Source organism: Rudaea sp. 3F27F6 (assembly GCF_005503555.1).
Taxonomy (GTDB): Bacteria; Pseudomonadota; Gammaproteobacteria; order Xanthomonadales; family Rhodanobacteraceae; genus Rudaea.
Genome location: NZ_SCNG01000002.1, coordinates 1093344 through 1143834, shown reverse-complemented (window position 1 = coordinate 1143834; position 50491 = coordinate 1093344). Strand labels below are relative to the sequence as shown.

Annotated in this window: 47 protein-coding genes and 1 tRNA gene (1 of these 48 running past the window's edge); 21 read left to right on the top strand and 27 right to left on the bottom strand. The window is 63.5% G+C overall.

The features are described 5' to 3' along the window. Window positions 1-882: 882 nt before the first annotated feature. From FFS30_RS12830 to FFS30_RS12755, 16 genes are all read right to left on the bottom strand, one after another. Window positions 883-1371 (bottom strand): hypothetical protein, encoded by a 489-nt coding sequence (locus tag FFS30_RS12830; RefSeq protein ID WP_137913518.1) that lies wholly within the window; start codon window positions 1369-1371, stop codon window positions 883-885. Window positions 1372-1690: 319 nt separating this feature from the next. Beyond that, entirely contained in the window at window positions 1691-2074 is a 384-nt protein-coding gene (locus FFS30_RS12825) for an HNH endonuclease signature motif containing protein (RefSeq protein ID WP_137913517.1), read from the bottom strand. Between the two features lie 432 nt (window positions 2075-2506). Then, window positions 2507-2995, bottom strand: a complete 489-nt coding sequence (locus tag FFS30_RS12820) for a hypothetical protein (RefSeq protein ID WP_137913516.1) — start codon at window positions 2993-2995, stop codon at window positions 2507-2509. Further along, window positions 2992-3429: a DUF2778 domain-containing protein gene (locus FFS30_RS12815; protein ID WP_137913515.1), complete on the bottom strand. Its 438-nt coding sequence runs from the start codon at window positions 3427-3429 to the stop codon at window positions 2992-2994. Before FFS30_RS12815 ends, FFS30_RS12820 begins: the two co-directional genes overlap by 4 nt. 120 nt (window positions 3430-3549) lie before the next feature. Continuing rightward, complete coding sequence (locus FFS30_RS12810) at window positions 3550-3993, bottom strand: hypothetical protein (RefSeq protein ID WP_137913514.1); 444 nt, start codon at window positions 3991-3993, stop codon at window positions 3550-3552. A 421-nt stretch (window positions 3994-4414) separates the two neighbouring features. Further along, window positions 4415-4501 (bottom strand) — tRNA-Leu (locus tag FFS30_RS12805). A gap of 151 nt (window positions 4502-4652) precedes the next feature. Continuing rightward, window positions 4653-5231: a cysteine dioxygenase family protein gene (locus FFS30_RS12800; protein WP_137913513.1), complete on the bottom strand. Its 579-nt coding sequence runs from the start codon at window positions 5229-5231 to the stop codon at window positions 4653-4655. A gap of 100 nt (window positions 5232-5331) precedes the next feature. Then, window positions 5332-6459: a homoserine O-acetyltransferase gene (locus tag FFS30_RS12795; RefSeq protein ID WP_137913512.1), complete on the bottom strand. Its 1128-nt coding sequence runs from the start codon at window positions 6457-6459 to the stop codon at window positions 5332-5334. 162 nt (window positions 6460-6621) lie between these two features. Next, complete coding sequence (ccmI, locus tag FFS30_RS12790; RefSeq protein WP_137913511.1) at window positions 6622-7872, bottom strand: c-type cytochrome biogenesis protein CcmI; 1251 nt, start codon at window positions 7870-7872, stop codon at window positions 6622-6624. Next, on the bottom strand, window positions 7869-8333 hold the full coding sequence (locus FFS30_RS12785; RefSeq protein ID WP_137913510.1) for a cytochrome c-type biogenesis protein: 465 nt from the start codon (window positions 8331-8333) through the stop codon (window positions 7869-7871). The genes ccmI and FFS30_RS12785 overlap by 4 nt, the downstream gene beginning before the upstream one ends. Then, on the bottom strand, window positions 8330-8872 hold the full coding sequence (locus FFS30_RS12780; protein WP_137913509.1) for a DsbE family thiol:disulfide interchange protein: 543 nt from the start codon (window positions 8870-8872) through the stop codon (window positions 8330-8332). The genes FFS30_RS12785 and FFS30_RS12780 overlap by 4 nt, the downstream gene beginning before the upstream one ends. Then, a complete protein-coding gene (locus tag FFS30_RS12775; protein ID WP_249352412.1) occupies window positions 8869-10911 on the bottom strand; it encodes a heme lyase CcmF/NrfE family subunit in 2043 nt (680 codons plus the stop codon). The genes FFS30_RS12780 and FFS30_RS12775 overlap by 4 nt, the downstream gene beginning before the upstream one ends. Before the next feature lie 130 nt (window positions 10912-11041). Then, entirely contained in the window at window positions 11042-11398 is a 357-nt protein-coding gene (locus FFS30_RS12770) for a high-potential iron-sulfur protein (RefSeq protein ID WP_137913508.1), read from the bottom strand. A gap of 46 nt (window positions 11399-11444) precedes the next feature. Beyond that, window positions 11445-12149: a c-type cytochrome gene (locus FFS30_RS12765; RefSeq protein ID WP_137913507.1), complete on the bottom strand. Its 705-nt coding sequence runs from the start codon at window positions 12147-12149 to the stop codon at window positions 11445-11447. 28 nt (window positions 12150-12177) lie between these two features. Further along, window positions 12178-14715, bottom strand: coding sequence for an MtrB/PioB family outer membrane beta-barrel protein (locus FFS30_RS12760; RefSeq protein ID WP_137913506.1), 2538 nt, complete (start codon window positions 14713-14715; stop codon window positions 12178-12180). A 178-nt stretch (window positions 14716-14893) separates the two neighbouring features. Further along, window positions 14894-15973 carry a DmsE family decaheme c-type cytochrome gene (locus FFS30_RS12755; RefSeq protein ID WP_137913505.1) on the bottom strand — a complete coding sequence of 360 codons (1080 nt, stop codon included), beginning with the start codon at window positions 15971-15973 and terminating at the stop codon, window positions 14894-14896. Window positions 15974-16163: 190 nt separating this feature from the next. Between FFS30_RS12755 and FFS30_RS12750 the strand changes: the two genes are divergently transcribed. After that, window positions 16164-17141, top strand: a complete 978-nt coding sequence (locus FFS30_RS12750) for a LysR substrate-binding domain-containing protein (protein WP_137913504.1) — start codon at window positions 16164-16166, stop codon at window positions 17139-17141. A gap of 99 nt (window positions 17142-17240) precedes the next feature. Continuing rightward, the gene (locus FFS30_RS12745) at window positions 17241-18266 is read left to right on the top strand and encodes an aldo/keto reductase (protein ID WP_137913503.1); all 1026 of its coding nucleotides are present in this window, start codon (window positions 17241-17243) and stop codon (window positions 18264-18266) included. Window positions 18267-18386: 120 nt separating this feature from the next. On the opposite strand, the gene FFS30_RS12740 is transcribed toward FFS30_RS12745, so the two are convergent. Next, window positions 18387-18743 (bottom strand): PsiF family protein, encoded by a 357-nt coding sequence (locus tag FFS30_RS12740; RefSeq protein ID WP_137913502.1) that lies wholly within the window; start codon window positions 18741-18743, stop codon window positions 18387-18389. Window positions 18744-18993: 250 nt separating this feature from the next. After that, complete coding sequence (locus FFS30_RS12735) at window positions 18994-20490, bottom strand: aminotransferase class III-fold pyridoxal phosphate-dependent enzyme (protein ID WP_137913501.1); 1497 nt, start codon at window positions 20488-20490, stop codon at window positions 18994-18996. A 303-nt stretch (window positions 20491-20793) separates the two neighbouring features. Between FFS30_RS12735 and FFS30_RS12730 the strand changes: the two genes are divergently transcribed. From FFS30_RS12730 to queA, 8 genes are all read left to right on the top strand, one after another. Next, window positions 20794-21702, top strand: a complete 909-nt coding sequence (locus tag FFS30_RS12730) for an ABC transporter ATP-binding protein (protein ID WP_137913500.1) — start codon at window positions 20794-20796, stop codon at window positions 21700-21702. 210 nt (window positions 21703-21912) lie between these two features. Then, on the top strand, window positions 21913-22692 hold the full coding sequence (locus FFS30_RS12725) for an ABC transporter permease (protein WP_249352410.1): 780 nt from the start codon (window positions 21913-21915) through the stop codon (window positions 22690-22692). 23 nt (window positions 22693-22715) lie between these two features. Continuing rightward, window positions 22716-23915, top strand: coding sequence for a sensor histidine kinase (locus FFS30_RS12720; protein WP_249352408.1), 1200 nt, complete (start codon window positions 22716-22718; stop codon window positions 23913-23915). Between the two features lie 200 nt (window positions 23916-24115). Next, window positions 24116-24733: a response regulator transcription factor gene (locus FFS30_RS12715; RefSeq protein ID WP_137913497.1), complete on the top strand. Its 618-nt coding sequence runs from the start codon at window positions 24116-24118 to the stop codon at window positions 24731-24733. An 80-nt stretch (window positions 24734-24813) separates the two neighbouring features. Further along, window positions 24814-26028, top strand: coding sequence for a DUF3142 domain-containing protein (locus FFS30_RS12710; protein ID WP_137913496.1), 1215 nt, complete (start codon window positions 24814-24816; stop codon window positions 26026-26028). Continuing rightward, window positions 26015-28240: a hypothetical protein gene (locus tag FFS30_RS12705; protein ID WP_137913495.1), complete on the top strand. Its 2226-nt coding sequence runs from the start codon at window positions 26015-26017 to the stop codon at window positions 28238-28240. The genes FFS30_RS12710 and FFS30_RS12705 overlap by 14 nt, the downstream gene beginning before the upstream one ends. A gap of 96 nt (window positions 28241-28336) precedes the next feature. Then, a complete protein-coding gene (locus FFS30_RS23850; RefSeq protein ID WP_171014589.1) occupies window positions 28337-28501 on the top strand; it encodes a DUF5668 domain-containing protein in 165 nt (54 codons plus the stop codon). A gap of 100 nt (window positions 28502-28601) precedes the next feature. Then, entirely contained in the window at window positions 28602-29642 is a 1041-nt protein-coding gene (gene queA / locus FFS30_RS12700; RefSeq protein WP_137913494.1) for a tRNA preQ1(34) S-adenosylmethionine ribosyltransferase-isomerase QueA, read from the top strand. A 42-nt stretch (window positions 29643-29684) separates the two neighbouring features. Here the strand turns inward: queA and FFS30_RS12695 are convergent, their stop codons facing one another. The 4 genes from FFS30_RS12695 to FFS30_RS12680 form a co-directional block, all read right to left on the bottom strand. After that, window positions 29685-30326, bottom strand: coding sequence for a heme-binding beta-barrel domain-containing protein (locus FFS30_RS12695; protein ID WP_137913493.1), 642 nt, complete (start codon window positions 30324-30326; stop codon window positions 29685-29687). 153 nt (window positions 30327-30479) lie between these two features. Continuing rightward, entirely contained in the window at window positions 30480-30875 is a 396-nt protein-coding gene (locus FFS30_RS12690; protein ID WP_137913492.1) for an SgcJ/EcaC family oxidoreductase, read from the bottom strand. A gap of 172 nt (window positions 30876-31047) precedes the next feature. After that, entirely contained in the window at window positions 31048-31491 is a 444-nt protein-coding gene (locus tag FFS30_RS12685) for a GNAT family N-acetyltransferase (RefSeq protein WP_137913491.1), read from the bottom strand. Window positions 31492-31614: 123 nt separating this feature from the next. After that, window positions 31615-32013, bottom strand: a complete 399-nt coding sequence (locus FFS30_RS12680) for a DUF1801 domain-containing protein (RefSeq protein WP_137913577.1) — start codon at window positions 32011-32013, stop codon at window positions 31615-31617. A 239-nt stretch (window positions 32014-32252) separates the two neighbouring features. Between FFS30_RS12680 and tgt the strand changes: the two genes are divergently transcribed. Further along, window positions 32253-33359 (top strand): tRNA guanosine(34) transglycosylase Tgt, encoded by a 1107-nt coding sequence (tgt, locus tag FFS30_RS12675; RefSeq protein WP_137913490.1) that lies wholly within the window; start codon window positions 32253-32255, stop codon window positions 33357-33359. Between the two features lie 18 nt (window positions 33360-33377). On the opposite strand, the gene phaZ is transcribed toward tgt, so the two are convergent. After that, window positions 33378-34628: a polyhydroxyalkanoate depolymerase gene (gene phaZ, locus FFS30_RS12670; protein WP_137913489.1), complete on the bottom strand. Its 1251-nt coding sequence runs from the start codon at window positions 34626-34628 to the stop codon at window positions 33378-33380. A gap of 226 nt (window positions 34629-34854) precedes the next feature. On the opposite strand from phaZ, the gene FFS30_RS12665 reads away from it, so the two are divergent. From FFS30_RS12665 to FFS30_RS12640, 6 genes are all read left to right on the top strand, one after another. Continuing rightward, the gene (locus tag FFS30_RS12665) at window positions 34855-36675 is read left to right on the top strand and encodes an FAD-dependent oxidoreductase (protein WP_137913488.1); all 1821 of its coding nucleotides are present in this window, start codon (window positions 34855-34857) and stop codon (window positions 36673-36675) included. A 26-nt stretch (window positions 36676-36701) separates the two neighbouring features. Next, window positions 36702-37097, top strand: a complete 396-nt coding sequence (locus FFS30_RS12660; RefSeq protein WP_283235210.1) for a four helix bundle protein — start codon at window positions 36702-36704, stop codon at window positions 37095-37097. Continuing rightward, entirely contained in the window at window positions 37094-38947 is a 1854-nt protein-coding gene (locus tag FFS30_RS12655) for a 2-oxoacid:acceptor oxidoreductase subunit alpha (protein ID WP_137913487.1), read from the top strand. Before FFS30_RS12660 ends, FFS30_RS12655 begins: the two co-directional genes overlap by 4 nt. A gap of 170 nt (window positions 38948-39117) precedes the next feature. Then, complete coding sequence (locus FFS30_RS12650) at window positions 39118-40173, top strand: 2-oxoacid:ferredoxin oxidoreductase subunit beta (protein ID WP_137913486.1); 1056 nt, start codon at window positions 39118-39120, stop codon at window positions 40171-40173. A 193-nt stretch (window positions 40174-40366) separates the two neighbouring features. Then, the gene (locus tag FFS30_RS12645) at window positions 40367-40969 is read left to right on the top strand and encodes a class I SAM-dependent methyltransferase (RefSeq protein ID WP_137913485.1); all 603 of its coding nucleotides are present in this window, start codon (window positions 40367-40369) and stop codon (window positions 40967-40969) included. Window positions 40970-41092: 123 nt separating this feature from the next. Then, a complete protein-coding gene (locus tag FFS30_RS12640; RefSeq protein ID WP_137913484.1) occupies window positions 41093-41629 on the top strand; it encodes a protease inhibitor I9 family protein in 537 nt (178 codons plus the stop codon). Between the two features lie 14 nt (window positions 41630-41643). Here FFS30_RS12640 and FFS30_RS12635 read toward each other — a convergent pair whose 3' ends face one another. The 3 genes from FFS30_RS12635 to FFS30_RS12625 form a co-directional block, all read right to left on the bottom strand. Further along, window positions 41644-42627 (bottom strand): AraC family transcriptional regulator, encoded by a 984-nt coding sequence (locus FFS30_RS12635; protein ID WP_171014588.1) that lies wholly within the window; start codon window positions 42625-42627, stop codon window positions 41644-41646. Window positions 42628-43195: 568 nt separating this feature from the next. Further along, window positions 43196-44524 carry a DEAD/DEAH box helicase gene (locus FFS30_RS12630; protein WP_137913482.1) on the bottom strand — a complete coding sequence of 443 codons (1329 nt, stop codon included), beginning with the start codon at window positions 44522-44524 and terminating at the stop codon, window positions 43196-43198. A 354-nt stretch (window positions 44525-44878) separates the two neighbouring features. After that, the gene (locus tag FFS30_RS12625) at window positions 44879-45469 is read right to left on the bottom strand and encodes a hypothetical protein (RefSeq protein ID WP_249352406.1); all 591 of its coding nucleotides are present in this window, start codon (window positions 45467-45469) and stop codon (window positions 44879-44881) included. A 112-nt stretch (window positions 45470-45581) separates the two neighbouring features. On the opposite strand from FFS30_RS12625, the gene FFS30_RS12620 reads away from it, so the two are divergent. Then, the gene (locus tag FFS30_RS12620) at window positions 45582-46163 is read left to right on the top strand and encodes a YkvA family protein (RefSeq protein WP_137913481.1); all 582 of its coding nucleotides are present in this window, start codon (window positions 45582-45584) and stop codon (window positions 46161-46163) included. Between the two features lie 66 nt (window positions 46164-46229). Next, on the top strand, window positions 46230-47477 hold the full coding sequence (locus tag FFS30_RS12615; RefSeq protein WP_137913480.1) for an MFS transporter: 1248 nt from the start codon (window positions 46230-46232) through the stop codon (window positions 47475-47477). Between the two features lie 80 nt (window positions 47478-47557). Here the strand turns inward: FFS30_RS12615 and FFS30_RS12610 are convergent, their stop codons facing one another. Next, entirely contained in the window at window positions 47558-48055 is a 498-nt protein-coding gene (locus FFS30_RS12610) for a C40 family peptidase (RefSeq protein WP_137913479.1), read from the bottom strand. A 273-nt stretch (window positions 48056-48328) separates the two neighbouring features. Between FFS30_RS12610 and FFS30_RS12605 the strand changes: the two genes are divergently transcribed. Further along, window positions 48329-48814, top strand: a complete 486-nt coding sequence (locus tag FFS30_RS12605) for a peptidylprolyl isomerase (protein ID WP_137913478.1) — start codon at window positions 48329-48331, stop codon at window positions 48812-48814. A 188-nt stretch (window positions 48815-49002) separates the two neighbouring features. Continuing rightward, window positions 49003-50491, top strand: the 5' portion of a protein-coding gene (locus tag FFS30_RS12600) for a D-aminoacylase (RefSeq protein ID WP_137913477.1). 221 nt of this gene lie beyond the right edge of the window; only the first 1489 of its 1710 coding nucleotides appear in the window; the start codon lies at window positions 49003-49005; its stop codon lies off the right edge, out of view.

Here is a 50491-nt window from a genome sequence, read left to right as displayed (position 1 = left end):
GTTCCGTGCGGTCCGCCAGTGCTGATTTCTTCCGTTCTTCATGGTGACGCGAGTCCGCAATACAGGCCGTGTCCAGCGGCACCTGCGTCTAGTTACTAAGTCGAGCAAGCATTCGAGAAGAGGGAACCTGCTGGCTCTTGGAATGCCATAAATATTCCAGATGCCGGTAGGTTCCCGTTCTTGAAAAATCTCCAGCTCAAAATTCGACGGATACCGCTAGTCGACGCAATCGAGTCGGTTGGAGATCGGGCTTAATCAGGCCGGCAGAGAGGCCGCGCCATCACGTGATGATTCCTGCGCTTGGGTATCTCAGCGACGTCTTGCCGAACTGCGAAGGATTCAAAGCGGTTGTAGCTCGCGGTGCGGCTCGCCTACGCGTCCAGCCGCTGCGCCGACGATCGGATCCGTAAGTTGCTTGCACGTGGGATCGCGGCGGTCGCGCGCAATGTCTGACAATACATCGAGATAGCTGCCGGAGCGGGGCGACTTTCCCTTGCCCGCAAAGCGGTATTGGAATCTCCGTCAGCAGGTGCGGTCGGACGGCGGCGGCAGAAATAGGCCACCGCCATCGACGAGTTCAAACGGACGATCGGGGCGGCTTGGCATTGATTGCTGATGCTGGCGTTGGTCAGCAGCCCTGAAGCCACCCCAGCAACGATGCCCCATTAGCTACCTCCGAAAAATCTCGGATGTCAGCGGGTGGGGTGGCCTGCTTAAGATGCAACATGCATGAAAATGCCCACTGTTATGCGGGCTTCGAGACATCCTGCGATGTCGATGAATTTGATTGCGGTGCCGGCGGAGGGATCCGACGCGAGCCATTTCGCATCGATCTATCGGATCCGAACGGATTGCCTGTCTGCTTCCTCAAATTCTCATACGTCACTGGGCTAAGTTCGCAAGCAGTGTATGAAGCCACTGCCATGCAGTCGGCCCATACGTCAGAGCCTTGCTCACACCTTCTTTTGCAATCGCTTCTAGTGACTTCTCCCCGGCCTTCTCAAGGGCCTTGCGCATCAGAGATTTCTCCTTCTCAGGGGCATCTGACTCTTCAACTCGTCGAAGCAAAAGTTCGCGCAGGGTCTCGGCATGCAGCTTGACCGTGACAACGCCAAGAATCGCCCCCAAGCCACCGTCATCTGCAAGGAAGTCGAGTCCTCTGGCGGTGATCCTGGCGCCTCCAACGTGCTTCGGCGTATCGGTGGATTCGATCCAGTGAACTGCGATCAGTCCGTGTTCTTCAAGATAGGCCGCAACTGGCGCAGCAATATGAGGTTCATCGACGGCGAGCGCGTAGTGCCATTCCGGGTAAAGACCCTTAAGCAGATTCATCGCGTCAAGCTGCGCTTGTCGATCAAGAGCTTCTTTCATTTAGATTCCCCGAGTCTTAGGCAATCCAGTCCCATCATCGCCTCAACCATGCGCTCGCTCCGAGTAGTCGAGGAAAAGCCACCGTACAGCGACGCCGCCAGGGCATTCATCGAACTGAGCGAAGAGCTTTCCATCAAGCCACGCGCTCCAGGTTTTGTCGGTGCCACTGGGAGCGATCCTGAGTTGATCAATGGCTGTTTTGTCGCCGCGCATGCCGGCAGTGTAGCGGGGCCGGTCGCACCGCATGCGACAACCGATAAAAGACGGAGCCGCGAATAGAAGACAAAAGCGCGCGAGCGGAAAACGCTGGGGACCTTGTCTATTCCGGCTCAAACAGGTTCCACTTCGCCCGGTTTTCCCGCTGAGTTACGACGCGCAAATTGGTCTCGACATGCAGCCCAGATACGAGCTTCCCCTGTAGCGGAATGATATGGTCTACCTCGTGCGGAATGCCGGTTCGGCTCGTTAGGCTAGCAGCCTTGCGATAGATGGCTGCTATGGCATCTTTGTCGGCCCAAGCGACGCAACGATTCAGCTTTGCTGCGCGCCGCTTGGCGTTTCTCGGCTTCGCCTTTTCTTTATAACGCTCTTGATAGGCGACAGCACGACGCTTGCGCTTCCATTCCTTCTCGACAGCTCTCAATTGGCTGGGAGATTTGAAGTGGTTAGGGAATCTCCCGGCGGCAAGAATGACGCTTCCCAAGAGGTCGCCTCATCAAAATTGCAGAACGAAATCGTGACTGCGGAACGAGGGGCGTCCGCGAGAAGTACTGTAAGTACTGGTGCGGTGGAGGGAATCGAAATATTCCAAAAATCCCTTGTCTTATGCGATCTTTATCAAGAAATGATTAGGAGTTACCCCCAAATTTACCCCCAGACGGCGGTGCTTTCCTCAAGCTCTTACCGACTATTCGATAACCCTCCAAAAAAGACTTGGCTCTCCTTTTAGTCGTCAGTAAGGATATTAATATTGCGAGCCCCTGGTCGCGGCGCTGAGCGAAGATTTGGGGCGCGGCGGCGGGCGCCAGGGTGGTTTACCTGTGCAGCATGGACATGGCTGTGTCGAGCCAACGCTAAACAGACAAGTCTGGCCAGAAGCTAGGCTTGTGTGTCAGAACTCCCAACCGCTTAGCCTTTACTTTTCGACAATGCAATGCTCACCTTTCGCAATTCGCTGCTCAACAATTGAATATTCTCCAGGTATTCGGTGCACTCGCGACATCTGAACATTCGGGATGTTCACTTCGTGCAACGAATAGTAGTGCAGTCTTGGGATCACCGACTTTCCTCGGTTCACCAACTCGCAAGAAACATCCTCACCTGAAGATTCACCAATGTAAAGTCCAAGTAGTAAAGCAAGCGCATCTGTGCCTGAGGCGGTGTGATCATCAAAAACTCGGCGGAGCTGGCGGCCCAATTCGGATTCGTTTGTTTCCGTGTCCTCGGACGACACCTTTATATGAGCGTTCAACACGGCCGCTACTAACGCTAGCGAAGCTGTTGAAGGTGCTCGCTCAATCTTTTCAGCATTCGCCGGGATCGCACATCCCAGTAGGGAAATGCCGACAAGAAGTAAGCTCAACATTGCTGCCAGCGAAGAGATTTTATTTAGCATAAGAGTCATGGCTGTACGGTGACTGTATTGTGCCCTTCTTCCAGGGCCATATCTTGATTGTACTCATCCCGATCTCGATTGGCCGTATTGATACAACCGTGGCTTTGCATTCCATCTCTGCCATGCATGTTTGTGCCGGCATTTGGCCTCAGATTCCGGCGCCCACCGCCGGGTGCTGTTGGTGGGCCAATCGTATAGCTACCTGCTGGCGCGGGGCCGTGATTGGGTACATCCTGACACTGCGGATTGTTCTGGCAATCGAGATGATTGGGATCAGTGCTGTTGCCAGATGCCCAATTTGAACCATGAAAAATAGGATGCTCTGCCCGGCCCGTCGTGCAGTCCACCGAGTGATCAGCGATAGAGTAGGTGAAGTGATAAAAATCTACCGGGTCAAAACAAATAGGTGGATTGCTGCCCACATAGGCGAATGTGTTGCCCACATACAGCTCAGCTGGATCAGAAGAGACGCAGCTTTCCGCGCCGGAGTCGCAGCAACGCTCATGGTTGTAATTCAGCCCAACCTCTGCATCGCAGCACTGGTCAACTAAAGCAGAAGTTAATTAGATGCCAAACTGAGACACCAACCGCCAGCAGTCGTATTTAATGGGAAATGTCGCAAAACTTACTTTACCCATCTTCCAGAAATGAATAAATCTCTGGTTGTGATCAAATATATAACCATTCGCTCCGTCGCTTTTTGTTATGTTCAAATAGGCATCATTTTTATCAAAATAGCATTTACTGACTGATATCAATTCCCCATCTTTCACAACCCCCACAACTGGTAGTTGAGAAATTGGCTCCCCAGCGCGTCCATATATATTTATTTCTTTGTTCGATTTTAAAATCCAATCGCTTCCTGATATATACAAAAAAATAGAGAAAATAAAGAGGATTGAAAAAAGCGAGGCGATAATTTTCATGACACTACCTAGAGGAAGGTCTGCTAACGCCGCCTGTTGGGTTTCGATGAATTCAGTAATGGTCGAGAAACTGAAATCCAAAGAAACATTCCAAAAATTGCCCCCGCAGAACAACAAACTAAAATCACAAAAAATATCCTACCCAGCGATAATATTTTTTCTAGATAACTAAAATAGGATGCCAAAATCGACCCCGGCACTCCTAGGTATAGAATGCCAACAGCCACATTCCCTTTGAATGTTCTAAACATCCAATTGGAAAGTCCCATTTTTTTGATATCAGTGAGCATAGTGAGAAACCATTACTGCGCTTCCTCATGGACAAGGATCAAAGTTTGGATTATATGGAATCATCGGATAATTGGGGGCATCGCCAATACTTACCCCCGAAAAATAGGGGATATCAATGGACGAGGGTGGATTGCTTCGGACGAGGCAGACAAGAAAAAGCCCGCTGTTATGCGGGCTTTGGGACATCCTGGGATGTCGATGAATTTGATTGTGGTGCCGGTGGAGGGAATCGAACCCACACTCTGTTGCCAGAAACGGATTTTGAGTCCGTCGCGTCTACCAATTCCGCCACACCGGCATCGATGAGGGGCCGCAGTATAGATCAATTGCAAAGTGCGGCCAAGGGCGGCTGCTTTCCGGGCTGTGTCTCAGCAAGCAAATGCACGGACAAAAGGCGGCGCTGACTGGGCTCGTCGGCTAGGTGCGGCGAGTCGCGCCCGCACAAAGCGTCAATGCATCGCATCCAGGGAGAGCACGCGCCGATCGCGGCTGTACCAGTCGCCGTCGAGCGGGCGGAACACCGAGCATTGCGTCATCGGCCCGCGGTAGATGTGCAGGGTGACGGCGAGCGAGTCGGCGCTCGGGTTGCGGATCGTGTGGTATTCGTGCGGCGGGATCAGGCTGCCGGCCGAGCCGGGGCCGACGTTCATCGTGCCGCGCGATTCGAAGCGGTAGCGCTCGCCTTCCTGCTCGACGAGTTCGTACGGCGTGATCTCGAGCGAACCGTGCCAGACGCCTTCGACGCACCACATGCCGGCGTGGTCGTGCACGAGGGTGCCCTGGCCGGGGCCCCAGGTCATCGCGATCACGGCGTAGCCGAATTCTTCACTGCGGTAGAGTTCGCGGCGCGCGTAGTGATCCTTCACCTCTTCAAAGATGCAGCGCGGCAGCTTCACCGACGGATCGCGGATCAGCTCGCACAAGGTGTTGCGCAGCGCGTTGGCGATATCGGCTTCGCGATCGTGGTCGACGGCGCGGTCGAGGCGGCTGACGAGGTGTTCGGAGCCAGGAAAATCTAAGGCAAGCATGGGCGCTCTTTTCTGCGAGGGGCGGGCGGCGGCCCGCTTGGGAGTTTTGCGATCGCGGCGACCGCAAAATGCCGAAATGGTTATATAGATATAACTGATTCTACAGCGTCCGCTCCAGCTTCGCGAGGAATCCCGCGATGGCGGTGCCGAAGCGCGCAATGTCGACGAGGAACGCGTCGTGGCCCTGCGGCGAGTCGAGGGCGACGAAATCGACTTCGGCACCGGCCGTGCGCAAGCCGTTGGCGATTTCCTCCTGCTGGGTCAGCGGGAACAGGATGTCGGTCGATACGCCGATCACCAGGGCCCGCTCGACGTCGATCTTCTTGAGCGCCGCGGCGACGTTGCCATGGCTGCGAACGTCGCCCGCGTGCTCGCCGATGTCGAACCAGTCGCTCGCGCGCGACAGGTACAGGTAGCAGTTCGGATCGAAGCTGCGTACGAAGCGCTTGGCATGTCCTTCGAGGTACGACTCGACCTGGAACTCGACCGCGAACGGCTCGTCGTCGCGCTGGTCGGAGTCGAGACGGATGCGCGCGAAGCGGCCGACCCATTCCATCGCCGAACGGTAGGTGATGACGCCGAGCTTGCGTGCGATCGACATGCCGGTTTCGGGATAGTGCGCGTCGTCGTACTCGCCGAGCTTGAAGTTCGGGTCGAGCCGGATCGCTTCGCGCTGCAGCGAACGGATCGCGATCGCAAACGGCTGCGCCTGTGGCGCGGTCGAGATGCTGATGTGGGTGCGTGCGCTGCCGCGGTGCTGGACCAGATAGCCGAGCGCGCTCATGCCGCCCATCGAATTGCCGATCAGGCAGGCGAGTTTTTCGATACCCAATCCGCGCACCAACTCGAACGCCGAATTGCCGACGTCTTCGAGGGTCAGCTCGGGGAAATCGAGTTTGTATACTTTTCCCGTCTGCGGATCGACGCTGGCCGGTCCGGTCGAGCCTTTGCAACTGCCGAGAGAGTTGACGCAGATCACGAACCAGCGATTCGTATCGATGTACTTGCCTGGGCCGAGCATTTCTTCCCACCAGCCCGGCGAGGGATCGGCTGCGTTTGTCGCGGCGTGTGCGCCGGGCGAGAGGCCGGTGAGGACCAGGATCGCATTGTCGCGTGCGGCGCTGAGCGCGCCCCAGGTTTCGTAGGCCAACTGCGCGCCGACGAGTTCGCCGCCGCGGCGCATCGGAAACGGTGAGGGCAGGGGGAAGTACTGGCGGGCGTCGGACATGCGTGCGCGGTCGAATGGATGGGGGAATGGTGCCGGTCGGCGGTTCGGATTTTACCCATGCGCAGGTGCAAAGGCGCGAAATACGAGCTATCGCTCTCCGCTTTGCGCCTGCACGCGAAACTCAGTCGGACGCGAGCCGCATGCGACTTCGCGCCGCCGAGATCAGGGAACCACTTGATCGATCGTCAGCTCGACCGGCTCGCCGCGCGTATTGGGCAGCGGGGCCGACAGTGTCTGCAGATCGCCGCTCTGCGCGATCGCCTGGCCCGACTTCGAGATGCGCGCGCCGATAATAATTTGTGGAAAAGTGGATAATTTCATCTGCGGCATCATGCTCATCGCATCGGTGAGGACGACGCTGGCCGGCAACTGCGCGGCGGTGAGTTTGGCGATCGCGAGCGGCATCGGCGGCCCGCTTGCAGCCTTGGCGAAGACGAACAGAGTGTCGCCGGGCGCGACCTTGTCTTTCAGTTTGGGGTCGAGCGCCACTTTCACCGAGATATGCGGCCCCGAAGTATTTTCCTGCTTGTCGTCGGCGGCTTTCGGGGCGGTTGGACTCGAACCTGCCACAGCAGGCGCAGGCATCGGTTTGCCATCACGCAGCGCCTGCGCCTGGGCGATCTGCTCGCGTATCGAAGTCGCCACGTCCGAGTCGGGCGGCAGCAGCGGCAGCAACGTGTTCCACTTCGCGATCGCGTCGTCGTACTTGCCCGCCTGCGAGTCGGCGATGCCGGCAAGCCACAGGCCTTTCTGGTTCTGCGGGTTCGCCTTGATCGCTTGCTCGATCAAGGCCAAGGCTTCGCCCTGGATGCGCCGGTCCGTGCCGGCGAGCACGATTGCCTCGGCGTAGTCGACGGCGATGTCGCCGTCGTCCGGCGCGAGGTCGTGCGCGTGCTTGAGCGCATCGCGCGCCTGGGCGAAGCGCTGCGTCGATTTGTAAGCACGGCCAAGCAGGGTCCAACCTTCGGCGTTGCTCGGGTCTTGTTTCATTTTCTCCGCGAGTTGGGCGATCGCCGCGTCGATGTTGCCGGCATGGCCTTCGCCTTCTTCGCCCGCGCGGGCGATCAGATTGGCCGGATCGAGCGCGGCGGGTGCGCCGAGTTCGCGGTAGAGCAGGATCGCCGCTGCCGGCAGCAGCAACGCCACGGCGAGCGCGGAGTAGAACGCGGATTGTGTGCGCGTCGCCGTTGTCGGCGCCGATGCGAGCAGTTCCTCGCCGAGCGCGGCGCGCTTCGCCGCGTACTCTTCGGCGGTGAGAATGCCGTCGGCCTTCGCCGTTTCGAGCGCTTTGAGCTTGCGCCGGGTCTCGTCCGCCGCGTCGGTCGCAGCACGGCCGCGCAGCAGCGGCACGAGCACGAAGGCGAGCGCCGCCACGAGCATCAGTGCGGCGAAGAAAAGGAAAGCGGTCGTCACCAGTCGTCGTCCCCGGATTGGGCGGTATTGGAATTCTGTGTTGCAGCTTCGCCGGCCGCCGCGCGCGCGCGGCGGCGCAGAATGCGCAGCACGGCGACCGCGCCGAGCGCGACGAGCAGGAACGGCGCGAACCAGAGCAGGTAGGTGCCTGGCTTCACCGGCGGGTCGTAGAGCACGAAGTCGTTGTAGCGCGCGACGAGGAATTCTTTGATCTGCGCATCGCTCTTGCCTTCGCGCATCAGGTCGAACACCTGCTTGCGCAAATCCTTGGCGAGGTCGGCGTCGGAATCGGCGAGATTCTGGTTCTGGCACACCAGGCAGCGCAGTTCGCGCGTGAGGTTCTGGTAGCGCACTTCCTCGGCGCGGTCCTTGAACGGCAGCGGGTCGATCGCGTAGGCGGCAGGCGCGAGCAGGCCGACGCAGAGGATCGCCGCGGCGAGGACGCGCAGAGCGCGACTCACGGTTTGGCCTGCGGCAGTTTGGCGAGCTGCGGCTTCAGTTCGCTCGCGATCAGTTCCGGCGTCAACATGCCGATGCGCTTGTAGCGGATCGTGCCCTGCGCGTCGACGAGAAACGTCTCCGGTGCGCCGTAAACGCCGAACTCGATGCCGGCGCGGCCGTCGGCGTCGCTGACGATCGTATCGTAGGGATTGCCGAACTGTTCGAGCCAGCGTTTCGAGTCCTCGGGCTTATCCTTCCACGCGAGCCCGATCAGCGGCACGCCGAACTGCTTTGCCTCGGCCATCAGCACGGGATGCTCGTACTGGCAGGTCACGCACCAGGAGCCGAACACGTTGACGAGGTAGGGCTTGCCGAGCAGGTCGCGTTTGGAAAGCGTCTTTGTGGAATCGTATAAAAGTGGAAGAGTGAATTCGGGCGCCGGCTTGCCGATCAGCGGCGAGGGCACTTCATTGGATTCGTGATGCGTATTCCACCAGATGCCGAAGCCGAGCAGGGCGACCAGGGCGAAGAATCCGATCAGGGGCAGCAGACGGTTCATGGTTGGAGCGGATTCGCGATGGGCGATGCAGGATTCGGGAACGCGGCCGAAGTGCGGACTTCGTTGCCGCTCCGAGTTTCTGATCGCGGATCACGAACCGCGGCGTGCAAGCGGAAGCGCCGATCCGCCGCAGCGAGGAAACCGCCGAGCATCATCAGGATTCCGCCAAGCCAGATCCAGCGCACGAACGGTTTGACGTAGATACGCACGGCCCAGGCGCCGGTGGCCTGTCCCGAGCCTGTCGAAGGATCGAGCGATTCGCCGAGCGCGACATAGACGTCCTGCAAGAAGCCCGGCCGGATATCGGCTTTGGTCTGTACCGGTGTATTGCCGGAATACTGGCGCTTCTGCGGATTGAGCGTCGCGAGCAACTTGCCGTCGCGCGAAACTTCGATGACGCCTTCGTCGGCGCGGAAATTCGGTCCTTGTGCAGGCGCGACGCCTTTGAAGCGGAAGTCGAGCCCGGCGATGTTCTTGGTTTCGCCCGGCGCCATGCGCACATCGCTTTCCACGCTGGTCGATTCGGTGACCAGCACGCCGGCGAGAAAGATCGCGACGCCGAAATGCGCGGCGATCATGCCGAGCATCTCGGGCGTGTAACGCCGCCCCGACGGCGCTTCGCGCCAGCGCTTGAGCGCATACAGCGCGATGCCCGCGCCGACCCAGAGACTCGCGGCGATGCCGGCGACCGCGCGCAGATGCAGGCCGCCGACGAGCAGCCACGCGGCAAGCGCGCAGACCACCGCGAGTACCAGCGCGGGGACGAGTGTGCGCACGGTTGCGCGCCAGTCGCCCGCGGCCCAGCGGAAGAACGGCCCGAACGGAATCAGCAGTACGACCGGCAGCATCAGCAGCAGGAACATGAAGCCGAAGTAAGGCGGCCCGACCGAAATGCGGCCTACGCCGAGCGCGTCGCCGATCAGCGGATACAGCGTGCCGAGCAGGACCATCGCCGCCGCGCAGGCGAACAGCAGGTTGTTGATCAGCAGCAGGGTTTCGCGCGAGAGCATCTGGAAAGGCTTGCCGCCGGCGACCTTCGGCGCGCGCAGCGCGTAGATCGTCAGCGAGCCGCCGACCACTACAGTGAGGAAGGCGAGGATGAACAGGCCGCGCTTCGGATCGCTCGCGAACGCGTGCACGCTGGTCAGCACGCCCGAACGCACGAGGAAAGTGCCGAGCAGGGAAAGCGAGAACGCGAAGATCGACAGCAGTAGAGTCCAGGCGCGGAACGAGCCGCGCTTCTCGGTCACCGCCTGTGAGTGGATCAGCGCGGTGCCGACGAGCCACGGCATGAACGAAGCGTTCTCGACCGGATCCCAGAACCACCAGCCGCCCCAGCCGAGCACGTAGTAGGCCCACCAGCTGCCGAGCGTGATGCCGAGGGTGAGGAAGGCCCAGGCGACGTTGGTCCACGGCCGCGCCCAGCGCACCCAGGCGACGTCGAGTTCGCCGCCGAGCAGCGCGGCGATCGCGAAGGCGAACGCGACCGAGAAACCGACGTAGCCCATATAGAGCATCGGCGGATGGATGATCAGGCCGGGGTCTTGCAGGATCGGATTGAGGTCGGCGCCGTCGGCCAGGCCCGGGATGTGCCGCGCGAACGGATTCGAGGTGAAGATGGTGAAGGCGAGAAAGCCGACCGCGACGAAACCGAGCACGCCGAGCACGCGCGCGATGAGCGGGTCGGGCAGGCGCCGGCTCAGCGCGGCGACCGCGACCGTCCATATATTGAGGATCAGCACCCAGAGCAGCAGCGAGCCTTCGTGCGCGCCCCAGACGGCGGAGAAACGGTAGTACCACGGCAGCGCGAGGTTCGAGTTCTGCGCGACGTATTTGACCGAGAAGTCCTGGGCGAGAAAGGCATAGGTCAGCACGCCGAACGCGAGCGCGACGAAGACGAACTGGCCCGTGGCGATCGGCCGTGCCGTCGCGATCAGTGCGGCATTGCCGCGCCAGGCGCCGATCAGCGGCAGCGTGCACTGCATGAGTGCGAGCAGCAGGGCGAGGATCAGCGCGAATTGACCGAGTTCGGGAAGCATGCGATGCGGCGGTGTCGGGTTTTTTGCAGGGCGCTAGATTACGCGAGACCCGGCGGGGATGCGAGAAAGCAAACGGCCTTCTCCGCACTGCGGAGAAGGCCGTTGTACGAGTGCGGAGAGGCGGCGGCGGTCAGGCTTTCTTTGCGTGCGCCGAGCACCAGCCCTTGCCTGCGACCGACTTGCCCGGAAACAGCTGGCATGGACCCCAGGCGGCGCTGCCGCCCTGGTAGAAGTTGCAGTTGGCGCAGTCGTCGCCCGCCGCGTAGGTGGGGAATTTCGCCTTGTCGGCCTTGGTCGCGTCTTCGACGTAGCCAAGAGTTTGTGCGGTCGCATCGGTCGGCGCGAGATGCGGCAGGTCGTCTGCGCGCGCCTGACGCGGCAGCACGCTGACGAGCGCCGCGGCGCCGATCGCGGTACCCGCGCCGACGAAGAAGCGGCGGCGGCTCTGATCGGTCGCGGAAACATTCGTTGAATCGGTCTTTTTCATGGTTCACCTTTGCTGGCAATGGAGATGCTGGCTGGATGCGATTCGTTCAGTGCTTTTCCTTCGGCGGCAGCGAGGCGAGCCAGGAGGCGACGGCTTGAATCGAATCGTCGTCGAGTGTACGCGCAACCCCGTGCATGATGAAGTCGTTGCTGCTGTACTGCGGCAGATTGCCGCGGAAATTGTTCAGTCGCGTGACCAGGTACGGCGCGTGCTGGCCGCGCAGCGTCGGATAGGCGGCGTATTGGTTTCCTTGCGCGGCCGGGCCGTTTGCGTCGGCGCCGTGGCAGCCCTGGCACGCCGGAATGCCGCGCGCCAGATCGCCTTCGAGGTAAAGCGTCTCGCCCTTGGCATTGCCCGGCGCTGCTGGCGCCGCCGTGCGCGCCTGCGCAGCGAAGTACGCGGCGACGTTGCGCATATCGGCGTCGCTGAGGCCCGCCGCTTGCGCGGGCATCGGCGAGGCGGCGTAGTAGGGCGCCTTCGGATCGGCGGCCTTGAACTCGGCGAGGCGGTGGTAGAGGTAGTCGGCGCGCTGGCCGGCGAGACTCGGAAACATCGGCACGATGGCGTTGCCGTTCGGCCCGTGACAGGCGGCGCAGACCGCGGCCTTGGCCGCGCCGGCGGCCGCGTCGCCGTGGATCGGCTCGATGCGGCGCAGGTCGACGTAGTCGGCGGCGAATGCGCTCGTACCGGCGCCGCTCAACAGCAGGACCGCGGCCCAGCACAGCGGCGAATGGGAAAGGCGAGTGCGCATCGATCGGATTCTCATCGCGTCGGCCCGGTCACAGTTTCATGTTGACGAGCAGGCCGATCAGGTTCTGCTTGTAGCTCTGCGGCCCCGCATCGGTATACACGCGGTTGCCGACGACGAGGCCCTGATCGAAGCCGAGGTAGTGCCAGTCGTTGATGCGGCCGCGTTCGTAGTAGTCGAACAGGCGCAGCGAAACGCGCTCGCTGAACGGCACGGTCGCGCCGATGGTGATCGAATTGACCCGATAGATCATGTTCGGGAACGCGCCGCCGCCCGGGCCCGGACCTTCGTTGCCGACCAGATGCGCGAGCGCCGTCGGCCCGGCGTAGGTGTAATCGGTTAGGCCGCGCGAGTAGAGGTAGTTCCAGTTCACGTCGAGGCGCACACGGCCGATGTCGTGGTTCAGGGTGAAGCCGCCGTACCAGTCGCGCTGCGCGTCGGTCGCCCACCATTGGCCGTTGAGCGCGTAGTTCGAGCCGCCGAGGGTCGGATCGGCGCCGGTGCCGTTGGCCTGGTCCTGCACGTTCGACAAGCCGAGCCGCGAACGGTCCCAGGCGGCGTAGGCACTGATGCTGCTGCGCGTTGCGAACTGCCATTCCCACTGCACGGTCGCGCCGACGGTGTCGTAGGCTTGGCGGCCGATGCGCGCGTCGTAGCTGTTCCAGTCGCCGCGCACCGAAGCGCTGACGGTCATGTCGTCGCGCGGCATGACCGTCGCCATCACGTCGATCTTGTTCTCGTCGCGGCTCGACATGTCGTACTTGCGCATCGCGTCGACGGTATGCGCCGGTGTGCCGGTGGCCGGCGGCACGTAGCCCGGCATGCTGCTCGACCAGGTGAACTCGTACGGGTCGAAGTTGTAGGTGTTGCCGGTCTGCTTGAGGTAGGTGTAGTTGACGCGCAGGGTCAGCCAGTCGAGGCTGCGGTTGACCCAGGTCAGCTTGACGCTGCTCGCATCGATCTGGCTGCGCTCGCGGTTGCTCGGTTCGTAGCGGTTGTAGTCGAGCGTCGCGCTCAGCGTGTTCTTGTCGCTGAATTTCCAGTCGGCGCCGAAGTTCGCATCGATCGTCTGGATGTCGAGCGGCAGGCTGCGCACGCGGGTCAGCGCGGACGGATCTGTGCGCGGATCCCAGATGCCCGATTCGCCCGGCACGATGCTGCCCTGCGTGCCGTTCTCGCTCGGATAGCCGTACTGGCCGGTCAGCGGGTTGTAGGCGAGGTAGATGTTGCGATAGTCCTGACGGTCGTACTTCACGTCGCCGCGCAGGGTCCACTGCGGCGTCGGCTGCAGCACGATCCGCGCGTCGAACATCGAGGTGTCGATGCGCATGTCCGCGGTCTTGCGCGACAACGCGTCGGTCGTGTTCCACTTGTTGCAGTCGTACAGCATCGGATTCTGCGGGCCGAGCTGGAGATTGCCGAGGCCGATGCCGAACACGCCCTGGCAGTTGATCGGCGCGATCAGCGCATCGTCCTGGCTCATGCGTCCGCCGGAGGCGCTGATCGATATCTCGCCGTTCCACGGAATCTTGCGCGTCGCCGTCGCCTGGAAGTTGTGATAGTTATTGTCGGGTTCGGTCGACATCTGGCCTTGGTACAGCGGCGCGGCGATCGCTCCCGGAATCACCGGCAGGGCGGTGAGCTTGAACGGCGACTGGTAGTTGTACGAGGTGTACTTGTCGCGATAGAACGAGCCGGTGTAACTGAAGTCGAAACGCCACTCGGGCCCGGCGTAGCGCAGGCCGCCGTTGATGTTGATCGTCGAATCGTTGATCGGCTTGATCGTTTCGTTGACGCCGCCGTCGTTCAAATTGAACGGCGGCCCTTCGAACGCGAACGCGAAGAAGAACGGCCCGCCGTAAGGCCGCGTGCCTTTGCGCTGCTCGTCACTCAGGTTGACGTAGGCGGTCCACTCGGGCGTCAAATACGTGCTTGCGGACAACCCTTGCTTCGAGCGCTTAACGCCGAGCGTCATCGTCGGCGCCGCGGCGGAGGCGGCCGCGACCTGAGCCGGCGTGCTGCCGCCAGGTGTCAGACTCGACGGTAGGGTGAGGTTGTTCGTGCCGACGCCGTTCCAGATCGATCTCGCATCGGTCGAAAGAATATTCGGCATGTCGCGGACAAAGGCCTGCACCTTGTAGGCGCCCGCTTTGCCGAACACCGCTTGGTAATACTGGTCTTCGTCGCTGATGCGGCTCGCGCGTACGTCGACGTAGCTGCCGTCGGACGGGCGCTCAAAATGCGCGTCGAGCAGGCTGAGAATCGCTTTGTCGCTGCGCCAGTCGGCGTAGCGGTTCCACGCGGCGACACCCTGATCGCCGGTGCCGATGTAGCCGACCTGGAGCACGCCGTAGTAGAGCCATTCGCCGATTTCGTGGGCGAGCGGCGCCTCGTTCGGGCAGTCGTAGAGATTGCCGGTCGGCGAACGCCGCTGCAGCGGCGCCAGCCAGGTCGTGCCGCGCGCGTCGCAGGCTTCGCTGGCCTGGCCTGCGGTCGGATCGAGTTTGTTGCCACGCCAGGTATCGACGCCGATGCCGCTGTCGGCCCAGGCCGTGGAGAAAAGCATCATCGTCGCCATTCCCGCGAACGCAGGAATCCAGCGATTTTGTTTTTGCTCTTCGCTCAGACGGAAACGAGAGTCGCGCTTTTGTTCCGGGACGCACGAAGAAAGGGCGCTGAATCCCGGCGTAAGCGGGGACGACGGGCGAGGGTGTGCGGAAGTCGACATCGCGCGTTTCTCCCTGTCGTCACTCGTGGAATTTCGAACCGGCCGGCGCGTTCGAGCCGTGGATATTCGCGTGGCAGGTGAGGCAGCCGCGGCCCATGATGCGTTCGTCTGGATTCTTCCCGGTCATCAGCGAGTTCGGCGTATGCAGGTCGTTCGGATGACGCTGCTGCGTATGGCACTGCTGGCACAGGAACGGGATCGGCGCGACGAGCAGGGTGTTCTGGTTCGAGCCGTGCGGCGAGTGGCAGTTGAGGCAGCTCTCACGCACCGGCGCATGCTCGAACAGGAACGGCCCGCGCTTCTCGGCGTGGCACTGATAGCAGGTCTCGTTGACCGTGTTGGTCTTCGCCAGCGGAAAACTCGTCAGCGAGCTGCCGTTCGACAGCGAGCCGTGCGGGTTGTGGCAGTCGTCGCAGCTCATCTGCCCTTCCGGCAGCGGCATGTGCGAGCGGCGGTTGAACTGCAGGCGGATGTCCTTATGGCACTGCGCGCAGGTGTCGTTGATCGACTGCTTGGCCATCGAGCCTTCGACCGAGAACTTCGCCATCGGGTTGTGGCAGTCGCTGCACGACAGGCCGTTGCGCTGGTGCACCGAACCCGACCAGTGGTCGCGCGGGCCGCCCGCATGGCAGGTCAGGCAGGTCTTGGTTTGCACGTCGATCGGCGTGCCGCCGTTCTTCGTGTAGGCGATGATCAGGCCCTTGCCCTGCGGATTCTGCGCATGCGCGGAACCGGCGCCGTGGCAAGTCTCGCAGACCGGGATGCTCGGGTCGGAACGATTCGCCACATGCAGGCCGAGCGCGTGCAGGGTGTGAGTGAAATGATCGGCTTCGAGCTGGTGGCAGGCGACGCAGGTCTTCTCGCCGACGGGTTTCGCCTCGGGTGCCTGCGGATTGTCGGCGACGCGCGCTCTGGCAAAGCCGGGCGCCGGCGCGGGCAGACTCGGATCGATCTGCTTCTCACTGGAAAGATTGGTCGACGGCAGAGACTGTGCGATCTCGCTGCGCCGCTGCTGGGCGAGGCCGGTATTGATCGCGCCGAACACCAGCGCGCAGCTCAACACCGCAGCGAAGACGACGCCGCATCGACGCAAATCCATTGTCACCCTCCTCGAGCTCTTGCGATGGCTGGAGCTTTTATGCCGGCGCCGCAGCGGCGGTTCGCTATTCGCGGACAAGTTTGTCCATTCAGGTAAATTTCCGATAGCGCGTTGTGCAGAAAAGATTGTTCGCCGATCAGAACGATTCTAGACTCGCCGGGCATTGCGCTTGGAACGGAGGTTGCGGGCGATGAACGATCTCAACAATATTTTCTACTTCGCCAAGATCGTCGAACACGGTTCGCTGTCGGCCGCCGCCGACGCGCTCGGCGTAGCCAAGTCGGTGCTGAGCCAGCACCTCACGCGCATGGAGAGCGATCTCGGCGTGCGCCTGATCCAGCGCACCACGCGCAAGTTGCAGATCACCGACATCGGCCGGCGCTACTACGAGCGCTGCCGCGCCGTGCTCGTCGAAGTCGAACGCGCGAGTGGCGTGATCGACGACGTGCGCGAAGTGCCGCGCGGACGCGTACGCGTGACCTGTCCGCTCAATTTCGCCCAGGTGTTCATGGCGCCGCTGCTGGCCGAGTTCATGGCGCGCCACGCCGAAGTCGAAGTCGTGCTCAAGATCAGCAACGACGATATCGACATGATCGCCGAAGGCTACGATCTCGCTCTGCGCATCGTGCCGTGCATCAAGTCGTCGAGCCTGATCGTGCGTTCGTTTACCCTGAGCCGCCATCTGCTCGTGGCAAGCCGCGATTTCGTCCAGCGCCACGGCCGTCCGCGCGTGCCTGCCGATCTGCGCGAGCTGCCGAGTGTCGGCGGTGCGTTGCCGATGGCACCCGGTGGCCGCTATCAGTGGTCGCTGAGCCGCGCGGACGAGACGCAGACCATCACCTATCATCCACGCCTGCTCAGCGAAGACCTGTTCGTGCTCAAGGAAGCTGCGCTGTCGGGCGTCGGCGTGGCCGAGCTGCCGCGCAGCGTCTGCGCCGACGAACTGGCCGACGGGCAGTTCGTCGAACTGCTGCCGCAATGGCAACTGCCCGAGATGAACCTCTATGCCGTGTATCCGTCGCGCAACGGCCTGACCCTCGCCGTGCGCATGCTGATCGACTACCTCACCGCGAATCTGCCGCCCATGGTCGAATCGGTCGCGCACGACAATTCGTTCCGCATGAGCATCGTCTCGCAGTCCGCGCCGGCGAAGAAATTCGGTACCTGAGCAGCAGATGACAAATCTTTAATGGGGACTGACGACAATTGAATTCGGGGTGTTTCCGCCCGATCAGATCAATTCATCGCAATAGTCTGGAGGTTCGAGATGGAATATCGGCGACTGGGTGCATCCGGCTTCACTGTGCCGGCCCTGAGTTTCGGCACGGGCACGTTCGGCGGCAAGGGCGAGCTGTTCGCGGCCTGGGGCAATACCGACGTGAAAGAGGCCAAGCGTCTGATCGACCTCTGTCTCGATCATGGCGTGACCATGTTCGACACCGCCGACGTCTATTCGCGCGGCGCTTCCGAGTCGATCCTCGGCGCAGCGCTCAAAGGCAAGCGCGACCGCGCGATCGTCTCGACCAAGGCGACCTTTCGCTTCGGTGACGAGCCCAATGCGGTCGGTTCGTCGCGCTATCACTTGATCAAGACGGTCGACGAGCAGCTCGTGCGCCTCGGCACCGACTACATCGACCTGTTCCAACTGCACGGTTTCGATGCGCAGACGCCGCTCGAAGAGGTGCTGTCCACGCTCGACGCGCTCGTGCGCGCCGGCAAGATCCGTTACACCGGTGTGTCGAATTTCTCCGGCTGGCATCTGATGAAGTCGCTCGCGGTCGCCGACAAGTACGGCTATCCGCGCTACGTCGCCAACCAGACCTATTACTCGCTGATCGGCCGCGACTACGAATGGGAGCTGATGCCGCTCGGCGTCGATCAGGGCATTGGCGCGGTGGTCTGGAGTCCGCTCGGCTGGGGCCGCCTGACCGGCAAACTGCGCCGCGGCGCCAAGCTGCCGAAGACCAGCCGTCTGCACAAGACCGCCGACTTCGGTCCGCCGGTCGACGACGAATATCTGTTCCGTGTCGTCGATGCGCTCGACGACATCGCCAAGGAAACCGGCAAGTCGATTCCGCAGATCGCGCTCAACTGGCTGCTGCAGCGGCCGACCGTTTCGACCGTGGTCATCGGCGCGCGCAACGAGGAGCAGCTCAAGCAGAATCTCGGCGCGGTCGGCTGGAATCTCAGCAAGGAGCAGGTCGCCAAACTCGACGCGGCGAGCGCGAAGACTTTCGCCTATCCGTACTGGCACCAGCAGGGTTTCGCCGAGCGCAATCCGTTTCCGGTCTAGGACGCGGCGATCGGAAAACAAAAAAACCGGGCGCAAAGCCCGGTTTTGCTTTTTGCGAAGAGCGGCCGTGGACGGCCGCCTTCCGAATCCCGCCATCGCGGACGATGGCAGAGATACGACTCAGTGGGCCGGAGCGGCGGCGGTCGCGTCGCCCTTGAGGCAGGTGCTCATATAGGTCTTGCGCGCATCGCCCTTGAGTTCCTTGGCCTTCGGGTCGGCATTGCAGGCCTTCATCTTTTCCTGCTGCGTCATCGGCTTGGCCGGCTCCGCGGCGGCGGTGGAATCGGCCTTGGCGCAGGTGCTCATGAACGACTTGTATTCGGCACCCTTGAGCCCCTTGGCATGGGCGTCCTTGGCGCAAGCACCGAGCTTCTGCTGCTGCGGAGTGAGCTGCTTGGTGTCGGCCGCGGAAGCGGAACCGGTGGCCAAGACAGCAGCGAAAGCGAAAGCGGCGAACAGTGTGGTTGCGGATTTCATGGCTATCTCCCTTGACGTAGCCGGCCCTATGCCGGATCGGGCGCTAGTCTACGCTTTGCGTGATGACAAGTCGTGGGCGTCATTGCCGGCGGTTTCGCCGCAATTCATCGCGCCGGGTTCGGGGAGACTAGAGAATTTGCCACGGATCAGAGCGGATTAAAAATCGATAACGGCGGATAGAGCGAATGCGAAACGCTCTATCCGCTCCAATCGATCTTTTGATCCGCTTTGATCCGCGGCGAGCGCTTTTTTATGCCGCCGCGTCGACCGACTGGCGCGGACCGTGCAGCAACGCCTGGCGCACGCCTGCGACGACCAGATCGGCTTCGGCCGCCGACACGGCGAAATGCGGGGTGAAGCGCAGCGAATTGACGCCGCCGTGAATCACGCCGACGCCGTGCTCGCGCAGCCATTCCTCGGTGCTGTTCGCGCCGTAGCACTTGAACTGCGGCGCCAGCTCGCACGAGAACAGCAGGCCGGTGCCCTGGACCTTGGTGATGAAGCCCGGCAGTTCCTTCTGCAGTTTCTGCAGCTTTTCCACGAACTCCGCGCCGCGCGCACGCACGTTGGCGCGCAGTGCGGGCGTGATCGCGCCGAGCACCGCGCAGGCGGCGTCGAGTGCACGCGGATTGCCGGTCATCGTATTGCCGTAGATGCCGGTCTTGTACAACGCGGCGGCGCGCTCGTTCACCGCGAGCACGGACAGCGGATACTGGCCGGCGCTGAGCGCCTTCGAGTAGGTTTCCATGTCCGGGGCTTCGAGCTGTTCGAAGCCCGGGTAGTCGACGACCGAGAGCACGCCATGCGCACGTAGGCCGGCCTGGATCGAGTCGACCATGAACAGCGAACCGTGCGCACGCGTCAGTTCGCGCGCCGCGGCGTAGAACTCCGGCGTGACCGCGCGGCCCGGATCGCCTTCGCCCATCACCGGCTCAAGCAGCATCGCCTCGATGAACCAGCCGTTCTTCTCGGCGTCGGCGAACGCGGCGCGCAACTGGTCGACGTTGTACGGCTCGACCGTGATCAGACTCTTTTCGTCGCGGAAGCTGGCGAGATATTGCACGTAAGCCTTGCGCGACGAATCCGAGTACACGGCCGGGCGCTCGGTGCGGCCGTGGAACGCGCCCTTGACCGCGAGGCGCTTGATCGTCTTGCCAGCATGCTTCGCACCCGCGTCGGTGGCGAGCTTGGCGTTGACGTCGGCGATGCGCAGGGCGAGGCCGACCGCTTCGGAGCCGGAGTTGAGGCAAAGGAAGCGCGCGTACGGCGTGGCTCCGCGCGTATGGCCGATTTCCTGCTTGATCGCATTGGCGAAGCGCAATTGGGCGAGGTTCGGCGTCATGATGTTGGCCATCGCTTGCGGCTTGGCCAGCGCATCGAGCACCGCCTGCGGCGTGTGGCCGAGGCCGAGCATGCCGTAGCCGCCGACGTCGTAGATCACCGCGCCCTTGAGGGTGACGATCCACGGGCCGCGCGCGGCGAGGGCGACGTAGGGATTGACCGCGTCGCCGGCGTAGAAATTGACGTAGTCGGCCTGCACGCGGGCGAGCTGCTCGGTTTCGTCGAGCTTGACCAGGTCGGCGAACTCGCTCTTGATCTGGGCGAACAGCGCATGCGCCTCGTCGATCGCGGCGGCGAGATCCTTGTCTTCGCGCAGGAAGCGCTCGATCGTCGCGTCGTCCAGCCCGGGCGTGCGGATGGCGCCGCCTTCGTTGCGCAGTTCGTTGAGTTTGGCGATGGACGACATGGCGATACCTCCGGTTCTTTTAGGAAACGCACACGGCGCCGACAGGCGGCGCCAAGGCTTTCGTGGCTAAAGTATTGAATCTGGAACGAATGATAGTGGCCCGATTTGGTATGGCCGAGGGCCAGTGGTATGGCGACTTTATGGGGCCACTTTGTCTCTGTCGGTTTTGCCGAAGTGTGACCGGTGCGGGCGCAGCGGCGATCGGGTACGGCTGACATTCGTCATGTCCAATTGCTGATGCCCGCGACTGCCTCGCGCGGCGGCCCCGGTGAAGAATTCCCGGCGTCACTCAAGGAGGCTGGCATGAATTCCGATTCTTCGACCGTCGCCCGGCTCAGCAAGGCCGGCAAACGCTACGCTGCGGTCCTGGCGCTCGATGGCATCGATCTCGACGTGCGGCGCGGCGAAGTATTGGCCCTGCTCGGTCCGAACGGCGCGGGCAAGACCACGGCAATCTCGCTGCTCGTCGGCCTGCAGCAGCCCGACAGTGGCAACGCGACCCTGTTCGACGCGGCGCCGCAGTCGCTTGCCGCGCGCCGGCGCATCGGCGCGATGCTGCAGGCGACGTCCCTGCCCGAGACGCTGACGGTCGGCGAACTGATCGAACTGTTCCGCAGCTACTACGCGCGGCCGCGCACGGTGGCCGACATCGTCGCGCTGGCCGGCGTCGGCGACCTGCTCGGACGCCTATACGCGAAACTTTCCGGCGGCCAGCAGCGCCGCGCGCAGTTCGCGCTGGCCTTGTGCGGCCACGCCGAGCTGCTGTTTCTCGACGAGCCGACCACAGGCCTCGACATCGACGCGCGCGAAACGATGTGGCGCGCAATCCGCCGCCTCGTCGGCGAAGGCTGCGCCGTCGTCCTGACCACGCATTATCTGGAAGAGGCGGAGGCTCTGGCCGACCGCGTCGTCGTGATCGCGCACGGGCGCGTCGTCGCCGCGGGCAGCGTCGGCGAGATCCGCGCGCGCGTCGCGCAGAAGCGGATTCGCTGCGTGTCGGCGCTCGCCGGCGACGCGATCGCGAGCTGGCCCGACGTGCGCAGTGTCACGCGCGACGGCGACCGGATCGAAATCGTCACCGACGCGGCCGAGGTGGTCGTGCGCCGCCTGCTCGGCGAGGACGCGACGCTCAGCGAACTCGAAGTGCGGCGCGCCGGCTTGGCCGAAGCGTTCGTCGAAATCACCAGCGAGGCTCAAAAAGAAGCGGCATAGAAATCCGTCCCATCTCCTATCGGGAGATGGTGGCGCGAAGCGCCGGATGAGGGAAAGGCAACGCCGTTCATCGATGTCGTTGCAGCGGGCAAGGCTCTTCCCTCATCCGCCATTCGGGCACCTTCTCCCGATGGGAGAAGGATTTCTCAGCACAGTTCCGACGTAAGCCGACTCAGCCTTGATCCCAATCAAAAACCGGATTCCGAAACCATGAACGCAACCACGATCGACACGCCTGCCGCGAACGACGACTTCAAGCCGTGGCGTGCCTATGTCCTCGAAGCGAAGTGCGAAGTCCTGCGCGCGCTGCGCACGCCGGCGTTTGCGATTCCATCGCTGCTGTTTCCGCCGCTGTTCTATCTGCTGTTCGCGCTGTTGCTCAATCGCGGCAATAGCGGCGCATCGCACTATCTGTTCGCCACCTACAGCATCTTCGGCGTCATGGCGCCGGGCCTGTTCGGCTTCGGCGTGTCGGTCGCGATCGAGCGCGAGCGCGGCTGGCTGGCGTTGAAGCGCGTCGCGCCGATGCCGGCGGGCGCCTATCTCGCCGCGAAGATGCTTATGGCGATGGCGTTTGCGCTGATCATTTACGCGATGCTCGCGACGATGGCGGCGACACTCGGCGGCGTGCGCCTCGATGCCGTGCAATGGCTCGCGCTCGGCCTCATCGTCATGCTCGGCGTGCTGCCGTTCTGCGCGCTCGGCCTGATGATCGGCAGCCGCGTCAACGCCTCGGCGTCGCCGGCGATCATCAACTTCATCTATCTGCCGATGGCGTTTCTGTCGGGCCTGTGGATGCCGTTGACCATGCTGCCGAAGTTCATCGGCGACATCGCGGTCGCATGGCCGCCGTATCATCTCGCCCAGCTTGCGCTTGCGGCGACGGGGGGCGAATATGCCGGCTCGCCGATCGTGCACGCGGCCTACCTCGCCGCGTTCACCGTCATTTGTTTCACGATCGCCAAGCGTTGGCTCGCACGCGCGAACTGAGCAGCCGGCTTCGGAGCATGTCCGTGTCCTCAGCGACGCTCAGGAAAATCTTCACCCCGGCCGATAATTCGCTGCTGAAGCAGTATGCGCTGCGCACGAGCGGCGAAAAAAACGCGTCGCACTGGCTGCCGGCGCTGATGCTGTCGTGGACGTTCTGGCTGTTCTTCGTGCCGATGTTCCAGACCGGCGATTATTTTCGCTCTTGGATGTGGCCGACGCTGGTCACGTATGCCGTCTTTCTCTGGCTCTACTTTCGCATCTATTACCGCGACCGTTCGCAGGCGATCTGGTGCGTGATCGGAATGGCCGTGCTCGGCTTCGCCGTGACGCCGTTCAATCCGGGCGGACAGTCCTACGTGATCTATGCCTGCGCGTACTGGGGATTCGCCACGCGCCTGCGCGGCGCGGTGGTCGGGATGGTTTTGCTGCTTGCGCTGTACAGCTTCGAGTGGCTGATCGTGCTGCGGTTCGAGTGGGTCTATCTGGTCAATGCGATCTGCGTCGGCCTGGCCGTCGGCTTTATGAATTTGAACCTGGCGCGAAAGTATCAGCGCGAGGCCGAGCTGTGGCTCAGCCACGAAGAAGTCCGCCGTCTCGCCAGCACCGCCGAGCGCGAACGCATCGGCCGCGATCTGCACGATCTGCTCGGGCATACGCTGTCGCTGATCACGCTCAAGTCGGAACTCGCGAACAAGCTGTTCGACCGCGACCCGGGCGCGGCGAAGCGCGAGATGGTCGAGGTCGAGCGCGTCGCGCGCGATGCGCTGGCGCAGGTGCGGCGCGCGGTCACCGGCATCCGCGCGGCCGGCATTGCGGCCGAGATCGCGTCGGCCAAGCTCCTGCTCGAATCCAACGCGGTGACCTTCGACTACGCGCTCACCGATGTCGGCATGCCGGTCGAAATCGAAACCGCGCTCGCGATGACGGTGCGCGAGGCGGTGACGAACATCCAGCGCCACGCTTACGCGACGCGCGCGCGTGCCACTCTCGAAACCGCGCAGAACAAGGTCGTGCTGCGCATCGAGGATAACGGCCGCGGCGGCGCGATCGTTCCCGGCAACGGTTTGACCGGTATGCGCGAGCGTCTCGCCGCGGTCGGCGCGCAACTCGGCATCGACTCGCAGCGTGGGCAGGGCACGCGGCTGACCGTGACGGTGGCGTTGCCGCAGGCGGAGCCGCTGGCGATCGTGGCGCGGGAAAAGACGGCGCACAGCGCTGCATGAGTCCTGGCTTTCGTTCTTCGATCGGAACAAGGCGAGGCGTCCGCGCTGCGCGGAGAAAGCGCATTTCCGCTTTGGCCGGCGACCGTGAATCGAAGTGCCTTTCCCTCATGTGCCCTGCAGGCACCTTCTCCCGGCGGGAGAAGGGAAGCTAAGCTCTGCCGAATCCCGAATCCCGAATCCCGAATCCCGAATCCCCAAACATGATCCGCGTTCTCCTAGCCGAAGACCAAGCCATGGTGCGCGGCGCCCTGTCGGCGCTGCTCAGGCTCGAATCCGATCTTGACGTGATCGGCAGCGCGGCCGACGGCGAAGAAGCCTGGCAGTTGATTCAGCGTTTCGCATCGACGAACGGCGGCCCCGATATCGTCGTCACCGACATTGAGATGCCTAAACTGACCGGCCTCGAATTGGCCCAGCGCATTCGCGACCGCGGGCTCGAATGCAAGGTTGTCATCGTCACCACGTTCGCGCGGCCGGGCTTCCTGCGCCGCGCACTCGATGCGGGCGTCGGCGGCTATCTGCTCAAGGACGCGCCGGCCGATCAGCTCGCCGAAGCCTTGCGCAAGGTGCATCGCGGCGGCCGTGCGATCGACCCGCAGCTCGCGCTCGAAGCCTGGAGTGAGGCCGATCCGCTCAACGACCGCGAGCGCCAGGTGCTGCGCCTCGCCGGCGAGGGCGCGTCGGCCGGCGATATCGCCGAACAACTGCATCTCTCGCAGGGCACCGTGCGCAACTATCTGTCGGAAGCAATCGGCAAGCTCGGCGTCGGCAACCGCATCGAAGCGTACCGGCTCGCGCGGCAGAAGGGCTGGTTGTAGCCGCGCGCGGCTGAGGCAGCGCGCCGATATCGAGCGAAGAAAGACTGCTGGCCGTCGGCCGCTTTGCCTACAATCCGCGCATGCAAATCGTTCGCTGGCTTAGCCTCGGCCTCGTCGTGCTGCTCGCCGCCTGCGCGCGCGAGGCGGCCGCGCCGCTCGACCACGAAGCCTATATCTGGCAGCGCCAGTGGACGCCGGCTGTGGCCGCGTCGATCGAGACGATGCGCGGCGACTTCGCCGGCTGGCGCGTGCTCGCCGCGGAATCGACTGCGGACGGCGGCCTCGTCGACGCCTCGCCGCAGCTCGACCTGCTCGCGCGCAGCGGCAAACCTGTGATTGCCGTGCTGCGGCTCAACGGCAGCCGGCCGCCGCCCGCAGCCGATGTGCTCGCGTGGCGCATCGCCGACATCGCCAAAACCTGGCGCGATGCGGGCGTGCCGTTGAGCGGCATCGAAATCGACCACGACTGCGCGACCGCGCAGCTCGATGCCTATGCCGGCCTGCTCGCGCAGTTGCGCCCGCGCCTGCCTGCGGGCCTGCGCCTGTCGATCACCGCGCTGCCGACCTGGATCGGTGCGCCCGCGCTTGCGCGCCTGCTCGGCGAAGTCGACGCGTCGGTGCTGCAGGTGCATGCGATCGCAGCGCCGCGCGCGGCAACGGGTGAGGCCGGCTTGTTCGATGCGGAGCAGGCGCGGCGCTGGATCGACAGCTATGCCGCCGTCGCGGCGAAGCCGTTCCGCGTCGCGCTGCCGGCCTATGGCTTGCGCGTCGGTTTCGACGACGACGGCCGTGCCGTCGCGGTCGAGAGCGAGATGGATCGTGCGATCGATGCCGAACACAAGCGCGAGCTGCGCGTCGATCCGCGCGAAGTAGTCGTGTTGTTGAGCGGGCTCAAGCGCGCCCACCCCGCGTCGCTTGTCGGTACTGTCTGGTTTCGCCTGCCGAGCGCGGACGACCGCCGCGCCTGGAGTGCTTCGACTCTGCATGCGGTGATCGCCGGCGCGACGCTCAATGCCGACTTTGCCGCACGCGCGCAGACGACGGGCGAGGGCGCCGCCGATATCGTGCTCGCCAATCGCGGCACGCTCGATGCCGCGCCGCCGGCCTCGATCGACGTCGTCGCGAAAGATTGCGCAGCGGCGGACGCGCTGGCCGGCTTCCGCCTGGAAAAGGCAGGGCAGGGCTGGCAGTTTTTTCCGACATCCGATGCGATACTGCGCGCGGGGCGCGAGCGGCGCATCGGCTGGATGCGTTGCGCGTCGATCGAGAAGGTATCCGTACATGTCTATCCGTAGCAGCCTGCTCTGCGCGGCGCTCGCCGTCGCGCTGCCTATGTCCGCCCTGGCCTGCGGGCCGAACTTCCCGGTCGATCTGCTGCATGACCGCGCCTGGACGCTGGACAAGTTGCCCGAAGGCGGATTCGACTACGAAGCCGCGCATCTGGTGAAGCCGGCTTATGCGTTCAAGGCGGTCGAAGGCGGCGAAGAATACGTCGACGGGCAGATGCGGCCGCTGCGCGAGAACATCGAACGCGGATGGTTCGGCGACAAATACGATCGCGTTGCCGCGGCACGCGCCGCGGGCGATGCGGCGGCGGCCTACGCAGCCGCGCAGGGTCTGCCCGAAGAGGCGCGGCGCTATCTTGCCGGTGCGGCAGCGTGGGCAAAGCACGACGGCGACGAGGCGCAGCGGCGCTTCAAGAGTGTGCTCGATCTGGCGGCCGCAGAGCGCACGCATTACGGACTCTGGGCGCAGTACATGCTTGCGCGCATTGCCGGCGACGATAGCGCCAATGCCGCCGCCGCGGCGCCGCTGTATGGGGCGCTGCGCGACGAAGTCGCCAAGGGCGCCGCCGATCCACTCGGCCTGGCCGTGGCGAGTCTCGGCGAAGAAGCACGCCTGCATCTCGATGACAACGAAGACGCCGCCGCGATCGCGCTGTATGCGCAGCAGACCGCGCTTGGCTCGCGGTCGGGGCGCGATTCGCTGCTGCAGATCGCGCGCAAGGCGATCAAGGAACCGCCCGCGCTCGATCGCCTTGTCCGCGACGATCTCGGGCAGCGCTTGATCACGGCGTATCTTTTCACGCGCAGCAGCGAACTCGCCGACACCGAGATCGACGGCGAAAGTTCGCCGGCCGACGTAGCCAAGTCGAAGGCCGACGGCGAGGCGCGCATGCAGAAGTTCCTCGATGCGGTCACGCGCGCAGGCATCGACAAGGTCGCCGGCGCCGACCGCGTCGCCGCGCTCGCGTATCGCAGCGGCAAGTACGATCTCGCCGCCCAGCTCGCGCAGCGGGATACGAGCGGACTCGCCTGGTGGGTGCGCGCCAAACTCGCATTGCGCGCCGGCAAGGCTGACGAGGCCGCGCAAGCCTACGCGCAGGCGGCGAAAGCGTTTCCGGCCGGCGAAGAATGGGGCGAGAACTGGGATGCGGGCGAGTTCGGCGGCGAGACGATCCGGCCGCAGTGCCGCGTCGAGGGCGAGCGCGGCACGCTCGCGCTGTCGCGCGGCGAATATCTCGCGGCGATGGAACATTTATACAATGCCGCATCGTTTTACTGGAACGATGCGGCCTACGTCGCGGAGCGCGTGCTCAGCGTCGACGAGCTGAAGTCCTTCGTCGACGCCCATGTGCCGAAGGCCGCGGCTGCGAAGCCCGGCACAGCAGCCGACGAAGGCGGCAACGGCTACGGCAATCCCGCGCAGACGGCAACGGCCTTGCGCACCCTGCTCGCGCGCCGCCTGCTGCGCGCCGAGCGCTACGACGAGGCGCTCGGTTACTTCGACGCCGCCGAATTGAAAGAGAAAGCGCAGGCCTATGTCGACGCGCGCCGCGCCGCCACGCAGGGCGGACGCATCGACCAGGCCAAAGCCCGGTACGCCGCGGCGCATTCGGCGCGCTTCGACGGCATCGACTTGATCGGCTACGAACTCGACCCGGATTATCAAATCTACGGCGGCAACTACGATCTCGGCGGCGGCTGGACCAATGCCGATTTCACCGCTGCCGCGGCCGCTGCGGACAAGCCCGGAGCGGCACCGCTCAAGCGCAAGGACATCATCGTGCCGGGCAAGCTCGCCGGTCCCGACGAAGCCGCGCGCGTTGCCGCGAGCCGCGCGCAGCCGCTCGAACGTTTCCACTATCGCTACAACGCGGTCGATCTCGCGTCGAAGTCCGCCGACCTGCTGCCGCCGCGGACGCAGGCATTCGCCGCCGTGCTCTGTCATGCGACGGCCTGGCTGATCGACCGCGATCCGCCGGTCGCGGAAAAACTCTACCTGCGCTATCTCAAGCAAGGTCCCTACGTGCCCTGGGGAGCGGATTTCGGCCGCGCCTGTCCCGAACCCGATTTCGCCGCCGCCGAGGCGCGCGTGCAGGCCGAACGCGTGGCCTGGTGGAAGCGTACGATCCGGCACAGCGCGCCCTACGTGCTCGGTATCGTCGTCCTGCTGGCGCTCGGCGTCTGGTGGCTGCGGCGCAAGCGTGCCGCCGCGGCCCGCTGACCTGCGGCGGACAGCGGCAATTCATCTATTCATGCCAACAATGCCGGCGCGCGTCATTTCTGAACGGCGCGCGCATCGCCTTCTTCGAGAATCTCCATGTCCGCCAACAAGACCACGGGTTTGATCCTGATCGGCCTGGGCATCTTTTTCCTGCTCGCCAATTTCAATCTGATTCCCGACGTCGGCCATCTGATCGCGAAATGGTGGCCGCTGATCCTCATCGCGATCGGCGTGCAGCGCTGGCAGTCGAGCGGGAAATAGCGCGCGGCGGGACGGCATCGTCGCGGCCGGTCCGGCGACTGGACGTCATCGGCCGCAGCATCGGCGATAATCGGCTTTCCGTCACGATCTCCGAGCCGCGTTGAAAAAAGCCGATTTCCACTACGACCTGCCGCGCGAGTTGATCGCGCAGGCACCGCTGCCGCAGCGTTCGGCGAGCCGCCTGCTCGTCGTCGACGCCGCGGCTCGCTCTTTCGCCGACCGGCGGTTCACCGACCTGAGCGAGTATCTGCGCGAGGGCGACCTGCTCGTGTTCAACGACACGCGCGTGCTGCATGCGCGCCTGTACGGACATAAGGAAACCGGCGGCGCGGTCGAAATTCTCATCGAGCGCATCACCGGCACGCACGAAGTGCTCGCTCAGCTCGGCGTGTCGAAGAAGCCGCGCGAAGGGTCGCGCATCCGCCTCGGCGATGACAGCAGCGTGCTCGTGCTCGGGCGCGAAGGGGAGTTCTACCGCCTGCGCTTCGAGTCGTCCGAACCGCTCGAGAAGCTGCTGCCGAAACTCGGGCGCATGCCGCTGCCGCCGTACATCGAGCGCGGCGCGTCGTCGATCGACATCGACGACGAGGTGCGTTATCAGACCGTGTTCGCGCACACGCCCGGCGCGGTCGCCGCGCCGACCGCCGGCCTGCACTTCGATGCGCCGCTGCTCGAAGCTCTGCGCGGCCGCGGCATCGATTTCGGCTACGTTACCCTGCACGTCGGCGCCGGTACCTTCCAGCCCATACGGCGCGAACGGCTCGAAGACCATGTCATGCACCGCGAATGGCTGAATGTCGGCGCCGAACTGGTCGAGAAGATGCGGCGCACGCGCGCGCGCGGCGGGCGGGTAGTCGCGGTCGGCACCACGGTGGTGCGCGCGCTCGAATCGGCCAAGCACGACGGCGTCGTCGAACCGTTCGCGGGCGAAACCCAGATCTTCATCTTCCCGGGCTACAAGATCGACAGCATCGATGCGCTGATCACGAACTTCCATTTGCCCGAGTCGACCTTGCTGATGCTCGTGTCGGCGTATGTGGGGCGCGAGCTGATGCTCGATGCGTATCGGCACGCAGTCGAGCAGCGCTATCGATTCTTTTCCTATGGCGACGCGATGCTGATTCTGCCGGCGGGTGTCTGATCGAAACAAGCCGCGCGGCGCGATCCGGTGCCGCGGCCGGCCTCAGCTTTGCGTATCGCGCGCGAGCGGATTCGGCGTCGGCTCGCCGATCTTGGTCAACACGTTGCGGTCGGTGTGATGGAACGGCTCGTTCTGGCCGTGAATCTGCAGAACGGTGTCTTCGTCGTATTGCCAACTGCCGTCGGGGAGAATCGTCACCGCGATTTTGAACTCGATCGTCTTGAACGCCTGATCGAGGAACGGCGACGAGCAGATGCCCCAGGTGTCCAACCCTTGCGTCGCGCTAAGTTCGAAGTGCGTCGCGTCGGCCGCCGCTTGTCCCGCGGCCATTGCGATCATCCCGCGCGGAATCGTCAGGGTGTGGATGACCGTGCCGTTCGCCGCATCCCAGAGCCAGTAACCGACCTGGTCGTGATAAGTCTTGACCATTCCGGGCTTGGTGATGTGCGTGTGATAGCGCAGCCCGTAGAGCAATTGCGGGCCGTTGGTGAACGGATCGATCGGCTGCAACTCGATGCGTTCGACGAATGCCTGCTGCTTCGGCCCCGCGGCTTTGGGCTTCACGTCGAGTCCACGCGTTCCCTGCCAGATGCCCGCCATTGGCCGCAGCGGTCCCAGATTCGACAGCGTGTGCACGTCGATGTCGCGCGGCTCGGTGTAGATGTCCGTGAGATTGTTTTCCATATTCCCCGTCGCAGCGAAGTTTTGGCGACCGGATTGTAGCGCCGGTGCGCGCGACGATGGCATCTTCCGCTTGGTCTAAGCGTCGCAAACCTGCGGCGATACCCCGAAGGACAAGCCGGTCTTCGCCGCACGTTCGGAACGTGGTGTGCGACCTTACTGTTCCACCGGCGCCAGCATATTGGCATCGCGCGCGAGCAGCCACTTGCCGTTGCGCTTCTGCAGGATGGTCAATGTGTGTCCCGCGCGTTTCATCGGCTTGGCGCCGCCGGGCGGAGTCACGACGACGGTAAGCTCGCTCCACATAAACGCCCAATCCCCGACGATCTTGATCTCCTGAATATTGCTGGCGCCATCGAATTGCGGTGCGTCCGCGGTCGCCTGCGCCCGCGACGCCGCGGCGAACTCGGCCTTGCGCATGACGGGATGGCCGGTGACCAGAAAGACGACATCGTCCGTCGTCAGCGAGAGGACGGTATCGACGTCGCCGGACTTGCTCGCCGATATCCAGGTCGAAACCAATTGACGTATTTCCTGTTCATCGTTCTGCATGATCTTTTCTTCGGAAGATGATCGGCAAACATGCAGGGAAGATCGGCGCCGCCGTGGACGGATGTGAACATCGACCGATTCGTTCGCAGAGTGCGCATGCGCTTTGGACGGGATGGCATGGGCCTATGCCGGAAGAAGGCGCAAAGCGTGGCATCGGCTGCAGAGCGAATAGTCACGCATCGTCCGTCGCCGCTGGCGCAGTTTTTCTGCGCGCCATGCCGACGCTAGCCGGCGCGGTAAGAGAGAAACCGTATTGCTGGTAGAGCCGGTATGCTTCACCGTCGGCGAGCAGGCTGACGTAGCCGGATTCGGGGACTTCCCGCTCGATATAGCCGGCGATCTCGCGCATGACGGTCTTGCCGAGTCCACGGCCCTGGTGCTCCGGCAGCACGGCAATGTCCACCACTTGATAGTGATTGCCGCCGTCGCCGATCACGCGACCCATCGCGACCGTTTGATCGTCGCAACGTACCTGCACGGCGAATAGCGTGTTCGGCAGGCCGCGTTCGGCGGCCTCGCGCGTCTTCGGGCTCAATCCTGCGGCCTGGCGCAGATGCCGATAGGTCTCCACCGAGGGCGTTTCGTACACGATGCTGTAAGCGGGAGACGTCGACATGAATTCCTCTCGACAATATCTGGCAAAGCAAGCAGGCGGGCGCTGCCGCAGTAGGCGTTAGTCTAGCGGGGCCGCATCGCCGCAATCCGCTCGATCGATGGGATTGCGTGTGATGTGCAAAGGTTAACGCGTCGTGAGACACCGTTGCATGTCGGCGTAGGCAGCATGGATAAGTTTTCTCAAAGCAGCCTCGTCGATCTTGCGGCCGGGCATCAGTTTGACGTGCCGCATCGACTTGCCCGTGCCTTCGAGCAAGCCGCTTGGATCGGGGAGGTCGGCTCCGCGGAAGAAGCCGACATTGACGTGGTTCTTGAACGCATCGACATAAGCAAACGCCGCATCGCCGACGCATGCGGTCGGGTGGCCGTCGTGCAGCAGCTCGCGGACGTCGTCGCCGCAGGCGCGCATGACGCCGAACCAATGCCGCGCGATCGTGCTCAGTGCGTCCGGATACTCACGCATCCAGGCCTCGATGGCGGGCTCTCGCTTGACCGAATCGGGGAACCGAAACAAGGGGCTCATGGCGATACTCATGCTGTTCGCTTCGTACGACCTTCTTCCGCGGCGCGTCCGTCTTCGTAAATCGATGCCGGGGCGTGACGGCGATGCTGTATCGCCGTGGCATGCGTCGAAGGCGGCTGCAGCAGCGGATGGTCGATCGCGCGGATCATACGTCGGCGGCTCCGGTCATGCGCTACAGGGGAGTTGGCGCCGGCAAGCACGTATACTTTGCGTCTTAATCAGCGGTTTCAGGAATTTGCATGCGTTTTGAACTTCTCGGCGTCGATGGCGCCGCCCGACGCGGGCGCCTGGGCTTTGCGCGCGGCACGATCGAGACGCCGGCGTTTATGCCGGTCGGCACCTACGGCTCGGTAAAGGGCATGACCCCGCAGTCGATACTCGACATCGGCGCGGAGATCATCCTCGGCAACACGTTTCATTTGTTTCTGCGGCCCGGGCTTGCGGTGATCGGTGAATTCGGCGGCCTGCACAAGTTCATCGGCTGGAACAAGCCGATCCTGACCGACTCGGGCGGTTTCCAGGTGTTCTCGCTTGCCGAGCGGCGCAAGATCAGCGAGGAGGGCGTGCGCTTCGCGTCGCCCGTGGACGGCTCGCAGGTATTCCTTTCGCCCGAGGAATCGATGCGCATCCAGAAGACGCTCGACTCGGACATCGCCATGATCTTCGACGAGTGCACGCCGTATCCGGCGACGGAAAAACAGGCGCGCGATTCGATGCAGCTCAGCCTGCGCTGGGCCGAACGCTCGCGGCGCGCGTTCGACGATTTGAACAATCCCAATTCGCTGTTCGGCATCGTTCAGGGCGGCACTTATCCGGCGCTGCGCAAGATCTCCGCGGACGGACTGCTGCAGATCGGCTTCGACGGCTACGCCGTGGGCGGCCTCGCCGTCGGCGAGCCCGAGGAGGAACGCAACCGCACGCTCGAAGAGACCGTGCCGATGCTGCCGGCGGACAGGCCGCGCTATCTGATGGGCGTGGGTCGGCCGGAGGACATCGTCGAGGCCGTGCTGCGCGGCATCGACATGTTCGACTGCGTGATGCCGACGCGCAACGCGCGCAATGCGCACATTTTCACCCGCAGCGGCGTGCTGCGCATCCGCAATTCGCAGTACGAGTGCGACACGCGGCCGCTCGACGAAACCTGCGCGTGTTACACCTGCGCGAACGGTTTCTCACGCGCGTATCTGCGGCACTTGGACAAGTGCGGCGAGATGCTCGGGCCGATGCTCGCGACGATCCACAACCTGCACTATTACCAGGATCTGATGCGCGGCCTGCGCGAAGCGATCGCCGCGCAGCGGCTCGGCGATTTCGTCGCCGAGTTCTATGCATTGCGGCGCAAGTAGGCGCGACGGCGGTCGCGCTTACGAGAACTTGCGGATGAACGCGCGCACTTCGGGATAGACGTTTTCGCGCCAGCGGCGTCCCGAGAAGATGCCGTAGTGGCCAGCGCCCTTGACGGTGAGGTGCTGACGGCTCGTCACGCGGATGCCTTTGCACAGCTCGTGTGCGGCTTCGGTCTGGCCGAGGCCGGAGATATCGTCGAGTTCGCCTTCGATCGTGAAGAGGGCGGTACCCTTGATGTCGGCTGGCTTGACCGGCTTGTTCTTCACCTTCCAGGTGCCGCGCGGCAGGGCATGCTCCTGGAACACGGTCTTCACCGTGTCGAGGTAGTACTCGGCGGGCATGTCGAGTACGGCGTTGTACTCGTTGTAGAACTCGCGGTGCGCATCGGCGTCCTGCAGATCGCCGCGCAGCAGGTCCTGGTAGAAATCCCAGTGCGAGGAGAAATGCCGGCTCGGGTTCATCGCGACGAAGCCCGCATGCTGGAGGAAGCCCGGATAGACCTCGCGGCCCTTGCCCGGATAATTCGTCGGCACCGCATTGATGACGTTGGCCTGGAACCACTCGATCGGCTGCGTCGTCGCGAGATCGTTGACCTTGGTCGGATTCTTGCGCGTGTCGATCGGGCCGCCCATCATCGTCATCGTGCGCGGCGTCACTTCGCCGGCCGAGGCCATCAGCGAAATCGCGGCGAGCACGGGCACGGTCGGCTGGCAGACCGAGATCACGTGCAAATCCTTCGCGCCGATATGGCGGATGAACTCCTGCACGTAGGCGACATAGTCGTCGAGATGGAACGGACCCTGCTCGACCGGCACCATGCGCGCGTCGACCCAGTCGGTGATGTAGACCTTGTGGTCCTGCAGCAGCGTGCGCACGGTGTCGCGCAGCAGGGTGGCGTGATGTCCGGACAGCGGCGCGACGACGAGCACGGCCGGATCGCTCTTCAGCTGCTGCAGCGTGTCGATCTCGTCGCTGTAACGCTTGAAGCGGATCAGGTTGCAGAACGGCTTGGCCAGCGCGACCTGTTCGACGATCGGTACGGCATTGCCGTGCGCCTGCACCGAGTGGATGTTGAACGCCGGCTTTTCGTAGTCTTTGCCGAGACGGTAGAGTAACTCGTAGTTGGCCGCCACGCGCGGCGCACCGGGCAGCTTCGACAGCCAGCTCTCCTTCGAGGAGAACATGCGCGCGCTGCTCTCGGAGAAGGTGATCAGCGGATTGAGCAGAGCGCGGTTGAGCTCATGCAGCTGGTACAAAAACATCGTCATAGCGTGGGTTCCCGGCGTGCGGAAGAATTCGAACAAATTCTGCACGGGGCAGAACCTCCGTATGCTAGTCGCCATCACGCTGCATCGCAACAAATCGTGCACTCCGTCGCATGAAGATCGATTAATGCGGCATGCCTTTGCGGAGCCCCGCCGCGCGAGAGTAGACTCGGGCCAAGCGGCAATCCGGAACCCCGACCGGGTCAAGACCGCATCGCGGAGGGCGTTGGTGAAAGCTACCGATATTCGCGTACCTGACTATTTCCACAAAGTCGTCGATTGCCAGTGGGCCTGTCCGGCTCACACTCCGGTCCCCGAATACATCCGGCTGATCGCCGCGGGGCGGTATGACGATGCTTATCTCGTCAATTGGAAATCGAACGTCTTCCCCGGCATCCTCGGCCGCACCTGCGACCGCCCCTGCGAGCCGGCCTGCCGGCGCGGACGCGTCGAAGATGCGGACAAGCCCGAACCGGTGGCGATCTGCCGCCTGAAACGTGTGGCGGCCGACAACAAAGACCATGCCGCGGTGCGTGCACGCATGCCGAAACCGGCCGCGAAGAAAAACGGCAAGCGCATCGCCTGCGTCGGCGCAGGGCCTTCGGCGCTGACCGTCGCGCGCGATCTCGCGCCGCTCGGCTATCACGTCACCGTGTTCGAAGCCGAGCAAAAGGGCGGCGGCTTCATGCGCACCCAGGTGCCGCGCTTTCGCCTGCCCGAAGAAGTGATCGACGAGGAAGTCGGCCACGTGCTCGATCTCGGCGTCGAATTCCGCGGCGGCGCGCGCATCGATTCGATGCGCGATCTGCTCGCACAGAATTTCGACGCGGTTTTCGTCGGCAGCGGCGCGCCGCGCGGCCGCGATCTCGATCTGCCGGGACGCAGCGAGGCCGCGGCGAATATTCACATCGGTCTGGACTGGCTCGCGTCGGTCTACTTCGAGCACATCAAGAGCATCGGCAAGCGCGTGATCGTGCTCGGCGGCGGCAACACCGCGATGGACTGCTGCCGTTCCTCGCGCCGGCTCGGCGGCGAGGACGTGAAGGTGATCGTGCGTTCCGGCTTCGAGGAAATGAAGGCGAGTCCGTGGGAGAAAGAGGACGCGATGCACGAAGGCATCCCGATCCTCAACTACCTCGTACCGAAAACCTTCGAGCATCGCGACGGCAAACTGATCGGCATGACCTTCGAGAAAGTGCGCGCCGAGCGCGACGTGAAAGGCCGTCGCCAGCTGGTGCCGACCGGCGAGCCCTACGCATTTTTCGAATGCGACGAAGTGCTGATCGCGGTCGGTCAGGAAAATGCGTTTCCGTGGATCGAGCGCGACGTCGGCATCGACTTCGACGAGTGGGGTCTGCCCAAGGTCGACAAGGCGACGATGCAATCGACCTTGGCGAACGTCTTCTTCGGCGGCGACGCAGCGTTCGGGCCGAAGAACATCATCTGGGCGGTCGCGCACGGGCACGAGGCCGCCGTGTCGATCGACAAGATGCTGAGCGGCGAGGACATCCACGAACGCCCCGAACCCGCGGTCAGCCTGATCTCGCAGAAGATGGGCATCCACGAGTGGAGTTACGACAACGACATCTCCAATGACCAGCGCTACGTCGTGCCGTGGCGCGAGAAAGCGGCGACCTTGAAAAGCATCAAGGTCGAGGTCGAACTCGGTTTCGATGCGGTGACCGCGGTGCAGGAAGCGCAGCGCTGTCTCAACTGCGACGTGCAAACCGTGTTCACCAAGGACGCCTGCATCGAATGCGATGCCTGCGTCGATATCTGTCCGATGGACTGCATCAGCTTCACCGAAAACGGTGAAGAAGCCGAGCTGCGCACGCATCTGACTGCGCCGGCGCTGAACCTTACTCAGTCGCTATACGTGTCCGATGCGTTGAAGACGGGCAGGGTGATGGTCAAGGACGAAGACGTCTGCCTGCACTGCGGACTCTGCGCCGAACGCTGCCCGACCGGCGCTTGGGACATGCGCAAGTTTCTGCTCGAAACGACGCAGGCTGGGCCGGGGTGCCGTGCACGCAGACGGGAGGTCGCGTGAAGTTGAAAGTGGTGAGCGGGGAAGCGGTGAGCGGTGAGCGGGAAAAGCCGCGTCAACATCCCAGGCACTATGATCTTGACGTGTGGAAGGACGCGATGCGTCTCGTTCGAGAAATTTATCACGCTACCGCGGCATTTCCCGAGCAGGAGCGCTTCGGTCTCACCGGTCAGATGCGCCGCGCCGCGGTTAGCATTCCCTCCAATATCGCCGAAGGCGCGGGCAGAGGAGGCAGGGTCGAGCTGATTCGCTTTCTGACCATTGCGAGAGGATCGCTCGCGGAGCTTGATACGCAGTTGTGGATTGCGCGTGATTTGGGTTTTCTTGACGACGCCCAGCCGCTTCAATCCGCGCTGCAACTTCTGAATGCACGCCTCAATGCGCTGATCAACGTCAAGCGTGCGCGTGCCGAGGTGTCGCCATGACCGCTCACCGCTCACCGCTTCCCGCTCACCGTCTTTCCGCCACCAACGACTTCGTCGTCAAATTCGCCAACGTCAACGGCTCGGGTTCGGCGTCGGCAAACGAACTGTTCGCGCGCTCGATCCTGCGCATGGGCGTGCCGGTCAGTCCGCGCAATATTTTTCCGTCGAACATCCAGGGCCTGCCGACCTGGTACGAGGTGCGCGTCAGCGAGCGTGGCTGGCTCGGCCGGCGCGGCGGTGTCGATCTGATGGTTGCAATGAATCCGCAGACCTGGGATGCCGACATCAAGGAAATCGAACCGGGCGGCTACTTGTTTTACGACTCGACGCGTCCGCTGCCGGCGTCGAAGTTCCGCGACGACGTCAATATCATCGGCATGCCGCTGACGGCGATCTGCAATAGCACTTACGCCGACGCGCGCCAGCGCCAACTGTTCAAGAACATCATGTATCTCGGCGCCTTGTCCGTGCTGCTCGGCATCGACGCGCGCGAGATCAAGCGCTTGTTCGCCGAGCAGTACAAGGGCAAGGAAAAGCTGCTCGATTCCAACATGCAGGCGCTGGAGCTGGGGCGTGAACACGCTGCGCAGCATCTCGACCCGATCGGCCTGCATGTGCAGCGTGCCGACAACGTCGGCGAGAAGATTTTCGTCGACGGCAACGTCGCCGCCGCACTCGGCTGCGTCTACGGCGGCGCTACGGTCTGTGCGTGGTATCCGATCACGCCGTCGTCTTCGCTGGCCGAAGCATTCCAGAAGTACTGCATGAAGTACCGCGTCGATGCCGAAAGCGGACGCAACCGTTTCGCCATCGTGCAGGCTGAAGACGAGATCGCTTCGATCGGCATGTGCGTTGGCGCGGGCTGGAACGGCGCGCGCGCATTCACTACGACGGCGGGGCCGGGCATCTCGCTGATGAACGAATTCATCGGTCTCGCGTACTTCGCCGAGATTCCGGTGACGATCATCGACGTGCAGCGCGGCGGCCCGTCGACCGGCATGCCGACGCGCACGCAGCAGTCCGACGTGCTCGCCTGCGCGTACGCCTCGCACGGCGACACCAAGCACGTGCTGCTGTTGCCCGAAGACCCGCACGAGTGTTTCGAATTTTCGGCGCAGGCGCTCGATCTTGCCGATCGCCTGCAGACGCCGATTTTTGTGCTGACCGATCTCGACATCGGCATGAACCAGCGCCTGACCGCGCCGTTTCAATGGGACGACCGGCGCGACTACGACCGCGGCAAGGTGATGACGGCCGAGGAACTCGAAGCGGGCAAGGATTTCGGCCGCTACAAGGACGTCGACGGCGACGGCATTCCGTACCGCACCTATCCCGGCACGCACGCCGAGCGCGGTGCTTACTTCACGCGCGGCACTTCGCGCGACCCGTACGCGCGCTACTCGGAAAAGGGTCCCGACTACGTCTACAACATGGAGCGCCTGCTGCGGAAATGGGACACGGCGAAATCGCTGGTGCCGCAGCCGATCCTGCGCGGCACCGGCGGTGAGGCGCACGACGGCGTGATCTATTACGGTTCGACCAGCCCGTCGATGGCCGAAGCGATCGAGTTGCTCGGCAAGCAAAGCCTCGTGCTCGACACGCTGCGCGTGCGTGCATTCCCGTTCCCCGACAGCGTCGGCGAATTCATCCGTCAGCACGAGCGCGTCTTCGTCGTCGAGCAGAATCGCGACGGGCAATTGCGCACACTCCTGATCAACGAATTCGGCATCGACCCGGCGCGCCTCGTCGCGGTTCTGCACTACGACGGCACGCCGATCACGGCGCGGTTTATCGCGGGTGCGATTGCCGCGCGGATGCGGCCAGCCAAGGTGAAGGAGAATGCGGCGTGACTGCTCTTGCTTGTCATTCCCACATGCGTCTAGCGGGAATCCAGCGCCTTCGCTTTTGCTCGTCATTCCTGCGCAAGCTGGAATCCGGCTCCTGCTCTGAAAGCATTACAACAAAAGGCTGCATTCCAGCTTGCGCTGGAATGACAGCTACTGCTGTGAGTCGCTTCTAAATGACCTACATCGCCAAACCCAAACTGCATCACCCGACGCTGGCCTGCAACGCGATCGGCTTCACGCGCCGAGACTACGAAGGCAAGATTTCGACGCTCTGCGCCGGCTGCGGCCACGATTCGATTTCGGCCTCGATCATCCAGGCCTGCTGGGAACTGGATATCGAACCGCATCGCGTCGCCAAACTCAGCGGCATCGGCTGCAGCTCGAAGACGCCGGATTATTTCCTCGGCCAGTCGCACGGCTTCAACACCGTGCACGGGCGCATGCCGTCGGTGCTGACCGGCGCGAACCTCGCCAACCGCGACCTGCTCTATCTCGGCGTGTCGGGCGATGGCGACTCGGCCTCGATCGGCATCGGCCAGTTCGTGCACGCGATCCGGCGCGGCGTCAACATGGTCTACATCGTCGAGAACAACGGTGTCTATGGCCTGACCAAGGGCCAATTTTCCGCGACGGCCGATCAGGGCTCGAAGTCGAAGAAGGGCGTCGTCAACACCGACAGCCCGCTCGATCTGGTCGGCCTGGCGATGCAACTCGGCGCCACTTATGTTGCGCGCGGATTCTCCGGCGACAAGAAGCAACTCGTGCCGCTGATCAAGGGCGCAATCGCGCACAGGGGCGCGGCCTTCATCGACGTGATCAGCCCGTGCGTGGCGTTCAACAATCACGCCGGCAGCACCAAGAGCTACGAGTATGTGCGCGAGCACAACGAAGCGGTGAACCGGCTCGATTTCATCGACGTGCGCGCCGAGATCACGGTCGATTATGCCGAAGGCGAGATCGTCGACGTGACCCAGCACGACGGCAGCATCGTGCGCCTGCGCAAGCTCAGCGCCGACTTCAATGCGCATGACCGCATCAAAGCGATGAACTACGTGCATGCGCAACAAGCCAAGGGCGAAGTCGTCACGGGATTGCTCTACGTCGATCCCGACGCGCACGACCTGCACGAGCACTTCAATACGACCGAAGTGCCGATCAACCGTCTTGGCGCGAAGGAACTTAGTCCCGGCGCAGACAACTTGGCGAAGATCAACAATTCGCTGCGCTGAATGCTCTTCTTTCCTTCTCCCACCGGGAGAAGGTGCCCGAAGGGCGGATGAGGGAAGGGCGTAGCAGTACGGAAAGTAATTCTGCGTCCTGATGCTTCCCTCTCATCCGGTGCTTCCCGCCATCTTCTCCTGCCGGGAGAAGGGAGGCAAAGCCGGGCTCGATAAATCGAGCCTCTGCCTTCAGAATGCGCGCATGAAGAAAACTTACGACCGCGCCTATTTCGACCGTTGGTATCGCCATTCGCAGCATGCGGTGAACACGCCGGCGCTGCTGGAACGCAAGGCCGCGCTGGCGATCGCCGTGGCCGAGTACTACCTCGGCCGGCGCGTGCGCAACGTGCTCGACGTCGGCTGCGGCGAGGGCGCGTGGCGTGCGCCGCTGAAGAAGTTGCGCCCGCGTATCGACTATCTCGGCGTTGATTCAAGCGAATATGCGATTGCGCGCTACGGCCGTGCGCGCAACCTGCGCCTCGTCGGCTTCGGCCAGCTCGCCGAACTGCGCTTCGACGCCGACTTCGATCTGATCGTCTGCTCCGACGTGATCCACTATCTGCCTTCCGCCGAGCTGCGCCGCGGTCTCGCCGGCGTTGCCGACATGCTCGCCGGTGTTGCGTTCCTCGAACTGTTCACCTCGAAGGACGCGCTCGACGGCGACAAGCACGGCTTTATTGCGCGCACGCCAAAATGGTACTTGTCCACTTTTACGCAAGCAGGACTGATCGCGTGCGGCTCGCATTGCTACCTCGGACCGAAGCTGCAGGCTTCCGTCGCGGAACTGGAAGTGGTTAGAAGTTGATCCAGCGCGGCATCGCGGCGCTAGCGCCGTCTGCTTGGGTGAGTGGCGGACGATCGGATACCGTCGCGGCGACTGTTCTCGTATGCTGCGTATGGTGTGCCGTTCGATAAGGAGAACGTACGAATGGATCGATCCCTTACTCTTGCCGCCGCAATCGGCATGGCCGTGCTGGCCGCAGGGACTTGCGCAGCAACCGGCGCGAGCGGTTCGTCGGACCAGGTCGCCCCCATGCAGTCCGGCCATGAAGATCCGAACGAGGCGTCGATCTCGGCGCGGGACGCCGCGCCGGACGCCAATGGCCGCCGCATCTATATCGTTATGCTGCGCGGCGACGGCGTGGCGAGCGCGTGGCGCAAAAAGCAGGACGAGATCGCTGCGCAGTTGCCTCCGGCACAGCGTCGGGCGGTGAAATGGAATCCGCGTTCGCCGGAAGCGCAAGAGCTGCTCGCGCAATCGCAACAACGACACCAACGTGTCCTCGACGAAATCGCCGCTCTCGTGCATCGCCGCGTCGAGCCCGTGCAGGACTATCACTACGCTATCAACGGTTTCAGCCTCAATCTGACCGGACCCGAGGCGGAGACCGTCAGGAAAATGAGCGAAGTGCAGTCGGTTGACCTGCCGAAGCAGAATCGGCTCATGGATCAGCCGTCCAAGTAGCGCTGCCTACGCCGCTACCGCGTGAAGACGCGGCGCGGCTCTCGCTGCAAGAGGAAAGCGCGCGCCGATCGCTTGCGCAATTGATACGGTGTGACGCCGCGACGTTTTCGCAGCGTCGTCGTCAGATGGCTCTGGCTCGAGAATCCGGTGTCGAGGGCGATGCCGGTGATGTCGAGCGTCGTATCGCGGATCAGCTGTGAGGCGCGCTCCAGGCGCCGATCGATGATGTATTGCGCCGGCGAGTTGCCGAAAGTATTGCGGAAAACCGCGTGGAACTCGCGCGCGTCGCATCCGGCCAGCAAGGCCAATTCGCCGACGCTGAAACGCCGGTGCAGTTCGCTGTCGATATAGTCCTGCAATTGTCGTGCGCGCTTGGCCGAAAGCTGGTGCAGGTTGACCGGCAATGGTAGCGCGGGGCCTTCGCAGCAATTGGCGAACAGATGCAGGGCCAGCACGCGAAACAGGCTTTCTTTCTGCAGGGCGTAAACATCGTCGTGCAGATTCTCCAGCGCGACGAATTGCTCGGCCGTATGGAAGAGGAATGGATCGGACTTCGCCAGCTGCAAGGTCAACGGCCGCTCTTCGCGAAAGCCCAGTTGGTTCGTCGCGAACTGCTTCGGAAAATGCAGATCGCAGGTTTTCAGGCGCGAATGGGCCATGTCGAAATCCATTCCGGCATCGCATGGATAGACGGATACCTGCCCGCGGCGATGCGCGCCGAAGCGGAAGCCGCTGCCGTTGATTTCGCCCTCGTGCTTTTGCGCGCCGCCCTGCAGAAAAATGGTCAGCACGTCGATCGAATTCCTTGACCACAGGCGCACCGAAGCCGCGGGCTCGTACGCGCTGACGAAGAGATCCGCGTCGTGCCAGCTCAGCAGGCGCTGGTTTTGATAGGTCGTGCGCGCGCGATCGGTGTGAAACGGCGCATTCGATTCAGCCCGCGCCGCGAGCGCTTCGGTGCGAGGGGTTTTCGGCTGCGGTACGGAATGGGATGACATGAGCATCGATATCCGAAGGCGAACGGCAAATCCGATTACGGCGAGGCGGTAGAGAGTGCGGCGACGGCGAGTCTTGGGTGGCTACCGTGAGGCTCGCTCGCATCGGCGGGAAAGCTCTCGCGGTTGCGGAAATCGCTGCTGTCGAAGGAGCGGCACGACGGTGGGCGAATTCCGAAGCGCCTCTTGTCCTTGAAATACCTCATTACCAATTATCCAAAAAATGTGACTTTTTGTCAAAAAATGTAATGCTGTCTTTGGTGCCTGGTCAGACGGCCGGTTCTCGGGGAACGATTCGAATGGATCCGCTGCGAAAAGAGGGGCGATCGTCTCAATGGGCGATGCGGCAGGACGGCCGTAAGAGCGGTGCGCCTTCTAGTCCGGCAGATTTTCTTGCCGGCGGCTCGGGGGTGAGTGATCGACATCGGCACGCGCGGTAGCCGTGATCGGACCCGGCAGGTCGACCGTCAACCCGAAGGCATAGGTGCAAGGAATGTGGGCCCGGATGCCGAAACATTCCGGATCAGCAAGCGGGCGCAGCGGTTTTGTTTCCGCTGCGCCCGGTCGATGCTCAGGCTTTGCGCGCGTCGCGCCCGCCACGCCAATGGCGCGGCTGCTTGTTCGCCGCTGCATGCGGCTTGGCCTGCTGACCGTTCGGTGCCTTCGCGTGCGGGCGGCGCGCGTGGTTCGGCTTGCGCGCCGGGGCGTTCTGCTTCGGCTGTCCGCCGCCGCCGCCGTTGCCGTCGAGGCGCAGCGGCTGGCTCGGCTCGAATCCTTCGACGTTCTCGATCGCGATGTCCTGCTTGAGCATGCGGCGAATGTCGCGCAGCAAACGGGTTTCGTCATGCGAGACGAGCGAGACGGCGAGGCCTTCGGCGCCCGCGCGGCCGGTGCGGCCGATGCGGTGCACGTAATCCTCGGCGACCATCGGCAGATCGAAGTTGATCACGAGAGGTAGCTGGTCGATGTCGATGCCGCGCGCGGCGATATCGGTCGCAACCAGAACAGTGATTTTTCCATTCTTGAAATCAGCAAGCGCGCGCGTGCGCGCGCCCTGGCTCTTGTTGCCGTGGATCGCCGCGGTGCGCAGACCGTGCTGATCGAGGAACTTGACGAGCTTGTCGGCACCGTGCTTGGTGCGGCCGAACACGAGCGTCTGACGGCGGCTGTCACGGCTCAGCAGTTCGAGCAGGAGGTCGCGCTTCTTCGCCGCGTCGACCGGATGCACGCGATGCGTGACGGTCGCGACGACACTGTTGCGCGCGGCGATCTGCACTTCGGCCGGATCGCGCATGAATTCGCGCGCGAGCGCCTTGATCTGGTCGGCGAACGTGGCAGAGAACAGCAGGGTCTGGCGATTCTGCTTCGGCAGTGTGTTGAGGATGCGCTTCATCTGCGGCAGGAAGCCCATGTCGAGCATACGGTCGGCTTCGTCGAGGACGAGGATCTCGATGCCGGAGACGTCGACCGTGCGGCGTTCGAGATGGTCGATCAGGCGGCCCGGCGTGGCGATGACGATATCGACGCCGCGGCGCAGCGCATCGATCTGCGGCTGCATGCCGACGCCGCCGAAGATCGTCGTCGCGTAGACGCGCAGGTGCTTGGCATAGGTGCGGACGTTTTCGTGAATCTGCGCGGCCAGTTCGCGCGTCGGCGTCAGGATCAGCGCGCGCGGACGGCGCTTGCCGGCGACCGGCGCGGTCTTGGCGAACAGGCGCTCGAGCAGCGGCAGGGAGAACGCGGCGGTCTTGCCGGTGCCGGTCTGCGCGCCGGCGAGCAGGTCGCGGCCTTCGAGCACGAGCGGAATGGCGGCTTCCTGGATCGGCGTCGGCGTGTCGTAGCCGGCGTCGGCGAGGGCGCGCAGGATGTTGGACGAAAGTCCGAGGGTATCGAATGACATGATGTAGAACTCCTTCAAAGCGCCTGCGCCGCAGAATTCCGGCGCATGCGACATACGCGCTGCACGATGCGGCACGTACAAAAAAACCTTGAGCGTTCCCGATGAACCGCGCCGCAGGCGTAAGGCGGTTTTCGCTTTAGTAAAGCGTAAAACCGCAGGGGCGTCGTGACCGAGTGGTGCAGGAGAACTGACCGCGAGCAATCGCGAGTCGAATCGACCGGAAGGGAAAAACGGCGGTGCGACGCATTGAAGCGGCGCGGAGTATACCGTACTTCCCGCGCGCGGTGTGAATGCAGGCCGTCTCGCGCCAAGGCGTGCGCCGCGAGTGCGCCGGGGCGGCGCGCAGGCAGCGGACTAGGGGATGCGCGTATCGACCGCGATCCAGTTCGCTTCCCAGGTTTTGCCGCCGTCATCGGAAAACGACTGCTCGAATCGCGCCGAATCGCGGGTGATGTCGGACATGACGAAGCGCACCAGGATGGCGCGCTCGTTCAAGGTCTCGTGACTGTAGAACTCGCCGCGGCCGTTCTTGAATTCGCCGATGGTCGGCACGAACAAGGTGCCGCCGGCGCGATTGGCGAAGTTGAGACTCCACTGCCGCGATTGCGGGTTGTACAGGCGCAGCGCCAGGCCTTCGATGCGGCCGGCAGGGCCTTTCACGTCGAGTTCGACCAGATTGGCCGCGCCGTCCCAGACCTTGCGCACCGTGGTCGTGCCTTCGTATTCGACCCAGTCGTTCGAGCCGGTCAGCGGATGCAGGCGGCGCTTGAGCCGGGTTTTCCAATTGCCGATCTCCCAGTCGAAGTCGTGCTGACCACCGGGCGAGACGGCTTGCGACGAAGCAGGCGCGGGCGCGACAGCCGTTTTTTCGGGTTCCGCGCCGGCCGGCAATGGATTTACAAATGCGAGTAATGCGAAAACGATCACATATTTTTCGCTACTCATCATCGCCTCCAAGGATTCGTGAGAGCATCGTGCGAACGGTACCGTTCGCCGCGATAACACTTTTTCCGCGTGCGGCCTCTGGACCGGGCTTCGCGGTCTAATCTTTCTTCTCATGCGCATCACCATAGAACTCGAACCCGGCGACATCACACGTTTCGCCGAAGCACTCGTCCGCTCGCGCCGCGTCGCCCAGGAGGCGGACGAGGCCGACATTCTCGAAGCGGCCAAACAGGCGCTCGATTCGCTGCCGATCTCGACCGCGCCGAGCTACGTGCGCAAGCGCATCGGTGGCGTGCAGCGGCTGATCGTCATGCTCGAAGACGAGGCCTGGGCGCTGCCTTCCGCGCAGCGCGTGGACGTGCTCGAAGCGCTGGTCTACTTCAGCGATCCGGAAGATCTGATCCCCGACGACATCGAAGTGATCGGCTTGCTCGATGACGCGATCATGCTCGAAATGTTGTTGCGCAAGCTCGCGCCCGTACTGCGCGCCTACACCGACTTCTGCGACTACCGCGACGCCCTCGGCGCCGCGCCGCAACTGCCCGATGCACGGCACGAATACGCCACGAGCCTCGCGCGCAAGCGCGACGCGTTGCGCGCGAGACTTGCGAAGCGCACACTCGCTGCCGCGGCCGAGGGGAGCGCGACGCGAGAAGTTTCTCCGCCGCGAAACGACGCGAACAAACGCAGATAAGCGCGATTCGAGCGGAGCGGGCGCATCCGCGCGCAACGGCTTGCGCATCACAACGGGAGGCTAGGCATGTCTTTGTGGTCCGAGCTGCGCGCAATGAATTCGGCGCAGCGCAACGTCGTCGTCGCGGGTTTTCTCGGCTGGACGCTCGACGCGTTCGACTACTTCATCCTGATTTTCGCGGTCAAGGCGATCGCGACCGACTTCCACGAATCGCCCGAGCGCGTCGCCCTCGCGATCACGCTCACGCTGGCCGCGCGGCCGTTCGGCGCGCTGGTCTTCGGCCGCCTCGCCGACAAGTTCGGCCGGCGCCCGATCCTCATGCTCGATGTGTTCCTGTTTTCGGTGTTCGAGCTAGCCTCCGCGTTCGCGCCGTCGCTGACGGTGCTGCTGATCCTGCGCGCGCTGTTCGGTTTCGCGATGGGCGGCGAGTGGGGGCTCGGCGCATCGCTGACGATGGAGATGATTCCGGAGAAGACGCGCGGTCTCGTCTCCGGCTTGCTGCAGGAAGGCTATGCCTGCGGCAACCTGCTCGCCGGGCTGCTGTTCTGGGCGGTGTTCGATTACGTCGGCTGGCGCGGCATGTTCATCGTCGGCTTCGTGCCGGCGCTGCTCGTGCTCTACATCCGCAGCAAGGTGCCCGAGTCGCCGGTATGGGAACAGGTGCGCAAGCAGGCGCCAGAGAAGCGCAATCCGCTCGAAGTGATGCGCGGGCTCTGGGGCCGCGCGTTGTTCATGATCGTGATGATGGCGCTGTTCAACTGCTTCAGCCACGGCACTCAGGATCTGTATCCGCTGTTCCTGCAGGCCGAGAAAGGTTTCGGTACCGACCTGACCGCGAAGCTCGCCATCGTCGGGCCGATCGGCGCGATCTGCGGCGGCCTGTTCTTCGGCGCCTTGTCCGAGCGCATCGGGCGCCGGCGCGCGATCGTGATCGCGGCCTTGCTCGTGCTGCCGGTGCTCAAGTTGTGGGCATTCAGCGACGAGGTGCTGCTGCTCGGCGCCGGCGCGTTCGCCGTGCAGTTCATGGTGCAGGGCGCATGGGGCGTGGTGCCCGTGCATCTGAACGAGCTGTCGCCGGACGCCGTGCGCGCGACCCTGCCGGGGCTGACCTACCAGATCGGCAATTTCATTTCCGCGGGCACGCCATGGTTTCTGACCTTGCTCGCCGAGCAGAACAACAAACAGTACGGGCTCGTGATGGCGATCTTCATCGCCGGCGTTGCAGTTGCGCTTGCCGCCGTTGCTTGGTTTGGGCCCGAAGCGAAGGGCAAGAAGTTCGGCAGCGATTTGGAAGCGGCGAAAAATCCGATCTAGCTGCTTAGGCGCGCGATTTATCTCGTCGGCTTGCGAGCAGGCGCGATAAATCGCGCCCCTGCGAGAAGATCCGACTGCGGCTACAAACGCACGCGCTTCGCGCCGCGATAGTGCGCGTTCCAGTAAACATTGCTCAGATAGTCGAGGCGCACCGTACCGCCTTCGTTCGGCGCATGGACGAAACGATCCTCGCCGACATAGATGCCGACATGGCTCACGTCGCGTCCCGCCGTGTTGAAGAAAACCAGATCGCCGCTCTGCAGGCGGTCGCGACGCACTTCGGCGAGATCGAGCGCGTACATGTCCTGCGTCGTGCGCGGCAGGTTGACTCCGGCGATTTCGCGGAACACGTAGACGACCAGGCCCGAGCAGTCGAAACCGCTCTGCGGCGTGTTGCCGCCCCAGTGATACGGCGTGCCGACGAGGCCGATCGCGCGGAACAGGATGTCGTTCGGCTTCGCGATCCCGCGCGGCGCGGGCGGCGGCAGCGGTTCGCGCTGCGGCCGTGGACGTGGCCCGGAGCAGGCCGCGAGCAACGCGATGGCGAGGAGTACGAATAGAAGACGAGGGCAGCGCATCGCCCTGAACGTTCGGGCAAATGCGCGGTGCTGTCAACGGCGCTTCGTCATGGATCGCGTGGGGGGCGAGTGTTTCGTCGGGCTGTCGGTCCAGCGAAGCTGATCGCGGCGGTGCAGTGTTCGTACCAGCGTCTCCGATGCCAAGCACGCCGCCACCGGCGCCCGAGATTTCGTTTCCGGCCGCTACGGAAGTCGCCGCGGCGGGCGGTCGGGACCGGTTTTTCTCTATAATTCCGCCCAGCCCGGCGACCGCCGGCGTCATGGACAACCGGAATGAAAGCAGAGAAAAACAAGGTCGTGACCTTCCACTATCACCTCACCGACGAGGCCGGCGCGCAGCTCGATTCCTCGCGCGAAGCCGCGCCGTTGACGATTCTGTTCGGCCACGGCCAGATCATCCCGGGCCTTGAGCAGGCGATGGAAGGCCACGAGCCCGGCGACAAGTTCGACGTGCGCGTGCCGCCCGAGCAGGGCTACGGCGAGCGTCGCGACGATTTCACCCAGCGCGTGCCGAAGAAGTATTTCCGCGACGCCGATCATTTGAAGGCCGGCGACCCGACCGTGCTCAGCGTGCAGGGCGGCGGCTATCGCCAGGTCGTGGTGCTCAAGGTCGGATCGAGCGTGATCGACGTAGACCTCAATCATCCGATGGCCGGCAAGACGCTGAATTTCGACATCGAGATCACCGATGTGCGCGATGCCACGCCCGAGGAAGTCGAGCACGGACACGTGCACGGCGACGGCGGTCACCATCACTGAGCGGTTTTCTCTTTTCCGCTTGCGGGAGAGAGTTTGTCCGGAGTCGATCCGGGACCGGAGCTGCCCAGGCGGCTCCGGTCGAGGGAAGTCCCTGCGGCGGACCGGGATTGCCTTCGCGCGGCGCTGAGCGCCGCCTTCTTCCGCCAACGGGGGAAGCGAACAATGAGCCCGCCGTTGCGGAGTGAATCATGCGTCGACTTCTTGGTCTTGCCGCTGTTTCTGTAGTTCTCCTTACCGCCTGCCAGACGCCGCCGGCCGCGACGCCGAAACCCGTCGCGCCCGACTACGATCTGATCATCCGCCACGGCAGCGTCTACGACGGCAGCGGCGGCGCGCCGCTTGCGGCCGACGTCGGCGTGCGCGGCCAGCGCATCGTCGCGGTCGGCGATCTGTCGAAGGCGCATGCGGCGCGCGAGGTCGATGCGAAGGGCCTCGCCGTCGCGCCCGGCTTCATCAATATGCTGTCGTGGGCACCGGACTCGCTGTTCGTCGACTATCGCTCGATGTCGGACCTCAAGCAGGGCGTGACCCTCGAAGTGTTCGGCGAAGGCGAATCGCTCGGCCCGCTCACCCCGACGATGCGCGAGACCGCGCAGAAGCAACAGGCCGATCTGAAATATCCGATCACCTGGAGCGGCTTCGGCGAGGGCATGGAGACGCTCGCCGCACACGGCATCGCGCCGAACATCGCTTCTTTCGTCGGCGCGACCACGCTGCGCATCCACGAGGTCGGCTATGCCGATCGCGCGCCGACCGCGCAGGAGCTGGCCAATATGCAGGAGTTGACGCGCACGGCGATGCGCGAAGGCGCGCTCGGCGTCGGCTCGTCGCTGATTTACGCGCCGGCGTTCTATGCCAAGACCGACGAATTGATCGCGATCACCAAGGCCGCCGGCGAATTCGGCGGCGGCTATATCTCGCACATCCGCAGCGAGGGCGCGCGCCTGCTGCAGAGCGCCGACGAGCTGATCCGCATCGCCAGCGCGGCGGGCGTGCACGGCGAGTTCTATCACTTCAAGGCCGGCGGCAAAGACAACTGGCCGAAGCAGGCGCAGGCGATCGCGCGCATCGAAGCCGCGCGCAAACAAGGTCTCGATATCTCGGCGAACATGTACGTCTACGCCGCGGGCGCCACCGGCCTCGATGCGGCGATGCCGCCGTGGGTGCAGGAGGGCGGGCTCGACGAGTGGATCAAGCGCCTCAAGGACGCGAAGACACGCAAGCGCGTGGTCAAGGAGATGAATACGCCGACCGATGCCTGGGAGAACTTGTACCTCGCTTCGGGCAAGCCGGAGAACATCCTGTTGGTTCAGTTCAAGAATCCCGAGCTGAAACCGCTGACCGGCAAGAGCCTCGCCGAAGTCGCGAAGATGCGCGGAAAATCGCCAGCGGAAACGGCGATCGACCTCGTGATCGAGGACGGCAGCCGCGTCGGCACAGTGTATTTTTTGATGTCCGAGGACAACGTCAAGCAGGCGGTCGCGCTGCCGTGGATGACCTTCGGTTCCGACGAAGGTTCGTACGCGCCCGAGGGCGATTTCCTCAAGTTCCAGCCGCATCCGCGCGCCTACGGCAATTTCGCGCGCGTGCTCGGCAAGTACGTGCGCGAGGAACACGTCATCACTCTGCCCGAAGCGGTGCGGCGCCTGACCTCGCTGTCGGCGAAGAACCTCAAAC

Bases quoted from the DNA above. Each gene is read 5' to 3' on its own strand.
- FFS30_RS12650 (WP_137913486.1), top strand. From the start codon at position 39,118: ATGACCTACATCGCCAAACCCAAACTGCATCACCCGACGCTGGCCTGC.
- FFS30_RS12705 (WP_137913495.1), top strand. From the start codon at position 26,015: ATGTCTATCCGTAGCAGCCTGCTCTGCGCGGCGCTCGCCGTCGCGCTG.
- FFS30_RS12610 (WP_137913479.1), bottom strand. From the start codon at position 48,055: ATGCGCTGCCCTCGTCTTCTATTCGTACTCCTCGCCATCGCGTTGCTC.
- FFS30_RS12635 (WP_171014588.1), bottom strand. From the start codon at position 42,627: ATGTCATCCCATTCCGTACCGCAGCCGAAAACCCCTCGCACCGAAGCG.
- FFS30_RS12615 (WP_137913480.1), top strand. From the start codon at position 46,230: ATGTCTTTGTGGTCCGAGCTGCGCGCAATGAATTCGGCGCAGCGCAAC.
- FFS30_RS12625 (WP_249352406.1), bottom strand. From the start codon at position 45,469: ATGAGTAGCGAAAAATATGTGATCGTTTTCGCATTACTCGCATTTGTA.
- FFS30_RS12715 (WP_137913497.1), top strand. From the start codon at position 24,116: ATGATCCGCGTTCTCCTAGCCGAAGACCAAGCCATGGTGCGCGGCGCC.
- FFS30_RS12820 (WP_137913516.1), bottom strand. From the start codon at position 2,995: ATGACTCTTATGCTAAATAAAATCTCTTCGCTGGCAGCAATGTTGAGC.
- FFS30_RS12725 (WP_249352410.1), top strand. From the start codon at position 21,913: ATGAACGCAACCACGATCGACACGCCTGCCGCGAACGACGACTTCAAG.
- FFS30_RS12745 (WP_137913503.1), top strand. From the start codon at position 17,241: ATGGAATATCGGCGACTGGGTGCATCCGGCTTCACTGTGCCGGCCCTG.
- FFS30_RS12735 (WP_137913501.1), bottom strand. From the start codon at position 20,490: ATGTCGTCCATCGCCAAACTCAACGAACTGCGCAACGAAGGCGGCGCC.
- FFS30_RS12775 (WP_249352412.1), bottom strand. From the start codon at position 10,911: ATGCTTCCCGAACTCGGTCAATTCGCGCTGATCCTCGCCCTGCTGCTC.
- FFS30_RS12800 (WP_137913513.1), bottom strand. From the start codon at position 5,231: ATGCTTGCCTTAGATTTTCCTGGCTCCGAACACCTCGTCAGCCGCCTC.
- FFS30_RS12740 (WP_137913502.1), bottom strand. From the start codon at position 18,743: ATGAAATCCGCAACCACACTGTTCGCCGCTTTCGCTTTCGCTGCTGTC.
- FFS30_RS12690 (WP_137913492.1), bottom strand. From the start codon at position 30,875: ATGCAGAACGATGAACAGGAAATACGTCAATTGGTTTCGACCTGGATA.
- FFS30_RS12760 (WP_137913506.1), bottom strand. From the start codon at position 14,715: ATGATGCTTTTCTCCACGGCCTGGGCCGACAGCGGCATCGGCGTCGAT.
- tgt (WP_137913490.1), top strand. From the start codon at position 32,253: ATGCGTTTTGAACTTCTCGGCGTCGATGGCGCCGCCCGACGCGGGCGC.
- FFS30_RS12830 (WP_137913518.1), bottom strand. From the start codon at position 1,371: ATGAAAGAAGCTCTTGATCGACAAGCGCAGCTTGACGCGATGAATCTG.
- FFS30_RS12620 (WP_137913481.1), top strand. From the start codon at position 45,582: ATGCGCATCACCATAGAACTCGAACCCGGCGACATCACACGTTTCGCC.
- FFS30_RS12680 (WP_137913577.1), bottom strand. From the start codon at position 32,013: ATGAGCCCCTTGTTTCGGTTCCCCGATTCGGTCAAGCGAGAGCCCGCC.
- FFS30_RS12710 (WP_137913496.1), top strand. From the start codon at position 24,814: ATGCAAATCGTTCGCTGGCTTAGCCTCGGCCTCGTCGTGCTGCTCGCC.
- FFS30_RS12780 (WP_137913509.1), bottom strand. From the start codon at position 8,872: ATGAACCGTCTGCTGCCCCTGATCGGATTCTTCGCCCTGGTCGCCCTG.
- FFS30_RS12640 (WP_137913484.1), top strand. From the start codon at position 41,093: ATGGATCGATCCCTTACTCTTGCCGCCGCAATCGGCATGGCCGTGCTG.
- FFS30_RS12770 (WP_137913508.1), bottom strand. From the start codon at position 11,398: ATGAAAAAGACCGATTCAACGAATGTTTCCGCGACCGATCAGAGCCGC.
- FFS30_RS12695 (WP_137913493.1), bottom strand. From the start codon at position 30,326: ATGGAAAACAATCTCACGGACATCTACACCGAGCCGCGCGACATCGAC.
- FFS30_RS12730 (WP_137913500.1), top strand. From the start codon at position 20,794: ATGAATTCCGATTCTTCGACCGTCGCCCGGCTCAGCAAGGCCGGCAAA.
- FFS30_RS12755 (WP_137913505.1), bottom strand. From the start codon at position 15,973: ATGGATTTGCGTCGATGCGGCGTCGTCTTCGCTGCGGTGTTGAGCTGC.
- FFS30_RS12630 (WP_137913482.1), bottom strand. From the start codon at position 44,524: ATGTCATTCGATACCCTCGGACTTTCGTCCAACATCCTGCGCGCCCTC.
- FFS30_RS12655 (WP_137913487.1), top strand. From the start codon at position 37,094: ATGACCGCTCACCGCTCACCGCTTCCCGCTCACCGTCTTTCCGCCACC.
- FFS30_RS12605 (WP_137913478.1), top strand. From the start codon at position 48,329: ATGAAAGCAGAGAAAAACAAGGTCGTGACCTTCCACTATCACCTCACC.
- FFS30_RS12795 (WP_137913512.1), bottom strand. From the start codon at position 6,459: ATGTCCGACGCCCGCCAGTACTTCCCCCTGCCCTCACCGTTTCCGATG.
- FFS30_RS12685 (WP_137913491.1), bottom strand. From the start codon at position 31,491: ATGTCGACGTCTCCCGCTTACAGCATCGTGTACGAAACGCCCTCGGTG.
- FFS30_RS23850 (WP_171014589.1), top strand. From the start codon at position 28,337: ATGTCCGCCAACAAGACCACGGGTTTGATCCTGATCGGCCTGGGCATC.
- FFS30_RS12750 (WP_137913504.1), top strand. From the start codon at position 16,164: ATGAACGATCTCAACAATATTTTCTACTTCGCCAAGATCGTCGAACAC.
- FFS30_RS12645 (WP_137913485.1), top strand. From the start codon at position 40,367: ATGAAGAAAACTTACGACCGCGCCTATTTCGACCGTTGGTATCGCCAT.
- phaZ (WP_137913489.1), bottom strand. From the start codon at position 34,628: ATGACGATGTTTTTGTACCAGCTGCATGAGCTCAACCGCGCTCTGCTC.
- FFS30_RS12765 (WP_137913507.1), bottom strand. From the start codon at position 12,149: ATGCGCACTCGCCTTTCCCATTCGCCGCTGTGCTGGGCCGCGGTCCTG.